Consider the following 57,155-nt stretch of genomic DNA (forward strand, 5'->3'; position numbering starts at 1 on the left):
ACCTTGGTCAGTTTGGCGTTCAACCGGGTCTCGCTCATACCGCATCACTCATCGGAGTTGATCCAATCCTTCACTACCTGGGCCACGCGGCCCGGGTCCTGAGCCACCAGGCTCTTGATCGCGTTCAGCTGCGCATCGTACCCCTCGCTGGGGCTGGGCAACAGGATGCTCGGCGGGCCGCCCAGGCTGACGCGGTCCTCGGCCAGCTCGCCTTCCAGGCCGCCCATCTCGCCCAGGGCCATGTCGCCGCCGGCGCCGGCCACCAGGGCCTTGTTCTTGTTGCCGGCGAGGTTGTTCAGCACCGGGCGCAGCACGCCGAACACCAGCACCAGGATGAAGACGATGCCCAGCACCTGCTTGACGATGTCCCAGAACCAGGGCTGCGAGTAGAACGGCGGCGAGGCGATCTCCAGGTTCTGCTCCGGGGCGAAGGGCGCGTTGATCACGCTGACGCTATCGCCGCGGCTGGCGTCGTAGCCCACCGCGTCCTGCACCAGGCGGGTGAAGCGCGCCAGTTCGTCGGCGCTCCAGGGCTTGTGGCTGACCTCGCCGGTCTTGGCGTCGGCGACCATGTGGTCGTCCAGCACCACCGCGACGGAAAGCCGGCGCAGACGGCCCTGTTGCTGCTTGGTGTAGCTGATGGAGCGGTCCAGCTCGTAGTTGCGGGTGTTCTGCTCGCGCTTGTCGGTGGGGTACGGTGCCAGCACCGGACGGCCGGTCTTCGGGTCGATGATGGTCTGGCCGTTGGCGTCCTTCAGCGGCTGGCCCGGGGCGACGAAATCGCCGCCGGCGCTCTTGCCGGTCTGCTGCGGCGCGCTGGCCGGGCCCGGCGGCTGGTTCGACAGCGCACCCGGCACGCCCTGCGGGCCGTTGCTGTTCTGGCGTTCCTCGTTGTTCACCTGCTCGCTGCGCAGGGCCGGCTGGTCCGGGTTGTAGGACTCGGCGGTGGATTCCACGGCGCTGAAGTCGACGTCGGCGGACACCTCGGCCTTGTAGCGGCCGTCGCCCAGCACCGGCTGCAGGATGCTGTGCACGCGCTGGGTGAACATGCTTTCCATGCGCCGGGAATAGTCGAACTGCTTGCCGGCCATGGTCAGCTCGGACAGCTCCTGCTGGTCGGAGAGCAGGTTGCCCTTCTGGTCGACCACGGTGACCTGGGACTTGTCCAGTTCCGGCACGCTGGTGGCCACCAGGTTGACGATCGCCAGCACCTGGCTGGGCTCCAGGCTGCGCCCCGGGTACAGCTCGACCAGCACCGAGGCGGTGGGCTTGCGCTCGTCGCGGACGAACACCGAGCTCTTCGGGATGGCCAGGTGCACGCGGGCGGCCTTGACGTTGTTCAGGCTGGAGATGGTGCGCGCCAGTTCGCCTTCCAGGCCGCGACGGTAATTGGTCGCCTCCATGAACTGGCTGGTGCCCAGGGCCTGTTCCTTGTCGAGGATCTCGAAGCCGACGTTGGTGTCGGTGGGCGTCAGGCCGGCGCCGGCCACCTTGATGCGGGCGCGGCCGAGGTCGTCGGCCTTGACCAGCAGGGCGCCGGAGTTGGGGTCGACCTTGTAGCCGATGTCGGCGGCGTTCAGCGTCTCGATCACCTTGTTGGCGTCGACGCCGTTGAGGCTGCCGTACAGCGGCTTGTAGTCCGGCTGCTGGGACCACAGCACCATGCCGAAGCCGATGGCGATGCTCGCCGCCAGCCCGACCAGCAGGCCGACCTGACGCAGCACCGGCATCTCGGCGAGGTTCTCGAGGAACTGCAGGCCCATCAGCGGCTTCTTCAGCATTTCGGCTGCGCCGGCTTTGGCGGGGACCTGGTTGTCTACAGTGGCTTCGGCCATGAACTATCTACCTACCCCGTGGCTCAGATGGGCATCTGCATGATGTCCTGGTAGGCCTGGACCAGTTTGTTGCGCACCTGGGTCATGGCCTGGAAGGACACGCTGGCCTTCTGCGAAGCGATCATCACGTCGGTCAGGTCGACGTTGCTCTGGCCCACCTCGAAGGCATTGGCCAGCGCGCTGGCGGCCTGCTGGGTGGAGTTCACCTTGTTCACCGCCTGGCCGAGCATGTCCGAGAAGCTCGGCGCGCCCTCCACGGCAGCCGGCGCCGAGGCGGCCGGCTTGGCCTTGGCCATGGCGTCCATCTGCATGGAGCGCATTTCCAGCAGCAGGCGGTTGAACTCGATACCCTGACTCATTTGCTTTCCCTCTGACTACGGGCCGCGGCTTTTTTGACGCCGCGGCGCTTTGGCATAGGGGATTGCAACAAGGGTGCCAGGTTTCAGGGGGGCTTGTAGGATGTGGCTGTTGGGGTAAAGAGCCCCCTCACCCCAGCCCTCTCCCGGAGGGAGAGGGAGCCCCTCCTCTGCCGTGCGCAGGAAGGTGTGCAGCCGGGAACATTGGTGTCGGCCACACCTATATGCCAGGAGAAATCCATTACTTGTCGCCGCGCCGAACGGCCCCCTCTCCCTCTGGGAGAGGGCTGGGGTGAGGGTGCTCTATCCAGACTCCAATGCCAACAGAATCGCCTCCAACACCCCCTCCGTCCGCACCAGCACGTCGTGGTTCCAGAACCGCAACACCCGCAGCCCCTGGCCCCTCAACCAGGCATCCCGCTCGACATCCGCGGCACTTCCCAGGTGCTGCCCGCCGTCCAGTTCCACCACCAGTTGCCGCTCATGGCAATAGAAATCCACCACATACGGCCCCAGCGGCACCTGACGCCTGAATTTCCAGCCGAGTAGCCGGCGATCCCGCAGACGACTCCACAACAACCGCTCCGCGTCGGTTTGCCGACGCCGCAGTTCCCGGGCGAATTCCGTTGGCCTCGACATGCCCTGCCCTTCCTCCATGGAAAAGCAGAACCCTGCGCCACCCACCGCCGTCACGACTGCCGGCAAGCGCTGAAACCACCACGGGAAACGCCCCTCACCACACAAAGAAAAGGCCCGCGAACAGCGGGCCCGAACAGGGGAAATCGGCGCCACTCAACTGGCGTACAAGTAAGCCTCCACATCCATCCCCGCATCACGCATCTGCGCCAGCTTGTAACGCAGGGTGCGCGGGCTGATGCCCAGGCGTTCGGCGGCTTCCTTGCGGCGGCCGCGTTCGCTGCGCAGGGTGTCGATGATCATCTGGAACTCGCGGCGGCGCAGGTCTTCGCCGAGGCCGCCGGCGTTGTCCGCGGGCGCCGACGGAATTCCGGCGCTGGCGGCGGCCGCCACCGGGACGGGCTGCACCAAGGGGATCACGGGCGCTGCGGACGCCATGCCGATGGGGGCGTTCAGGCACAGGTCCAGGGCGCGGACCTGGCCGCCCTGCTGCAGGATCAGCGCGCGCTGGATGGCGTTGTCCAGCTCGCGCACGTTGCCCGGCCAGGGGTGCGTCAGCAGGGCGTCGCGGGCGTCGGCGGCCAGGCTCACCGCGCCCAGGTTCATCTTCTTCACGTACTTGGCCAGCAGGCGCTCGGCCAGCGGCAGGATGTCCGCCGGGCGCTCGCGCAGGGCTCGCCAGGCCAGAGGGAAGACCGACAGGCGATAGTACAGGTCCTCGCGGAAGCGCCCCGCCGCCACCTCGCCGAGCAGGTCGCGGTTGGTGGTGGCCAGCACGCGGATGTCCAGCTCGATCGGCTTGCGCGCGCCCACGCGCTCCACCTCGCGCTCCTGCAGCACGCGCAGCAGCTTGGCCTGCAGCGCCAGGGGCATCTCGGAAATCTCGTCGAGGAGAATGGTGCCGCCGTCGGCCAGCTCGAACTTGCCCGGCTGCGCGGCGATGGCGCCGGTGAAGGCGCCCTTCTCGTGGCCGAACAGGGTGGCCTCGAGCATGTTGTCGGGGATAGCCGCGCAGTTGATGGCGATGAAGGGCTTGTTGGCGCGCGGCGACTGCTGGTGGATGTAGCGCGCCAGCACTTCCTTGCCGGTGCCGGACTCGCCGGAGATCAGCACGGTGGAATCGCTGCGCGCCACCCGCGCGGCCAGTTCCAGCAACTGGCGGCTGGCCGGCTCCATAGCCACCGGGCCCTCGCCTTCGGCGGCGACCGCCTGGCCCTGGGCATGGCGGGCCACCAGTTCCAGCAGCACCTTGGGTTCGAAGGGTTTCACCAGGTAGTCGGCGGCGCCCTGGCGCATGGCGTCGACGGCGCGCTCGACGGCGCCGAAGGCGGTCATCAGCAGCACCGGCAGCTGCGGGTAGCGGGCGCGGATCAGGCCGAGCAACTGGTGGCCGTCCATGCCGGGCATGTTGACGTCGCTGACCACCAGGCCGAAGGCCTCGCGCTGCAGGGCGACCAGGGCCGCCTCGGCGCTGTCCACGGCGGTGAACTCGCAGCCGCCGATCAGCAGGGTATCGGAGAGGGCTTCGCGCAGGGCGCGGTCGTCTTCGACGAGCAGGATTCTGGCGGGCATGGGGTTATTCCTTGTGTTCACGGACGGGGGCCGCGATCAGCGGCAGGACCAGGCTGGCGCAGGTGCCGCGGCCTGGTCGCGATTGCAGGCGCAGTTCGCCGTGGTGCGCCTTGGCCACCGCCTTGACCACCGCAAGGCCGAGGCCGGTGCCGGTGGTCTTGGTGGTGAAGAAGGGCTCGCCCAGGCGCGCCAGGGTGGCGGCGTCCATGCCCGGGCCGCTGTCGCTGATGGCCAGGCGCAGGCTGTCGCCACGAGCGTAGAGGTGGACTTTCAGGCGCACGTCCTGGCCGCCGGCCTGGATGGCGTTGTGCAGCAGGTTGAGGACGCTGCCGACCAGGGTGTCGCGGTTGCACAGCAGCTCGCCGCCGCGCACGTCGCATTGCCAGCGCAGCTGCAGGCCGGCGACATGGGCCTCGGCGGCGGCGCGCAGGCTGGCGAACAGCTCCGCCGGGCTCAGGCGGTCCGGCAGCGGCAGGTCGCCGCGGGCGAACACCAGCATGTCGCGCACCTGGTTCTCCAGTTCCTGCAGGCGCTCCTTGAGGCGCCCGGCGAAGCGCTGCTGCTGCTCCAGCGGCAGCGCCTGCTCGCTCAGGTGGCCGGCGTAGAGCATGGCCGCGGACAGCGGCGTGCGGATCTGGTGGGCCAGGGACGCGACCATCCGGCCCAGGGCCGACAGGCGCTCGTGGCGGGCCAACTGGTCCTGCAGGCGGCGGGTCTCGGTGAGGTCGTTGAGCAGTACCAGTTGCCCCGGCTCGCCGTTCAGCGAGCGGGTGGCGATGGACAGGCGGCGCCCGTCGCGCAGGGAAATCTCGTGGCCGTCATCCTTGCGCGGCGCGAAGCAGCGGGCGATGACCTGGCGCCACAGCATGCCTACCAGGGGCTGGCCGAGCAGGCCGCGCGCCGCCGGGTTGGCCTCGCGCACCACGCCCTGGCCGTCGATGACGATGACGCCGCCGGGCAGCAGGTCCAGCAGGCTCTGCAGGCGGTTGGCCAGGCGTTCCTTCTCCGCCAGCTCCTGCATGCGCTGGGCGCTGACCAGGGCCAGCTGTCCCTTCAGTTCGCTGACCCGCGCCTCCAGCATGCTGTACGACTGGTTCAGCTGGGTGGACATCTGGTTGAACAGGGCGAAGGCCTGGTCCAGGCCGGCGCGGCCGTTCTCCTCCGGCGCATCGCTGGAGGTCGGCTGGGACTGCTGGGGTACGGCTGGCATCATGCTGTCTCTCTTCCATCCGACGTCGTGAAAGCGTCGGCTGGCAGAGTCTTAGCAATCTGCGTGCCTAAAAATTAGTCCTTTATTTTCAGTCACTTATTGAAACGCAAAGGCAAGCGGCGTCAATCCTCCGCCACTTCCTCCTCGCGGCGGCTCATGCCGTACTTGCGCATCTTCTCCACCAGGGTGGTGCGGCGGATGCGCAGGCGCTCGGCGGCGCGGGCGACCACGCCGTTGGCGTCGTCCAGGGCCTGCTGGATCAGCCCCTGCTCGAGGTTGGCCAGGTAGTCCTTGAGGTCGATGCCCTCGGCCGGCAGCATCGCCGGCGAGTCCAGGCCCGGCAGCCCGGCGGTGATGGCGGCGCGCTCTTCCAGCTCCTCGCGCAGGCTGCTGGCGAGTTGCTCGTCCTCGTCGTCGACGTGGCGGAATTTCTTCGGCAGCTCGCCCACGCCGATCACCCCGTAGGGGTGCATGATAGCCAGGCGTTCCACCAGGTTGGCCAGCTCGCGCACGTTGCCCGGCCAGTCGTGGCGGCACAGCGACATGATGGCGGCGGAGTTGAAGCGGATGGAGCCGCGCTTCTCGTGCTCCATGCGCGAGATGAGTTCGTTCATCAGCAGCGGGATGTCTTCTACCCGCTCGCGCAGCGGCGCCATCTCGATGGGGAAGACGTTGAGGCGGTAGTACAGGTCCTCGCGGAAGCTGCCGCCCTCGATCATCTTCTCCAGGTTCTTGTGGGTCGCGGCGATGATGCGCACGTCGACGTTCTGCGTCTTGTTGCTGCCGACGCGCTCGAAGGTGCGCTCCTGCAGCACGCGCAGCAGCTTGACCTGCATCGGCAGCGGCATGTCGCCGATCTCGTCGAGGAACAGGGTGCCGCCGTTGGCCAGCTCGAAGCGCCCGGCGCGGCTGGTGATGGCGCCGGTGAAGGCGCCCTTCTCGTGGCCGAACAGTTCGCTTTCCAGCAGCTCGGCGGGAATGGCCCCGCAGTTAACCGGCACGAAAGGCGCTTCGCGGCGCTTGGAGTGGTAGTGCAGGTTGCGCGCCACCACTTCCTTGCCGGTGCCGGACTCGCCGAGGATAAGCACGCTGGCGTCAGTGTCGGCCACCTGCTGCATCATCTGCCGTACCTGCTGGATGGCCCGGCTGGTGCCGACCAGGCTGCGGAACAGGTTGGGCTCGCGCTGGCGGCCGCGCTCGCGGGCCTGGTCGTACATCTCGCGGTAGACCTGGGCGCGGTGCAGGGAATCGAGCAGCTTGTTGTAGCTGGGCGGCATCTCCAGGCTGGCCAGCACGCGGCGGCGCAGCTCTTCCGGCCAGTCGGTCGGCGCCGAGTCGCCGATCAGCAGCACCGGCAGGAATTCGTCCCAGGCCGAAAGCTGCTTGAGCAGCTCCAGGGCGCCGCCCTTGTGCTCGACGCTGCCGAGCAGCACGCAGAGCACGCCGCGGCTGCCGTTGGGCAGGTCGTCGACCGCCAGGCGCCATTCGCGGCTGCGGCAGGACAACTGGTCCTCGCCGAGGAAGTTGAGGATGGTGGAGAGTTCGCGGCAACGCTCCAGGTCGTCGTCAATCAGCAGAATCTTGGTTTCACGCCACATCTTGCTCTTGTCTTCCGAAGGCATGTGGGCCGGCGAACGGCAACGGGAAAGAGGCGGAAACAATCCGCCATCATTTAGCCACCAAGTAAAGTCAAAAATGTGGCAGGAGTCAAATTTATGGCGTGATTTATTCGTTGTTTCCGACGGAAGAACTTACCTGCTGGCACGAACGGCGGCAACGGCGAAAACGGGGGGCCGCGCCGAACGGGCGACCCGCGGGGCTCAGCCGAAAAGCTGATAGACCTTGGCGCCCTTGTGCGACCGATTGACGCGGATGATCTCCTCGGCCACGCCCTGGCGCTGGCGGGTGACTTCCTGGACCAGTTCGCGGTACAGCACGAGCAGGCCTTCGAGGCTGCGCTTGAGGTCGCTGTCGTCGTCCAGCGGCTCGTGCATGGCGGCATCCACGTGCTGGCGGCACTCCAGGTCCAGCCGCGCGATGGCTTCCCAGTCCTGCTCCGCCAGGGCGGTGCCCAGGGCAGTGCGGGTTTGTTCGATACGCTCGACGGCGAGGGTCATGCTTCGTGTCTCCTGGAGGGACGGTATTACTGCGGGATACCGTCCCAACCTTCCTTGATGCTGCGAAGCAGGTTGGCCACTTCGTCGAGCATATGTTCGTCGTTCTGCCGGTTGGCCTCAAGCAGGCGGCGCCCCATGTAGATGTACAGGGCGTTCAGGCGCTCGGCATAATCGCCGCCGGCTTCCAGGTTCAGGCCGTCGCGCAGGCCACCGATGATGGCCACGGCCTTGCCGATCAGCTGGCCCTTCTCCGCCATCTGGCCGCGCTGCATGGCGCCGCGGGCCTGGGCGATGCGGCTCAGGCCACCTTCCATCAGCATCTGGATCAGGCGGTGCGGACTCGCCTCGTGGAGCTGTGCCTGGACACCCACGTTCTGATATTGGCGAAGCGCTGCCATCGCATTCATTTCGAGATCCCCTGGTGTGGAAGGTTTCATATCCGATGTCCAGGGTATCGGCGCGGCGGCGCCAGACTTTAATCGCGAATTGCGTCTGCGCCGGGCGCTGCCGGTCGGCTAGACGCTGCCGGCGTCAGTCGTCGGAGCTCTTGTTCAGCGCATTCAGCGTGGTCATCACACTGCTGCTGGTGGCATTGAGCTGGGCGACCAGGCTGTCCATGGCGTTGTACTTGGCGTACAGGATGTCGGTCAGCTTGGCGGTGCGGTCGTCGAGGTCGGTCTGCTGCTTTTTCAGGCTGCTGATGGTGGCGTTGATCGAGTCGGTCTGCTGGTCGAGGATGCCATTGGTCTTGGCATAGGTGTCGACGGCGTTGTACATGCGCTTGAGGAAGCCGTCGCTGCCGGTGAAGAAGCTCTGGATGTTGCCCGCATAGGTCTCCAGCCCCTTGCTCAGCTTGCTGCTGTCGACGCTCAGGGTGCCATCTTTCTGGCTGGTGATGCCGAGCTGCGACAGCACCTGCAGGGTACCGCTACCGCTGGACAGGTTGACGAACTCGTTGCGCAGACCGTTGAGCAGGGTGCGGGTGGTGGCATCGCTGGACAGCGGCCCCGCACTGGTACTGGTGGTACCGTCCTCATTGGTGGTGGTGGTGATGTCGGTCAGACTGGAGATCGACTTGACCATCGTGTTGTAGGCGTCGACGAACTTCTGGATGTTGGCGGTCAGGTCGTCGGTGTTGGTTGCCACCGTCACGGTGGAACTGCCGGTCGTCAGTAGATTGAAGGTCACGCCGCTGACGGCCTTGTCCAGGGTATTGCTGGAACTGGTCATCGACAGGCCGTCGAGCTTGAACTCGGCATCGCCGGCCTGAACCAGATAGCCGCCGGTAGAGCTGCTGTAGGCTGCCGAGCCGTCGATCGCCAGCTTGCTCAGGCTGCTGTCGCCCGAGGCCTTGACGCTGATATCGGTGCCGGCACCGGTGGTGGTGGAACTGAGCACCAGGCGCGAGCCGCTGGAGTCGGTGACGATGTTGGCGGAGATGCCGCTGGTGGAACTGAGCTTGTTGATGTTGTCGCGGATGGTCGACAACGAATCGCCAGCGGACACCGTCACGTAATAGTTACTGCCGCCTTGGCTGAGGGTAAGACGACCGGCGCCGAACTTGTCGGAGCTGCCGACGTACTGGCTGGCCACCTTGGAGGCGGTTGCCAGCTTGTCGACCTCCAGGGTGTAGGTACCGGCGGTAGCCGAAGCGCTGGCGGTGGCAGTCGCCTTCGTGTCGTCCGACGAAGTAGCCTTGAGCCCGGAGAAGGAGTCGGCGGTGTTGAGCGTCGCCACTGCCAGCTGGAAGGTCGAGAGCGCGCTCTTGAGCGAGCCCACGGCGGATAGCTGGGTAGTGTTCGACTTGGTGAGGTTGGTGATCTGCGTCTGCTTGGCACTGGTCTGTGCCTTCACCAGGGCGCTGACGATCGAGTCGATGTCCAGGCCGGACCCCAGGCCGGTAGAGGCGATGCTGCCCGACGAGGAAGAACTGATCGTAGTCATTGCCGCGCTCCTTTAAACGGTTTCTTGACGCAATTGCTCGTACCAGAGCCTTCAGGCAAGAAGCAGGCCAGCTTCCTAGGCCTGCTCCCGGAACAGCAGGTTGCCGGCTTCCTTGATGCTCTCCGCCAGCTTCACCGCGACCTCGGAGGGAATCTGCCGGATCACGTCGCCACTGGTGCTGTCCACCACCTTGACCACGGTGATGCCCGACTCCTGGTCGACCGAGAACTCCAGGTTGCGGTGGATGACCTGGGCATTGCTGCGCAGGCTGTCCAGCGCACGATCCAGGGTAGCCTTGTCCGGCGCAACCTGGGTACTGCCGGTGGACGGCGAACCCTTGCCGTCGACGGCAACGGCCTTGCCGCCGGCCGCGATGGGCGTGGCCGCCTGGGCCTGGTCCGCCCTGACGGGGGCTCCCAGTCCGATCGTAGAGAAAGTCACGCTCATCATCGACTCCTCATTGTTCTGGACAAATGCAGGAAGGGCGCAGTGCGCCCTTCCTTCGTATCAACCGCCGATGACCTTACTGCAGCAGCTTGAGTACGGCAGAGGGCAGCTGGTTGGCCTGGGCCAGTACAGCGGTGGCTGCCGACTGCAGGGTCTGCTGCTTGGTCATCTCCGCCGTTTCCGCGGCGAAGTCGGCATCCTGGATCGTACTGCGTGCCGAGGTGGCGTTCTCTGCGATGTTCTGCAGGTTGGAGATGGTGCTGTCCAGACGGTTCTGTACCGCACCGAGGGCCGAACGCTGGGTGTCGATCTGCTTCAGGGCATCGTCGATCACCTGGATCGCGGCCTGGGCCTTGTCGGCGGTGCCGATGTTCAGCGACTGCACGGTCTGGCCGGAAGCCACGGTGGCGGTGCCGCCGGTCAGGGTGCCGCCCGCGGTGACGGTGATGTCGTCCTGCGAGGTGACCTTGATGCTGCCGCCGCTGGCGACCGCGGTGATGCCGCTGACGTTGGTGTTGATCGAGGCGACGATGTCGTTGAGGCTGGCGCCCTTGGCGTAGTCGACTTCGACACCGTTGACGGTGATGCTGCCCGAGGTAGCGGCGGTGGTGGTGTCGTTGACGCCGGTGACCGCGATGGTGCCGCTGGCCAGGGTGTAGCTGCCGTTCAGGGCCTTGGCGCTCATGTCGTTCAGGGTGAAGCTGACGGTTTCGTTGGCGTTGGCGCCGACCTGGAAGGTCATGGTGCCGTTGGTGCCGGCTTTACCGTTGAGCAGGGTCACCGCGGTGCTGCCGCCACCGAAGGTGGTGGTTTCGGAGATGCGGGTCAGTTCGGCGGTCAGCGACTTGAACTCCTGGTTCAGCGAGGTACGGTCGTCTTCGCTGTTGGAGCCGTTGGCGGACTGCACGGCCAGGACACGCATGCGCTGCAGGATGTTGGTGGATTCCTGCAGGGCGCCTTCGGCGGTCTGGGCGATGGAGATGGCGTCGTTGGCGTTGTCCACTGCCTTGTTCAGGCCGTTGATCTGGCTGCTCAGGCGGTTGGAGATCTGCAGACCGGCGGCGTCGTCCTTGGCGCTGTTGATGCGCAGGCCGGTGGAGAGCCGGGTCATGGCAGTGTTGAGGTTTTTCGAAGCGTTGTTCAGGTTCTTCTGAACGGTCAGCGAAGAGATGTTGGTATTTACGGTAAGGGCCATGACGAGATCCTCGTGGATAGGCGACTGCTTTCAGTTGGTCCCTGGCCCTTGGCTAGTGCCGCCCGGTATGGCCTGGAGAACCTTCGTTAGGGTTATCGTCCGTGGCGGATTTTGCTTTAGGGCGATTTTCGATTTTTTTTCAAGCCCCTCTTGCACCCTGCCCTAGGAAAGTGCTGAAAGCCCCGCTTGGCGGGGCTTTCAGCATTCGGGCAGCGGTACCCGGGAACTCAGTCCGGTTGCCAGGCGCGGTGCCAGGTCTGCAGGTTGTCGCCCTGCAGCATCCATTCGGCGCGCACCCTGTCACGCAGCTCGTCGCCCATTCGTGCCGTGGCGTCGAGGTCGGCCAGGTGCATGCGGATCGCCTCCACCCAGTCGCGGAAGCGGTTCTTCACCCGGGTCGCCGGCAGGTCGCCGGCATAGGCACGGTTGTCGCTGCACACCACCGGGAAGCCACAAGCGCCGTATTCCAGCAGGCGCAGGTTGCTCTTGCACTGGTTGAACAGGTTGTCCTCCAGCGGCGCCAGGGCCAGGTCGAGATCCAGGCTCGCGAGCTTGGCCGGGTATTGCTGTATCGGCAGGCCCGGATGGAACTCGTGCACATAGGGACGGATCCTTTCCGGGCACATGCCGAAGAAGACCCATTCGACTTCGTTGGCCAGTTCCTTGACCACGTCGGCGATCAGTTCGAGGTCGCCGGTGTGGCTGACCCCGCCTGCCCAGCCCACCCGCGGCTTCGCCGAACGCCGCCGCTGGCTCGGCTGCAGGCCGCCCCACCAGCCGGGAGCCAGGCGGTTGTAGGCGACGCGGATATCCGGATGCAGGTCGGAGAAGGCCTCGGCCAACGCCTCGGTGGAAACCACGAAGCGGTCGACGTAGCCCAGGCCGCGGCGCAGGGAGCGGAGGATGTCCTTGGGCATGTGCTCGCGGTGCTGGTTCTTCAACGGCAGGTTCGGCAGGTAGTCGTCGAGCTCGTAGACCTTGAAGGCACGGGAGAAGGCCTTCATGCGGCGCATGGCGTCCAGGCGCTCGTCGCCGATCTGGCGCTGCAGCAGAACCACGTCCGGAGAGAAGCGCTCCAGGTCGGCGACATGCAGCAGGCCGTGGGTCACTACGCCTTCGATCAGGCCCTGCTCGCGCTGCGCGAGGAAGGGCTGGATAACCCGATAGTGCCCGCATCCGAAGGTGTCGGCGAAATGCGCCAGCACTGTCGGCAATGGCTGCCAGGCCAGGGGCCGGAAGGTCAGCTGGGTGTCGGTGAGGACGAAGCCGCCGCGGGCACGGACCAGGGAGAAGTTCGGGTTGTACGCCGGATCGCGGGCCAGGCGCGGCAGCCAGCGGGCGTAAAAGGCGTCCTGCAGCTCCACCGGCTCGGCTTCCGGAACCTGGCTGTGCAGCAAGGTCGCATGGGGCGTCCACGACACCAGGTAACCGGCCTCGCCGGCGCGCAGGCAGAGATCGACATCGGCGCCCCGTTCGGCGAAGTCGCCCTCGTCCAGGCCACCCAGCTCGTCGAACAGCGCCTTGCGGATCATCAGGCAGCCATCGGAGACCGCGCTGTAGTTCTGCGCCACCTGCAGGCGGTTCATGTAGCCGGTGGCGTTCATGTCCTCGCCGATGAAGGCGTGCCCGGCGACGCCGCGCAGGCCCAGCACCAGCCCGGCATGGGTGATGCGTCCGTCACCGTCGATGGTCCTCGCGCCGACGACGCCGACCTCCGGACGCTGCGCCTGGTTGACCAGCTCGCCCAGCCACTCGCCCTGGAAGACAGCGGTCTCCGGACGCAACAACAAGAGGTAGTCGCCACGCGCGTGGGCGGCAGCCAGGTTCTTCAGGTGCGCATCGGCCAGCGGCTCGCCCGAGCGCAGCACGCGGACGCGCTCGGCGGCCATCTGCTCGACGCCCTCCAACCACTGGCGGGTGGCCGGGTTCTCGCTGGCGTTGTCCACCAGCAGTATTTCGTAGTTGGGGTAGGCCGTGTGTTCGAGCAGGCTCATCACGCAGCGCTGCACGGCCGCGAGCTGGTCGCGCAGGACGATGAGGATGGACACCGGCGGCTGCGCCGCATGGCCGTAGTCGATGTGGTAGCGCCCCGGCAGATGGCTCTGCACCCGCGCCTGCCCGTAGCCACGCGCGGCGAGATGGCGCTGCAGGGTGCGCTCCTCGTCGGGGTTGGCCTGCAGGCTCGGCGCGGCGGTCGACAGCAGCGGCTCGGACAGGTGCGCCAGGCCATCGAGGCCGCCCTGCTCTACCAGGCGCAGCAGCAGATCCAGCTCCAGCGCCTGGGGATACTCCCCGTCGAAACCGCCTATCTGGAGGATGGCCTCGCGGTTGAACAGGCAGTGATGCGCCAGGGAGGTGGGGAAGCTGATCAGCAGGTCGAGGTTGAAATCCGGACGCATGGCCGGCCCTTCGCGGCCATCTTCGCCACGCAGCACCAGGTCGGTGGACACGGCGCGGCAACCGCCCGCCCCCATCAGTTCGAGGCCGGCGACCATCAGCCCGGATGCGGTGAAGAGATCACCGGCACCGGCCAGCACCGCCCAGTCGGCGGTGCTGCTGCGCAGCGCCTCGTTGATTGCGCAGGCCATGCCATCGTTTCCCACCGGCTGATGACGCAGGCGAAGCCCGCTGTCCACAGCCTGCGTCTGGGCCCCCAGCAACGTCACACTGACATTCGGGTAGAGTTGGGCGGCCACCGCCAGGCTGTCGAGCGTCGCCTGCAGCGCCGCGGCATCCTCGCCCGCCGGCAGCAGCACTTCCACGTGCACGCCCAGGCCATTGGCCCGCAGGTGCTCGTCGATCAGGCGCTTCTGGATCGGGCTCGGCTTGCGCGCCGCCAACCACTCGTCGAAGCGCTCGGTCATCTCGCTCAGGGCATGGGCCTGGCGCAAGGCGGCAAGCAGGTCGACGCGTTCGGGGACCTGTTCTCGATGCAACGGCGAAACACCGACCAACTGGTCGCCGCCCTCGATGTACCAGCCCAGATCCCGCACGGCCTGGCGGAAGTCCTGGTGGCCCTTGTCGCCGATGCCCGGCTTGTCGCGGCCGAGCTGGCTGAACTGCTCGCGGGAGACGCGGAAGTCCACCAGGGGGGTGGAGAGGAACGCCAGGTCCCCCTTCTGCAGCAGCTTGACATAGAGCGCCAGGTCGCCCACCCAGCGGATGGGTACGCCATTGAGCGCCATGACCTGGTCGCCGAACGCAGCCACCGCCTCCCGGCGGCACAGCACGGTGCTGGGCTCGCCGATGAAGTTGACCGTGTGTTCGGCCAGGAACGACGTCAGGCCGATACCATCGACCAGCGCATCCTCCACGAACGGTAATGCGGTGGCCAGGATGTCCGGCAGTTGACGCCCCTGATCGTCGATGCGTCGCCGCCGCGAACTGACCAGTTCAATCCCTGGCCGCTCGCGCATGGCGTCGACCATGCGTTCGACGCACTCCGGATGCAAGACGTCGTCGTCATACAGGAACTTCAGGTATTCGCCGCTGGCCAGGCTGACGCACTTGGCCAGGTTCTTCGATTCGTGCAGGCGCGTCTCGTTGTACGAGTAGTGCACGGGGAAATCGAGAATGCCGCGGTACTCGTCCACGACCGCCCGGACTTCGTCCGTCCGGCAGTCATCGCAGATCACCAGTTCCAGGGGGCGATAGGTCTGATCCTGCAGGCTCTGCAGGGCCTCCTTGAGGTAGGCCGCCTTATAGGCCGGCATTACGACGCTGACCAGCGGGTTGATATCGTTGGGTTGGTTCACCATCACACCTCAACTTGGCTTCAGGCAATCCGCGGGCACCATGCCCACGGCTTGCGAATTGAACTCGTCAGAACAGCAGATCCATCGCATCCACATCGAATACGGGAATGCCATGGCGTCGGGACACGTCCAGACGTTCGGGAAAATGGTTGTCGATGAAGATCGCCGGCGCGCGCACATGGTCGGACTTGGGCTCGCCTTCACGCAGATGGACGATCCGTTCGAACATCGTCAACGGGATATGCGCGGCCTCCAGGGTGGCCGTCAGATCACCGGCATGGCGCGTGAGCAGCACCAGCCGCTTGTCCAGTTGCAGCAGCCGGTAGGCAAGGCGCATCGCCTGCGGATTGGCGCGGCCGGCGCACACCAGGGTGTCGTCCAGGTCCAGGTAGCAGGTATCGAAGTCGTAATCGAGCACCGCCTTGTTCTCCAGGCGGCGCTCGACCAGTTGCAGGCGCGGCTCCGGCAACAGCAGCAAATCTCGCCCGAGGTAGTCCTGCACCGCCAGCAATGGCAGGTTGACGCCAAGGGCGCGCGCCACGACCGAGCTGGTGGACAAGCGACTGCTGAACTCCAGCAGTTTCCAGTCGCCCTGGCGGTCCCGGCGAACCTGGAAGAACCAGGGCCCACGCAGGGCGAGCCGGGCGTTGAGCGTGGTGGCGATGTCGTTCAGTTGCGTATCGGTGGGCCGAGGTCCCGAGCGCATGGCGATGCCGCCCACCACACGCTCGCGGGAGCGCGCCCCGACGTGCAGCAGTTGGCCACGATGACTGGTGAAGCAATCCACGGTCAGCTCTTCGCCCGGCAGGTACTCGCAGACCAGCGGTTGCTGCACGACAGCCAGCGCCACGGCCAGCTCATCGGCATCGGCGACCAGGGTCACTCCCTGCCCGCCCTGCCCCTGGTCGGGCTTCACCACCACAGGCCAGGCCTCCACGGCCGCGGCATCGGCATATCGACGCGGAACCCACGGCGTATCGTCCAGCAATTCATAGGTCAACGATTTGCGCCGGGCGATGTGCGCCGTTCGAGCGTCACCGTTGACCAGTTGCACGCCAAGGCCTTCGACACGGGGCGCCAGGTAGTCCTGCACGCTGTCGTGGGTGGCGAACACCAGGTCGATGTTCCACTGCGCCAGCAAGTGCGCGAAGCACTCATCGAAGGCCGCATCGGCAATGTTGGGCAGGTGTGCGTGCCGGATATAGGCCTGCTCGCCATGGTCGACGCGGCTGGAAGCACCGTGCAGTTCGACGTGCAGCGAATGCTCCAGGGCACGGGCGATCTCCAACCCCACTTCGGTGCCGCAGGGAAACACCAATACCCGTACCTTGCTCATTCCGACGGCGCCAGATGATGGTCGGCGAAATATTGGGAAATGCACTCGCCGATAGCCGGATCGCGGTAGAAGAACACGTAGCGCTTGCGCGGGCCGCCGGTACTCATCTTCAGAGCAATGGCCGGGGTGCGGAAATCCACCTTCACGCCGAAACGCCTGCCGATCTCGATGAGCGAGCGACCGGAATAATAGGAGGTGTGCCCTTCTTCGAACGGATAGGTGACAGTTTCCAGCGGCAGGCCATCACGCAGGTTGGTACTGGCGATGACCAGCCCGCTATCGCGCACTTTGTGCAGCAGGTTGGCGAAGTCCTCGTCCAGGTCGGTGAAATGCTCCACCACCTCGCAGGCGACCATCAGGTCGAATTCCGCCTCGCGTGAATCGAAGGGGACGAAATCCTGCGCTTCCTGGAAATTGCCCAGGTCGGATACGGCGACCCTGGAAACCGGCAATTGCTGCTGGATCAGCACATGGTCCTGGGACAAGCCGGCGCCATAGACCACCACATCGGGTGCGAATGCCTTGCCGAAGTGATTTTGCAGGATTTCGATGCCCATCTCCGCCATCCGATACTCGCGGCGCGGAGTAACCCCATCGCCAGCGCGTACGCTGGTCTCGGGCTGGCTGCCGGGGTCGAAGGGGGCGCAACGATAATCGTGGGTGTTGCCCGGATTGCCAGCGTACCCACAGCAACTGCAGATCACGAAGTCACAGGTTTTACCCAGCCATTTCTGGATGGTGCAGGTAACGGTTTCGAAGGAAAGGTCGGTGCTTCCGCACGCGTTGCATTCTAGGGTGGTCATGATTCTGATCCTTGCGGTTTGGCAACCTGTTTCGCTTAAGGCAGGGGGCGGCGCAACTCGGCCGAGTGCCCGACGGGCAACTTGGGCGGGCGCTGCAGTATCGGTAGGCTGGTGATGACGTAGAGCAAGGCCAGCCAGCGCGGCGAACGAGCCAGGGACGTGTCCAGCGACTGAGACCTGATCGGCTCCCCCCGCAGGTTGCGCACGATGTCCGCCAGCGTGAGCGCAGGTGAGTATTCGGTGTTGCTTCCATGGCTGTACATGGAGTCGGTCAGGTGGGAAATCTCCTTGACCACCTCGGGGTTGAATCTGTTGCGGGCGAAGTGATCGATCGACCAGTCGAACAATGTGCGCATGGCGTCGACTTCGTCCTGCAGCGGCAGCCGGCAGAGTTCGCGGGCGAACTTCGGCAGTTCGCGCTCCATGGCCTCATGCAATGCCATGTCGCAGTCGCGCGGCGGAATCACCGGCATGAAGTCTCCGTCACGCTGCTCATAGCCGCTGGTGCTCGCATAGGGCAGGTTGGCGAAGAGAGTCTCCACGAACAGTAGCGATGCCCTGCTCACCGTCAGGTTGTACCGCGCCCTGCCGGGCTGGCTGCGGTAGATGCTTCGCGCGTAGTAGAAATCGGCAGGCACGGGGCTGCCCGCGGCCAACTCCAGGAGCCGCGCCAGGCAATCCTGGGTATAGCCCCGCCCCCAGTACTCGACGAAAGCGAAGCGTTGATCGAAATCGATCTGCGAACGCAGGTAACCAATCGCCGTGGGGCGCTCCCGGTTCCCCACCTCCAGCAAGTGCCGACGGTATCGCTCGGCGTTCTTCGCTTCGTGCACCGCCAGGGTGACGAAGGTCGTCGGCAGATCATCCCGCCTGGCGGGCACGCTCAGGTCGGGGAAGAACTCCGCGAACTGGCCGGCGTCAAGCCGCAGCCCTTCCAGCAGGCCGTCGAAGGAAATCGCCCCCGTGTAGGCGAGAATGCTGGCGAAGAACTCCGGATCGATCTCATCGACATAGGACGCCACCCACCAGGCCTGGCGCGAGCCATAGAGATAGCGGGTCTGCAACGGCAAACCGCACTCCTCGATGATCGCATCGGCGATTCGCTTGAGGTGGTGGCCATCGCGGGCGACGAAGTACAGGCACTCGATACCGCGCGCCATAGCATCGCGCACCACCCACATCGCATAGCAAACCAGATACAGGGAGGCCCGGGTGTAGGCATAGCAGGCTTTGCCATCCTGATTCCGATGGCGGAAGCGAGCCATGAGCGCAGCGACGCAATAGGCGTCATAGCTGCCCAGGCTCTCGACGATCTCCCGCTCGAATGCATCGAACTGCGGTAGTTCATGCAGCACCGGAGAGATTCCCAGCGCAGCGGCACTCTTGCCGTCGGCGTTGGGGTTGTCGCCATAGTGGAGCCATCTGGAGAAACGATATCCCGCCTCCCGGAACGCATCCAGATAAAGGGTACGGGTGCTTTTCTGGGTGCCTCGCGTGGACGAAAGGAACAGCGGCAGCTCGGCCAGGCGCGGATCGGCCTTGGCCAGCAAACGCCGGATGAAGTCCTCCGGCAGGTACATGTCGGACAGCAAGATCACCCGTTCGCCGCGCTGCAACAGCTCGAGAGCGTCAGCGATCTTGTCCGGGCATGGCTGGCAGGAGACGAACTCGCTTTCCAGCTCCTGCTCGCGCAGGAATGCCGCCTGTTCCGGCGTCAGCCCATAGACATCGGCCAGGCGCTCGATGATTTCGTCAAAGGTGATTTCCAACAAGTCGCTGCCACGCTGAAGCTTCGTGGCGCTGTACATGTAGCGAACATTGGACTCGGCCCCCATGCGCGCTTTCGGGTAGTCGGACAGCAGCGATTGAGGAAAGCCCAGGCCGGAATCACGCATCGCCCGCTGCACCCGGAAGAACACGCCTGCAGGTTCCAGCGTCGTGCGCTGAATGAGGGTGTCGAACACGTCGAACGAATACAGGGTGGGTGAGACCAGGGCCGGCGTACGGAAGGCGCGCGCCGACTCGATCAGGTAGTCGTTGTTGTCCGCCCGGGAGTATGACCAGAACAGCTCGGAAATGGCCGCCCGCTCGTGGTCGGGCTGCTCGCGGTAGCGACCTAGCGCCTGCAGAAGCTGGTCGAAGTCATCGCATTCGAGGCCACAGGTCATTTCCCGGCAGTCGTAGACGAAATCGCGGCAGTTGCCGTTGGTGCCGTAGTCGAAGAAATAGCGGATGAAGTACGGAACCCCGGCTGCCAGCAAGTCGTAGAAGATTGACGAGTAGTCGATGATCGCCGCATCGACCTGGCCCATGACCTCGTAGAAGTCCTCGTGGTTGTCCCAGAACAGCAGACGAGGCTGGTCGGCATAGCGCTGCTTGAGCGCCTTGTACTTCTGATAGCCCTCGATCATCGGATGGACCTTGAGGATGAACAGCAGACCGTTCTCCTCCAGCGTGCCGAGCAGCTTCTCCATGTCCGGCAGGGCGCGATTGAAGAAGTCGTTATGCGACTTCTCCCGATAGGTGGGGCAATAGGCGACGATCCGAGTATCCGGCGGCAGGTTCCTACGCCCCAGCAGGTCGTGGTCGAAGGTCTTGACCGCGACCGTCTCATGGCAGCGGGGATAGGCTCCCCGCAGGATCGAATGGGGCTCCAGGGCGCACTGCTCGATGAAGTGCTTCTCCATCAGCGGCGAAGTGGTCAGAAACAGCTGGTGATTGCGATAGGTTTCGTGATGGACGATGTGCTTCTTGACGATCCTTTCATGCAGGAAACCGCTGCTGACGCCCCGCTCGACCGTCTTGCAGCCCACGCCGTGCCACAGGTTGAGGATGGTGATCCCCTGCAATTCCTCCTGGATGACTTCCTTGAAGTTCTCCACCACGTACACGCCGGCTTGCCGCATGATCCGGCGGGCAGCCGGCGAGTCGTAGCGATGGGCGCTCCAGCCTTGCCGGCGCACCAGCGCAATGGTCTGGTCGTCGTCGCACAGCCAGTGCGCCTGGATATCGGGCCGCTTGTACTGGATGTAGGCAAACAGCCATTTCGGATTGCCGGCGAAGTTCATCCCGGCATTGAACACCCAGATGCTGTCGTTTCTGCTGTTCTGTGACATGGTGCGGTCCATTGGTCAGCTTGTTGCAGGCGCTCATGCGCCATCGGCGGAAGTCAGGGAAGCCAGGGCTATGCGGTGGCCGGAGTGGCGTCGCTCCAGCGGAGGCAGTTGCCGGAAGTCGCCATAGATGCTGGTGAGATAGGCCTCGGTCTGCTCCGGCGCGCGGAAACCGCGCCCATCGAACACGACCGAAGCCCCCTTGCCGAACACCTGGGTAGGCACTATTTCGCGCTCGCCATACAGGCCGTACAGGTTGCCTTGCCACCCGCTATCGCTCAGCGAAACCATTGCCACCAGGCGGTCGTAGGCGGCGAAAAGCAGGGCACGGGGCACCAGGCTCGCCATCACGGCCACCAGCGCGAAACGCCAACGCTGGCCCGGCGGGACGGGACGTGGGTAGTAGCCCTTCTGTTTGTTCATGGTCATCGAGCGCAGCAGCGCGATGGACTTGTGCAACAGACGGCGACGCAGGCCGGGAGGCGGAACGCCGTCCAACGGGAAGATATCCACCCCGATGCCCCGGTCGAACGGGCGTGCGTAGTCCACCACCCAACGCGAATGGCGATCGCTCACCACCAGGAACGGATAAGGCGTATGGGCATCGATGGACGGATGGATCGCCCGCAACGTCGACGGCAATCGATCCAGCAACCCGAGCAGACGGCGGTAATCCTTGCGCGGCACGACGATGTCGATGTCGTCATCCCAGGGAATGAAACCGCCATGGCGCACGGCGCCCAGCAGCGTGCCGCCGACCAGGTAGTAGTCGATTGCATGGGCCCGGAAGAAATCGACCAGCGCGCACAGTACGGCGAAGGCCCGCTGCTGGATCTGCTCCAGGGGCACGCCGGCCACCGTGGCCCGATCAAGCATGACGGCGGACATCGAACACCATGCCTGTCAGGGTCGAGCCCAGCGCCTGCAGGGTAGCGAGCGCCACAGCCGAAGGGTCCAGCAGGCTCTCGACCGGCTCGGCACCGAAGTTGCGCGTGCGCATCGGCGTGCGGGTCCGTTCGGGGTTGATGCAGACCACGCGGATTCCTTCGCTCGCCCACTCCTCGGCCAATGCCTGGGTGAGGTTGACCACCCCAGCCTTGGTGGCGCTGTAGGCGGCGTAGAATGCGCGGCCCCGGGTGTAGGAGCTGGAGGCGAAATTCACCAGGCAGCCGCGGCTTTCTCGCAGATACCCATGGGCGGCCTGGGCCAGGTGGATGGTGCCGGTGAGGTTGGTGGCGATGAGTTGCTCGACCTCGGACTCGCTCAGCAGCGTCAATGGCTTGTGCAACAGCATGCCGGCGGTATTGACCACCGCGTCTATCCGCCCTTCACGCTGTGCCACTTCAGCCAGGAAGCGTTCCACGTCGCTGCGCCGGGAGATATCGATGTTGCCGTCGCCACGGCTGGCGCCATGGACGCGAGCGCCATGGGCCCTGGCCAGCTCGGCCACCGAAGCGCCGATGCCGTAGCTTGCGCCGATCACCACCACCACGCGGTCACGCAGCAGCCCTTGCAGGCCGTCGTCCTGCGCAGCCTCGGTGCTGCGGATCTGGATCAGCTTTTCGGCGATATACAGGTCCACCCCGTCGGTGATCTTCAGATTGGACGGAGAGCCGGAAACAGTGGCGATGGTCACCTCGGGCATCTCCCGGCGCAGTACGCCGCAATCGCAGGTCACGCCCTCCAGTCCATGCCGCAGGGCGAGCCGATAGGCTTCACGCAGGATGCCCAGCCGGAACCCTTGCGGCGTCTGCCCACGGCGCAGCCGGCTGCGGTCGGGAATGTCGCGAATGTGCCCCTCTTCTGCCACCTCGACGATGGTATCGCTGGCAGGCACCACCACGTCCACGGCCTCGTATCGCTCCAGCGCATCGAGGCAGCGAACGATGGTCGGCTGGTCCAGCAGCGGGCGAGCCGCATCGTGAATGAGAATCCGCGCCTGTTCCGGCTGCCCGTCCAGGGCGGCGATGGCCGAAGCGGTGGAGTCGGCACGGTCGCGGCCACCGGCGACGATCTTCGCCACCTTGCGCCAGCCGTTGCGGGTGACCGCCTCCCACAGCACGCTTTCGTAGCCGCCGGGCACCACCAGCACTATCTGCTCCACTGCCGGCGAGTGCTCGAAGACTTCGACGGTATGCTCGATGACCATGCGCCCAGCCAGCTTGACGAACTGCTTGGGCACCTCGCTGCCGAAGCGCAGGCCACGCCCTCCAGCGAGCACTACGGCGATGACCGGGGATTCGATTGCGCTGGTGGTCATGCTGCATCCTCCAACTCGCCCATCGACAGCATCCGCTCGACGGCCTGAGGCGGGTTGTGCATCAGCACATCGATCATCGACAGGCCTGGCATGAAGTTCTCCACTTTCTGTTGCTGGTAGGCAGGAAAGCAGCCGTGCACGAAACGCAGTTGCACGTGCTGTTCCCGGAACGCGGCGGCGCTGTACAGCGAACGGCCACCGCTGGCGTTGTGGTAGGTGTCGGCGTCAAAGAGCCGGCAAAGCTCCAGAATGCGCTCCTGCCCCCGAAGCGCGCTGGGCTTCTGCGAAGCGAAGGAAGCCGAAAACGGCCTGCCGAGATAGGCGAACACCGCCTGGATGGACGCGGCGCAGACGTTGGCGACGTTTTGCTCGGGCATCCTGCAAATGGACTCGACCAGGGCGAAAACCTCGTCGAAGAAGGGAGCCTGCCGGTAGGCATGACGCAGCACCTGAAGGAACTTGTCGTGCTCACCGACGAAACGGTGCTGGTCGATCCGCATGTTCTGGCTGGCCCCTGCCACCGGCAGCGTGAAGCGGAACGGCTGGCCGTCGAGCAGGATGTTGTTGCGGTGGATGAACCCCCGGCGGATGAATGCCACATCGTCCAGGAAGACGAAGTGATCCACGCTCCCCGCCAACTGGTAATAGCCCAGGTAGGGGAAGAAATAGGGTTGCATGACCGCGAGAATCACGCCCGGACTCCCGCGCTGACGACCAGGTCGCAGATGCGCTCGACATCCTCGTCGGCCAGGTCCGGGTAGATCGGCAGGCACAGGACGCGGCTCGCCACCTGGCGGGCGACCGGCAGGTTGCTCGGCTCGGCCGACGGCAACCCGCGGTACATCGGGAAGTCGCTGATCAGCGGATAGAAATAGCGGCGCACCACGATGCCCTGATCGCGCAGCAGTTCGTACAGCCGGTCGCGCTCCAGGGCGAAATCCTCGTCGATCAGCACCGGGAAATAGGCGTGGTTAGACACGCAGCCGGGGCGGAACTCGATGAAGCTCAGCCCCGGCAAGCCGGCCAGGCGCTCGCGGTAGAGGCCGTCGATTTCCTTGCGCCGCGCCAGCGCGCGGTCGATGTGCTGCAGCTGCAACAGGCCGAAGGCAGCGTTGATCTCGCTCATCTTGCCGTTGATACCGGGGGCCACCACCGTGGTTTCGTTGACGAAGCCAAAGTTCTTCAGGTGACCGATGCGCCGGTAGGTCTTCTCGTCGGGACAGATGATCGCCCCGCCCTCGAAGGTGTTGAACACCTTGGTGGCGTGGAAGCTGAGCACGCTCAGGTCGCCATGGCGCAGGATGCTGCCGCCGGCGTCGCGCACCGAGAAGGCATGGGCCGCGTCGTAGATCACCCGCAGGTTGTAGTTGTCGGCGATGGCCTGGATGGCCTCGACGTCGCTGGGGTTGCCGTAGCAGTGCACCGGCATGATCGCGGTGGTCTGCGGGGTGATCGCCGCCTCGATCTTCGCCGGGTCCAGGCTGAACGTCTGCGGATCGATGTCGACGAACACCGGACGGATGCCGTTCCACAGCAGCGAATGGCCGGTGGCGACGAAGGAGTAAGGGGTGGTGATCACTTCCCCGGTGACGCGCAATGCCTGCAGGGCGGTGACCAGCGCCAGGGTGCCGTTGGCGAACAGGGCGATGTGCTCGACGCCCAGGTACTCGCACAGCGCCTTCTCCAGCGCACGGTGCATGTCACCGCCATTGGTGAGGATGCCGCTGGCCCAGACCCGTTCCAGGTAGGGCAGGAATTCTTCGAGGGGCGGCAGCAGGGGCCGGGTGACCGGGATGATCTTGGTCATGACTACTCCCTGCCGACCGACATCGGGCGGACGCAGCGACGGGAATACGACAGGGGGAAGTCGGGCTTCCCCTCGTATCCATCATTCATGCGGAGGCGGTTCGAAGGCTCCTGGCCAATACCGGACCTGGCCGGGGCTCCAGAGGGAATGATCGTGTTCGACATGCTGCATCTCTCCCCGCCTGCCGCTACGGCAAGGTCTGGCGAAGGTTCCGAAAGCACTGGCGGTTGGACTCCCGTAGGAGTCCAGCCAGTGGACGGGGCGTCAATTCGCTGACTGAAAGAATCGCCCCGAGAGGACCTCAGCAAATTGAATGCCATCTTCCGCGAAGGTGCGCGGGACGCGGCGTATGAGGGATTGGGGAAGGCTTGAAGCGCTGGCAGGAGAAAGCGGGAGGCAGCGGCAAGGGATTGCCGCCGAAGGAAACGCCGCGCGCCCTCCCACGGGAGGCGCACGGCGATCGAGTAGGCTCAGAGCTTGTTGAACAGACTCAACTGGCTGACCCGGGCAAACGCCGCCTGGGCCGCTTCGAGCATGGTCTGCTGCAGCACCAGCTTGGAGGTGGCCTCGGCCATGTCGGTGTCGCGGATCGACGACTGGGTGGTGCTGTTGGTCAGGCTCAGGCTCTGGTTTTCCTGGCTGAGCACATCGATGGTGTTCAGCCGCGAGCCCACCGACGACTGCACGTTCATCACCTGGTTCATGCCATTGTCGATGTTGGTCAGCGCCGAGGCCACCATGTTGCGGATGTTCAGCTGGGCCTGGGGATCGTCGGCGGTGGAGGCGCTCAGCGCGGTGCGCAGGTCGCCGATGGTGTTGAGGATGTTCTGCCGCTCCGGCGAGCTGGCGGTGACGCTGAACTGGTCGCCGGCCGCCGGCGAGGCGCTGATCGAGAGGTCGACGCCGGCCACGCTGATGGTCTGCGGGAAGGTGCCGCCGAGGGTCCCGCTGGAGATCGGCGTGGCGCCCTGGGCAGCCGGCAGCGCGTAGACCTCGTAGTCGGTGGCGCTGGTGAACTTCAGCTGCACGCCGTTGGCCGGGAACTGGGTGGCGTAGGCGGTCTGGTTGCTGACCGTGCCGCTGGTGATCTGCGCGCCCGAGGTGTTGGTGGCGCTGCGCTTGATCGAGATGTCGTCGGGGGCCATGCCGAAGCTGAAGCTGTAGCCGCCGACCAGGCTGTCCATGTCGCTGGCGTCGTCGCTGCTGGGCAGCGAGACGTCGAGCTGGAACTGCGCGCCGCGGAAGCTGATGGCGTTGCTGTCCGCGGAGGTGGCGTCGTAGGTGCCGTTGGTGTTGGCCTCGCTGGTGACGTCGTTGCCGTCCTTGTCGAGGATCTGGTACTGGGTGCCGCTGAGCACGTTCAGGGTGTAGGGCGCGCCATCGCGGAAGTTGGCGTTGTAGGTGCTGTCGCTGGTCACCGTGCCCTGGGAGAGGAACGCCCGCTGCACGCCGTCGCTGTTCGGGTTGCTGCTCAGCGAACTGGTGGTGCGGCTGGCGTTGGCCGCCATCTCGAAGATGCTCCAGCCGTTGTCGCTGGTCGGCAGCAGCAGGTTGTCGGCGATCTGCAGGTTCAGCGAGCTCTGGTCGCCCTGGTAGCTGTAGGTGCCGTCGGCGTTCTGGATGAACGGCTGCACCGTGCTCTTGCTGCCGGAGAACAGGTAGTTGCCGCTGGCGTCCTTGCTGTTCATCAGCGTCAGCAGCTGCTGCTGGATCTGCCCGAGCTGGTCGGCCAGGGCCTTGCGGTCGTCGTCGGTGAGGGAGCCGTCGCCGGCGCGTACCGCGACCTCGCGGGCCTGCTGCAGCACGTTGGTGATCGAGGACAGCACGCTCTCTTCCTGGTTCAGGGCGTTCTGCGCTGTGGTCATGTTGCTGCTGTATTGCGTCAGCAGCGCCTGCTGCTGTTGCAGTTGCAGCAGGCGCGCGGCGCCGACGGGGTCGTCGGCGGGGGTCTGGATGCGCACACCGCTGGAAATCTGCTCCTGGGTCTTGGCCAGGCTGGCGTAGCCGCGGTTGTAGTTGTCGATGTTGGAACTGAAGATCTGCGGGGTGGAAATACGCATCACGGCCGCCTCAGATGTTGTTGATCAGGGTGTCGAAGAGCGTCTGCGCGGTCTTGATGATCTGCGCGGAGGCCGTGTAGTACTGCTGGAACTTCACCAGGTTGGCCGCTTCCTCGTCGAGGTTGACCGCCGACAGCGAGTCGCGGGTGTTCTGCGCCTGGGTCAGCACCGCGTTGGTGGCGGTGGCGTCAAGCTTGGCCTGGTTGGCCTGGGCGCCGACGGTCTCGGTCAGGCTGCTGTAGGCGCCGGTCAGGCTCATGCCGCTGCCACTGCCGGTGCCGCTGCCCACGGTCTTGGCGCTCTGCAGGTCGATGAGCTTCTGCGCGTTGCCGTTGTCGGCGTCGCCATCGGAATTGAAGGCGACGGTGAAGCTGTCGCCGCTGCCGGGGTAGCCGCCGATGCTGGTCTGGAAGCTGAACGACGGCGTGCCGGGCACGGTGACGCTGATGTCGTTGCTCTGCCCCGGCACTATGCTGCCGGTGCCCAGCGAGTTGCCGGCAGAATCGTAGATCGTGTAGCCCTGGGTGCCGTCGCCGGCGGCGGCGTCGAACACCAGCTTGACCGGCATGCCGGCCTTGATCGCCGCCGCCAGGTCGGCGCTGTTGCTGGCGTCGAGCTCGGTGGTCAGGCTGGTGCCGCTGATGGTGCCGCTGCCGATGTTGCCGGTGGTGGTGGTGGAGACCAGCGGCGAGGCCAGCGCCAGGCGGTTGGCGTCGGTCATGGCCACGGAGATGTCCGCCGCGGCGGTGCGCGTGGGGATCACCGTGAAGCGGTCGCCGGCCTGGATGGTGCCGACGCTCTGCTGGCTGAGGCTGAAGCCGTCGAATTCCTTGGGCGGATCGTCGGTGAGGTCGCCGCTGCCCATCACCTCGCCATCGGACAGGCGCCTGACGGTGTAGCCGGTGGCCGAGGTGAAGGTCACCTCGTAGTCGCTGGTGGTCAGCGCGCTGCTGTCGTCGATGCTGACGTTGAGGTTGCCGGTGCCGCTGTTGAGGCCGTTGGCCAGGCTGCGGTTGCCGATCACGCTGGCGTCGTTGATGTCCTTGAACAGCGCGGCGCCGAAGTTGCCGTTGAGGTCCAGGCCCTGGGCCAACTGGCTGTTGAAGGTGTCGGCGAGGACGATGGCCATGCGCCCCAGTTCGTTCTGGGTGGTGTTCAGCACCTCGCTGCGGTAGCGCAGCAGGCCGCCCATCTGGCCGCCGGTGACCACCGAGGTGACGTCCACGGTCACGCCGCTGGAGCTGGAGTTCAGCGACAGGCTGTACTGCGACGGGTTGCTGGCGCTGGGCGCGGCGCTCAGGGTCGAGGCGTTGCTGCCCACCACCAGCGGCTGGCCGGAGCCCAGGTAGAGGTTGTAGCTGCTGCCCTGCTTGACCACGCTGACGCCGATCATGTCCGACAGTTGCACCACCGCCTGGTCGCGCTTGTCCTGCAGGTCGTTGGCGCTGGCGCCGGCGGACTCGGCGGCGGTGATCGCCTGGTTGTACTGGGCGATGGTCTTGGCCAGGTCGCTGACCTGCCCGGCCAGGCTGCTCATCTGGGTGTTGACGTAGCTGTTCTGGGTGCCCAGCTGAGTGGAGATGGAATTGAAGCGTTGCGCCAGGTTCTTCGCCTGGGTCAGCACCAGTTGCCGCGAGGCGGCGTCGGTCGGGGTGCCGGCCGCGGTCTGCAGCGAGGCGAAGAAGTTCTGCATCACCGAGGACAGGCCGGTGGTGCTGTCCGACAGCAGCGAGTCGACCTGGTTGACCTGGCTCAGGTAGGTCTGCGCATCGCTGTTCACCGCCGTCGCGCCACGCAGCTGGTTGGCCAGGAACTCGCTGTACATCCGGCGCACGTCCTGCACCGTGGTGCCGGTGCCGACGTAGTAGCGCCCGGAGAACTGCGCGGCCGAGCTGACCTGCATCGACTGCTGGCGGGTATAGCCGGCGGTGTCGACGTTGGTGATGTTGTTGCCGGTGGTGCTCAGCGCCGTTTGCGAAGCGTTGAGGCCGGACAGTCCTATGGATAACAGGCTCATGGGCTTTCCTTAGAGCGTTCCATTCTTCAAAGCGTACGGGTCGGGGCGTCGGCCATGGCCACGGTCTGGTAGACCTGCACCTGCCTGGCGATCTGCGAGACCTTGCGCGCGTATTGCGGGTCGGTGGCATAGCCGGCGCGCTGCAATTCCTTCATGAACTGCTCGGGGCGCGCGGCGGAGTCCAGGGCGCCCTGGTAGCGGTCGTTGTTCTGCAGGAAGCTGACGTAGTCCTGGAAGCTCTGCTCGAAAGAGTTGTAGGCACGGAACGAGGCCACTTCCTTCACCTGCTTGCCGTTCTCGTACTCGCTGGTGAGCGCGCGTGCCGAATCGCCCCTCCAGCTCGAGCCGCTCTTGATACCGAACAGGTTGTGGCTGCTGCTGCCGTCGCGCTGGGCGATCATCTTCTTGCCCCAGCCGGTTTCCAGCGCGGCCTGGGCCACCAGGTAGCGCGGGTCGACGCCGATGCGCTTGGCCGCGCGTTCGGCCATGGGCAGCATGGTGGCGACGAAGTCGTCGGCCGAGGCGAACATGGACTTGCCCGGCCTGATCGAGATCGCCGAGGTATCGGCGACGGCGGTGCTGCTGGCGGTATCGTCCTGGCGGGTGTAGCCCTTGCCGTTGCGCCAGTCGCTGCTGGCCAGCTGCGTCGGCTGGCTGGCGCTGGCGGCATTGGCGTCCGGCACTATGCCGGCGGCGATGCGCTTGGCCAGCGTGCCCGGCAGGGCCAGGCGCCGCGCGTTCAGCGCCTGGCGGTCGTCGCGGCCGGGCTCGGGCTGCGTCAGCGGCTTGCCGCTGGCGGACCACAGGCTCTTCGCCCGCTGCCTGTCCTGCCCCGCCACCGCCTGGGTGGCCTGGGTATCGGATTGCGCCTGCACCTGGGCGAAGGGGTTGTTGCCGGTGTGGCGCACGCCCTGCATCTTCTCCATCTGCTTGACCAGCACGTCGGCCAGGCCGATGCCGTGCCCCTCGCGCGCCAGGGACACCGACAGCTGGTGGTCGTACATGTCCTGGTACTGCTTGGCGGTCTCGCTGTTGAGCGGGTTGTCCTTGGCGAACACCTCGTTGGCCGAGCGCATCGACTTGAGCATCTCGTTGAGGAACAGCGACTCGAACTCCTGGGCCACCTTGCGGATGTTGCCCTGGCTGTTGCGGTCGCCGCTCTTCAGCTGGCTCAAGCGGTTGAGGTCGGTGTAGGCCTGGCTGGCGCCGGCGCTGGTGCCGGAGTTGAGCAGTCGTGCGTCCATGGCGGCGTCCTCAGATGACGATCAGCTCGGCCTGCAACGCGCCGGCCTGCTTGAGGGCTTCGAGAATGGCCATCAGGTCGCTGGGCGCCGCGCCCACCTGATTCACCGCGCGGACGATCTCGTCCAGGGTGGTGCCGGGGCCGAACTTGAACATCGGCTTGGCTTCCTGCTCGGCGTTCACCCGCGAGCGCGGCACCACCGCGGTCTCGCCGTTGGAGAAGGGGCCGGGCTGGCTGACGATCGGGTCCTCGGTGATGGTCACGGTGAGGCTGCCGTGGGTCACGGCGGCCGGCGACACGCGCACGTTCTGGCCGATGACGATGGTGCCGGTGCGCGAGTTGATGATGACCTTGGCCACCGCCTCTCCGGACTGGATCTCCAGGTTCTCCAGCACCGACATGTAGTCCACCCGCTGGTTCGGGTCCAGCGGCGCGCTGACGCGCACCGAGCCGCCGTCGATGGCCTGGGCCACGCCCGGGCCGAGCATGTCGTTGATGCGGTCGACGATGTGCTTGGCGGTGGTGAAGTCGGGGCGGTTGAGGTTCAGCGTCAGGCTGTTGCCCTGGTCGAAGCCGCTCGGCACCGCGCGTTCGACGGTGGCGCCGGAGGGAATGCGCCCGGCCGACGGCACGTTGACGGTGATCTTCGAGCCGTCGCGACCCTCGGCGTCGAAGCCGCCCACCACCAGGTTGCCCTGGGCGATGGCGTAGGTCTGGCCGTCGATGCCCTTGAGCTGGGTCATCAGCAGGCTGCCGCCGCGCAGGCTCTTGGCGTTGCCGATGGAGGAGATGGTCACGTCGATGGTCTGGCCCGGCTTGGCGAACGCCGGCAGGTCGGCGTGCACCGACACCGCGGCGACGTTCTTCAGCTGCACGTTGCCGCTGCCGGCCGGCACCTTGATGCCGAACTGCGCCAGCATGTTGTTGAAGGTCTGCAGGGTGAAGGGCGTCTGCGTGGTCTGGTCGCCGGAGCCGTTGAGGCCGACCACCAGGCCGTAGCCGATCAGCTGGTTGCTGCGCACGCCCTGGATGCTGGCGATGTCCTTCAGGCGCTCGGCGTGGGCGGCGAGCGTCAGGCAGGACAGGCCGAGTACTAAGAGCAGGCGGGAGAACATCGACATCTCAGGTCACCTGCTCAGAACGGCCACAGCGGGCTGAGGAAGAAGCGGTCCAGCCAACCCGGCTGGCTGGCGTCGGCGAAGGCGCCGGTGCCCGAGTAGGTGATGCGCGCATCCGCCACGCGGGTCGAGGACACGGTGTTGTCGGTGGCGATGTCGTCGGCGCGGATCAGCCCGGCGATGCGCACCAGCTCGTTGCCGGTGTTCAGCGTCATCCACTTCTCGCCGCGCACGGCGAGGATGCCGTTGGGCATGACTTCGGCCACGGTCACGGTGATCGAGCCGGTCAGGCTGTTGCTCTGCCCCGCTGCGCTGTCGCCCTTGGTCTCGCGGTTGCCGCTGTACTCGGCGCTGAGGCTCAGGTCGCCGCTGCCGAAGGGGTTGTTGGTGGTGGCCTTGCTGCCGAACAGCGAGGTCAGCCCCATCTTGTTGCTGCTGTCCTTGGAGATGTCCGAGTTGGCCTTCTTGCTCGCCTGGGTCTTCTCGTTGAGGGTGATGGTGATGATGTCACCGATGCGGAAGGCCTTGCGGTCGCCGTAGAGGTTGTTTTCGAACCCGGCCTGGTAGATGGAACCGTTGTTCTGCGCCGCGGGCATGGGCGTGCGTGGCATGACCGGCGCGTAGTACGGGTCGTCCGGCTTCGGCGGAGGACTGACGCAGCCGGCCAGCGCGGCGAGCGCCAGCAGCGGGAGAAGATGGGAACGGTTCATTGCAACTACCTCTCGGGGAGAGCCACTAACTGGCGGGCCGCGGGGCCCGCGTCATGCATCAAAGGTTCTGGGTGACGAAGGACAGCATCTGGTCGGCGGTGGAGATCACCTTGGAGTTCATCTCGTAGGCGCGCTGGGTGGTGATCATGTTGACCATCTCCTCCACCACGCTGACGTTGGAGTTCTCCAGGGTGTTCTGCTGCACGGTACCGAGGCCGTTCAGGCCCGGGGTGCCGACCTGCGGCGCGCCGCTGGCGGCGGTTTCCAGGAACAGGTTGTTGCCGGTCGCCTGCAGGCCCGCCGGGTTGATGAAGTCGGCGGTCTGGATGTTGCCGATGATCTGCGGCTGCGAGTTGCCGGCCACGGTCACCGAGACGGTGCCGTCGTTGCCGACGGTGAAGGTCTGGGTTTCCGCCGGGACCACGATGGCCGGCTCCAGGGCGTTGCCGTTGGAGGTGACGATCTGGCCGTCGGAGTTCAGGTGGAAGCTGCCGTCGCGGGTGTAGGCGACGGTGCCGTCCGGGGTCAGCACCTGGAAGAAGCCGCGGCCGTTGACCGCCATGTCCAGCGGGTTGTCGGTGGTCTGCAGGCTGCCGGCGGTGAAGTTCTTCTGGGTGCCGACGATGCGCACGCCGGTACCCAGCTGCAGGCCCGAGGGCAGTTGGCTGTCCTGGGTCGACTGGGCGCCGGGCTGGCGCTTGATCTGGTACAGCAGGTCCTGGAACTCGGCGCGGTCGCGCTTGAAGCCGGTGGTCGAGACGTTCGCCAGGTTGTTGGAAATGGTGGTCAGGTTCATGTCCTGGGCGGACAGGCCGGTCTTGCTGACCCACAGTGCCGGAAGCATATGTCTTCTCCTCGGGCGTCGGATTCATGACGCCTCGATCTGGTGATTAGCTAAATTGCAAAACCCGCGCCATGGCCTGGGAATCGTCCTCGGCGGTACGCATCATCTTCACGTGCAGCTCGAACTGGCGGGACAGCGCCAGGATCGAGGTCATCTCTTCCACCGCGTTGACGTTGCTCGCCTCGAGGAAGCCGGACTGCACGGTGGCGTTGGCGTCGGGCTGCGGCGCCGGCTGGCCCTGCTTCATGCGGATCATGCCGTCGGTGCCCTTCTCCAGCTGCTTCGGGTCCGGGGTGACCAGCTTGATGCGGTCGACGGTGGCCAGCGCGTTGGGATTGTTGCCCTGGCCGCGGACGGTGATGGTGCCGTCCTCGCCGATCTCGATCTTCTCTTCCGGCGGAATGGCGATCGGCCCGCCGTTGCCGAGCACCGGCAAACCGTCGCCGGTGCGCAGCTGGCCGAGGGCGTCGATTTCCAGGCTGCCGGTGCGCACGTAGGCTTCGCCGCCATCCGGGGCCTGCACGGCGATCCAGGCGTCGCCCTTGGCGGCGACGTCCAGGTCACGCCCGGTTTCCTGCAGGGCGCCGGCGGTGAAGTCGGTGGCCGGGCGTTCGCTCATGGCGAACACGCGCGCCGGAAAGCTGTCGCCGAAGACCGGCATCGCGCGCGCCTGTTCGAAGTCGCGACGGAAACCGGTCGTGGAAATGTTCGCCAGGTTGTTGGCGTGAGCCTGCATGGCCTGCGTGTTCTGGCTCGCGCCGCTCATGGCGACATACAGCATTCTGTCCAAGGTATTCCTCCAGTGCCGGGTCGGATTCCCGGCGGTGCTGGAGGTGTCTCAGCAAGGGCTGTGCCAGAATTGAAAAATCAACGCAAGCCGCTGATTCAAAAGGACGAATGAAAAAGAAAAGGCTCCCGAAGGAGCCTGAGGGGCCGTCAGGCGGCGAGGGGCTGCCGCCTGCGGCAAGAGCGCTTTGCCGCCATCAACGCAGGTTGATGATGGTGTCGGAGATGGTGCTCTCGGTCTGCACGGTCTTGGCGTTGGCCTGGTAGTTGCGCTGCGCGACTATCAGGTTGACCAGTTGCGCGGTGAGGTCGACGTTGGACTCTTCCAGCGAGCCGGAGCCCACCGAGCCCAGGGTGCCGGAGGTCGGCGTGCCGATCACCGCCTCGCCCGAGGCCAGCGACTGTTTCCAGGCGGTGCTGCCGACCGGGGTCAGGCCCTGGGTGTTGGCGAAGTTGGCCAGCACCAGTTGGCCGATCACCTTGGACTGGCCGTTGGTGTAGGTGGCGTACATCTGCCCGTCCACGTCCACCGACAGGCCGGACATCTGGCCGGTGGCGTAGCCGTCCTGGGTCACCGCGGTGACCGCGAAGGCGGCGTTGGTCTGGGTGGTCTTGGTCAGGTCGAGGCTGATGCCGCCGGTGGCCCCGGCTGCGCCGTTGGCGCCCCAGGTCACCGGGTCGGTGGTGGAATCGGTGATCGCCGCCGGCACCCAGCCGGTGAGCGTCATGGTCTTGTCCGCATTGACGGTCATGCCGGTGGAGGTGACGCCGGTCAGCTGGCCGGAGCTGTTGAAGCTCAGCTGGCTGGTCAGCGGCGTGGTGCTGGTCGGGTCGGTCGGCGAGCGGCCATCCACCAGGGTGTGCATGGTCCAGTTGTTGCTGCTGTCCTTGACGAAGTAGTTCGTCATGGTGTGCGAGTTGCCCTGGGAGTCGTAGATGTCCACCGAGGTCGACCAGTTGTAGCTGTCGGAATCGGCCGGGTCGAAGGTGGCGTTGGTCGGCGTGCTGGCCGCCGAGTTCAGGCTCAGCGTCGAGGTGATCTTCGAGGTCGGGCTCGGCGGCTGGTTGGCGGTGTCCACCTTCAGGTCGGTGATCACACCGTTGACGACCGAGCCGTTGCCGTTGACGCCATAGCCCTGCAGGCGGTTGCCGGAGCCGTCGACGATGTAGCCGTTGGCATCGGTGTTGAAGGAGCCGTTGCGGGTGTACAGGCGGCTGCCGTTGTCGCTGACCATGAAGAAGCCGTTGCCGCTGATGGCCAGGTCCAGGCTGCGGCCGGTGGAGGTCAGGTTGCCCTGGGTGAACTGCTGCGACACCGACTGGGTGATCACGCCGCTGCCCACGGCGTTGCGCCCGGTGCCGAGCATCGAGGCGGCGTACAGGTCGGCGAACTCGGTGCGCGAGGACTTGAAACCGGTGGTCCCGACGTTGGCGATGTTGTTGCCGGTCACGTTCAGGTCCGTGCTAGCGGCGTTCAAACCACTCAGGGCGGTATTGAAAGACATGGTCAGCTCCCGTGCCGAAGGACGGCGTTATTTTCCGATGGTCTGAATGCTGGAGGCGGAGACACTGCCGATGCCAGCGAGATTGAGGGTCATTTCCCCGCCGCTCTGGCCCAGCGTGACGCTGTTGACCGTGGCCGGCAGGTAGGTAGTCAGGGCGGTGCTGGTGCCGTCCAGCGAGGCCGTGGCCTTGATGGTGTAGGTGCCGGAGGCCACCTGCTCGCCGCTGTCGTCCTTGCCGTCCCAGGTGAAGTCGATGTTGCCGCTCTTCTGGCTGCCCATGTCGATGGTGCGCACCAGCTCGCCGTCGTCGTCATAGATTTTCAGGGTCACGCCATCGCCGTTGGACGGCATCACCAGCGAGCCCTGCACGCCGGCGCTGGGGTCGTCGACCTGGACCTTGCTGGAGTTGACGATCACCGAGCGGCCGACCAGGGACGAGGCCTGCAGCGCCTGGGACGACTGGAACGAGGAATAGAAGTTGCCCAGTGTGGTATCCAGGTTCTCCATGCTCTCCAGGCTGCTGAACTGGGCGAGCTGGGAGACGAACTGGGTGTTGTCCTGCGGGTCCAGCGGGTTCTGGTTGTTCAGCTGGGTGACCAGCAGTTGCAGGAACGAATCCTTGCCCAGCGCACTGGTGCCGGTTTCCGAGGTGGAAGACGAGGAACTCGACCCGGCGTTCAGCGACGAGAGGACCGAGTTCGAAGTGCTACTGGTGTTGTCGATGCTCATGGGGCGTCCTCTGCGCTTACTGACCCAGGGTCAGGACCTTCTGCATCATCTGCTTGGCGGTGTTCATCATTTCCGCGTTGCTCTGGAAGGAGCGGCTGGCGGACATCATGTCGGCCATCTCCTCCACCACGTTGACGTTGGGGTAGTACACGTAGCCGTTGGCGTCGGCGGCCGGATGGTTCGGCTCGTAGCGCGGCACCAGCGGGCTCTGGTCCTCGACCACGCCCAGCACCTGCACGCCGGTGCCGGCCTGGTCGGTGTCCTGGAACAGCGAGCCCTGACCGCTCTGCGCCTGCTGGAACATGGCGGAGAACACCGGGTGGCGGGCGCGGTAGGTCTGGTCGATGCTCGAGGACACGCTCTCGGCGTTGGCGATGTTCGAGGCGGTGGTGTTCAGACGGGTGGTCTGGGCACTCATGCCGCTACCGGCGATGTTGAAGACACTGGCAAGGGACATGGCTATCACTCTCCGCGCAGGGCGCCCATCAGGCCTTTGAACTTGCTGTTGAGGAAGGTGAAGCTGGCCTGGAACTGCACTGCGTTCTGCGCGTAGTTGGCCTGCTCGACCTGCTCGTCGACGGTGTTCTGGTCGATGGAGGGGTTGGTCGGGATGCGGTATTTCAGCGAGTCGTCGCCCATGGCCACGCCGTCGGCCTCGATGTGCCGGGCGTTGGTGACGGCGGTGCTGAAGGTGCCGCTCTTGGCCTTGTCGGCCTGGGCCGCGAGCACGGAAGCGAAGTCCAGGTCGCGCGCCTTGTAGTTGGGGGTGTCGGCGTTGGCCAGGTTGTTGGCCAACACTTCAGCGCGCTGCGAGCGGAAGCTGAGCGCTTGTGCGTGGATGCCGAGGGCGGAGTCGAAGCTGATGCTCATGGTCACGAACCTGTTTGCCGGTGTGGGCTTGCCAGCACTTCAGCAAGGTGCGTGCCAAAACGTTAAAGCCTTATGAATCAATGGACTGCCGCTGAATCAAGAGCGGCAAGGGGCGGCAAATCGCGGCAAGCGGCAAGGCCTTACCGCCCGGCGGCAATGCGTTCTGCCCATTCGAAGGGGTTACCCTCACCCCGGCCCTCTCCCGCAAGCGGGAGAGGGGGCTACCCGAGCCACCGGGGCGTCCGGTGTGGGCGGTGGGTCCAATCGCGGACAAGTCCGCTCCTACGCCCGTGCTTCCCTGGAACCGTAGGATGGGTTGAGCCTTGGCGAAACCCATGCGGTTGCGGTGATGGGTATCGCTTCGCTCAACACCATCCTACGAAAGCCATGCTCGCTCATGCGGTAGGAGGACCTTGTCCGCGATTGGACTCACCGCACACGCCGAAACGCCCCTTCAATCCATCCTACGAAAAGCCCCCAGGCACAGCCGGCAAGACGGCGAACGGCTCGTACGGATAGGCGAAGGGCGCCCCAGGGGCGCCCTTCTGTGATCGGCATAATGCCCGGCTACCTGGCCTTGTAGATGATCCCCGGGTTGCACTGGACCATCTGGTAATGCTCCGGCAGCCCGTTGAGCGCCTCGGAGGCGCCGAGGAACAGGTAGCCGCCGGGCTTGAGCGCCGCGTGCATGCGCAGCAGGATGTCGCGCTTGACCTCGGCGGAGAAGTAGATGAGCACGTTGCGGCAGAAGATCAGGTCGAACTTGCCGAGGGTGGCGTAGCTCTCCAGCAGGTTCAGCGCGCGGAACTCGACGCGGCCCTTGATCGCCGGCTTCACCGCCCAGCGCCCCGGCCCCTTGGTGTCGAAGTAGCGCTGCAGGCGCTCCTGGGACAGCCCGCGGCCGATGGCCAGGCTGTCGTACTCGCCGGCCTTCGCCGCGTTGAGCATGGAACCGGAGAGGTCGGTGGCGACGATCTGCACGCCGGCCTTGAGCTGGCCGAGGTTGGTCTTCTCGAACTCGTCGATGGTCATCGACAGCGAATAGGGCTCCTGCCCCGAGGAGCAGGCCGCCGACCAGATGCGCAGGCGCTGGCCCGGGTTGGCCTTGATCAGCTCGGCGAGGATGCGGTTCTTCAGCACCTCGAAGGGGTAGGTGTCGCGAAACCAGAGGGTCTCGTTGGTGGTCATGGCATCCACCACCTGCTCGCGCAGTTGGCTGCGGACCTGGATCTTCTGCACCAGCTCGCCCAGGCTCCTGATGCCCTGCTGCTCCATCAGCTTGTTCAGGCGGCTGGCGACCAGGTACTGCTTGTTGGCACCCAGGACGATGCCGCAGGCCTTTTCCAGGAAGTCCCGGAACAGCTCGAATTCCATGTTGGTCGATGTCACCGATCACGCCTCTTTCCAGTTGGCCGGGCGTCGATCCCGACGCCAGGCGGCCGGGGTCGCCCCCGGCCGTTGCAGACTACCCCGAAGTGCCCTCCTCAGCGTGCGTCCGCCGCCTTGATGCGCTCGACGACACGCGCCGCCAGATCATCGGGCCGGAACTTGGCGAGGAAGTCGTTGGCGCCGACCTTCCGCACCATCGCCTGGTTGAACACCCCGGACAGCGAAGTATGCAGGAGAATGTGCAGGTCCTGCAGCCGCGGATCGTGGCGAATCTCCGCGGTCAGGGTGTAGCCGTCCATTTCCGGCATCTCGATGTCGGAGATCACCATCAGCAATTCCTGGCCCGGATTGCCACCGGCGGCCAGCATCTGTTGAAGGTAGTCCAGCGCCTGGCGTCCGTCATTGAGCGCGAGCACTTCCACGCCCACGGTCTCCAGGCAGCGGATCAACTGCTTGCGCGCCACCGAGGAGTCGTCCACCACCAGCACCCGCTTGGTCACCGCCTGGGCCTGGGTGTCGGCGTCGATCACGCCCTCGGAGATGTCCTCGCTGGTGGGCGCGACCTCGGCGAGGATCTTCTCCACGTCGATGATCTCCACCAGTTGCTTGTCCACCCGCGTCACCGCCGTCAGGTAGTGGTCGCGGCCGGTGCCCTTGGGTGGCGGATGGATCTCCTCCCAGTTCATGTTGACGATGCGTTCCACCGAATGCACCAGGAAGCCCTGCACCTTGGTGTTGTACTCGGTGATGATCACGAAGCTGTTGTCGATCTCGCGCAGGCCGCGACGGCCGGTGGCCATCGACAGGTCGAGGATCGGAATGGTGCCGCCACGGATGTTCGCCACCCCGCGCACCACCGGACTGGACTTGGGCATCACGGTCAGGCGCGGGCACTGCAGTACCTCCTTCACCTTGAACACGTTGATGCCGTACAACTGGCTGCCATCCAGCCGGAACAGCAGCAGTTCGAGACGATTCTGCCCAACCAGCTGCGTTCGCTGGTTGACCGAATCCATGACTCCGGCCATTGCGCCCCCTTCGTATCCGCCGTGCCGCCCAGGGCGGCAATCGGCACGAGCCTTGCTTGAAGTCGTGGCATGAAACTGCCAACGACGTTTTTCCGACGGTCCCGAGCCCATGCCCTGTCACTCTGCGGAGTGCTCGGCATGCTGGGCGCGTTCGCCCCGGGTCCGACCTGGGCCGACGACTTCACCGCGCCCGAGATTCTTATCGGCTCCACCCAGGGCTTTCTTGAGTTCAAGGTGGAAGATTATCTGCAACGCAGCGGCATCGAGGCACGCTACGAGATAGAAGTGGCGCGCATCGACCCGCGCCTGCGTCTGGCGGCCTGCGACAAGGACCTGACGCAATCCCTGGAAAGCCCTGCGCAGCCCGTGGGGCGCGTCTCGGTGCTGGTGCGCTGCGAAGGCTCCTCGCCCTGGTCGGTATACGTGCCGGCCCAGGTCAAGCTGTTCCGCCAGGTAGTGGTGACCACCCAGCCGCTCAAGCGCGACCACGTGCTGGAGCCGGGTGACATCAGCCTGATGGAGCGCGACATCGGCCTGCTCAGCCAGGGCTACCTGACCGACCCGCAGCAGGCCGTGGGGCAGAAGCTCAAGCGACCGACGGTCAGCGACCAGATCCTCGCCCCGGTGTTCCTCGAACAGGCCGCGGCGGTGCGCAAGGGCGACCAGGTGGTGATCCGCGCGCAAACCGGCGCGGTCAACGTGGTGATGCCCGGCGAGGCCATGGCCGACGGGGTGCCCGGCGAGCAGATTCGCGTGCGCAATCTGCGTTCGCAGCGCATCATCAAGGCCCGGGTGGTGGAGCCAGGCGCGGTGCAGGTCACGCTCTAGCGGCGGAAGTCTGGCGCTTGCGCGCCAGCCTTCACTAAACTGTGCGAAGGCGCACGAAAAACCGCCCTAAAGTTTTAAGGATGTCAGCCGAAACCTACAGGCAAGCGTCCTAAACCCGCAGAGGTTCACTACCATGGTCATCGACTTCAACCGGCTGAACAATGCCAGCGCGCCGGTCTCCACCGGCAGCACCGGCAAGCCCCAGGCCGGCCGCAGCGAAGCCGCCGGCAGCGAAAGCGCCGGCAGCGCGTCGGCCGCTGGCAGCGGTGAGTCCGTGCAACTGAGCAGCACCGCCCAGCAATTGCAGAAAGCCAGCGACCAGCTGAAAGACCAACCCGTCGTCGACTCGGAAAAGGTCGCGCGGCTGAAGCAGGCCATCGCCGATGGCAGCTACCAGGTCGACAGCCAGAAAGTCGCCGGCAAACTGCTCGACTTCGAATCCCAGCGCTGAGCGCGGGGTTCCCCAAGGACGCCCTGAACGCCGAGCCGCCATGCCAAACGCCAGCCTGCTCCATCTGATCACCGAGGATATCGGCGCCGCCGAGGCTCTTCTGCAGCTGATCGAGGACGAATTCCACGCCCTCGACGCGCGTGACCTGGAGCGCCTGCAGGGCCTGCTCGACAGCAAGCTGCCGCTGCTCCAGCAGCTGGAGCGCAATGGCCGCCAGCGCAGCGAGACGCTGCGCCAGGCCGGCGTCGGCAGCGACCGCGCCGGCCTCGCCGCGCTGGCCGCGCAGGGCAAGGTGGAGCCGGGCACCGTGGAACTCAGCGAGCGCCTGGCGGCGCTGCTGGAACAATGCCAGCAGGCCAACCTGCGCAACGGCCGCATCATCCGCAACAACCAGCACGCCACCGGCCGCCTGCTGGACATCCTCCGCGGCCAGGACACCCCCAGCCTCTACGATCGCCGTGGCGGCGCGACCCAGGGCAGCCGCCAGCGTCCCCTCAGCCAGGCCTGAACCCTGGCGTCCGGCAGGGCGATGCGGCAGAATGCCATCGCCTTGCAAAAGAAAATTCCCACAATAAATACATCTGGAGATCGTAGGACAGTGGCAAGCCCGTTCGCCGAGGAAAATGGCCCGCAACCGCCGAAAACGCTCAAGGCGGCCGTGGAGATCCAGGCCAACCTGCGAATCCTGATGGATAGCCATGACCCGCTGGTGATCAGCTTCGCCGAGCGCAACCAGCGCTTCCAGAGCTTCGTCGTCGCGGTGGACCGCGAACGCAACCGGGTGGCCCTGGACGAACTGATCCCCAATGACGGCGAGCGTTTCCTGCAGAATGGCGAGAACTTCCGCATCGAAGCCTTCCATGAAGGCGTGCGGATCGCCTGGGAATGCCAGCAGGCCGCGCAGTTCAGCGAACTCGACGGCGCCCGCTGCTACTGGCTGCCGATGCCCGCCGAGATGCTCTACCACCAGCGCCGCAACGCCTACCGCGCGCCCCTCAAGCAGACCCAGCCGGTGGCCGTGGAACTGGCCGGCGACAAGCTCAAGGCCGCGCTGAGCGGCAACCTGCTGGACATCTCCGCCACCGGCTGCAAGGTGCGCTTCGCCGGCGACGTGCACGAGCGCCTGCAACCCGGCCAGCTCTACGAGCGCTTCACCGCCCGCCTGCCGTTCGGCGCCATCACCGTGGAAGTGGAGCTGCGCCACGTGCACTTCGACGAGAAGGTCAACGCCAGCTTCGCCGGCCTGCGCTTCAACTGCCTGAGCGGCCTGGAGCAGCGCCACATCGAGCGCTTCGTCTACCAGCTGCAGCGCGAAGCGCGGCGCTTCGAGAAGGACGAGCTGTTCTAGCGCCCGCCCTTCCCCGCCCTACCCCGGCCGGCTTTCCTCTTCCGCCTCGGGCACGCCGGCTGCCTCCGGCACCGCGGGCGCTGGCGCCGGGGTGGTCTTCATCTGTTCTTCCACCGTTTCGTCGGCCACCCGCGGGTCGAGCGCCGCCGACAGCGGCGAGCTGGCCAGGCTGTCGGCCATGGGCACGTGCTTCACCGGCGCCTCGTCGACACGGTGCAGACCGGTGACCTTCTCCGGACGCACGCGCCAGATGACGATCAGCGCGCAGGTCGCGGCGAAGGCGTAGAGCATGTTCGGGCCGAAGGCGCGCATCAGCGCTCCGGTCGCCAGCGGGCCGACGCAGGCGCCAACGCCGAAGGTGACCAGCAGCATGGCGGTCAGCGATACCCGCCGCTCGCCCTCGACGTGGTCGTTGGAGAAGGCCACCGCCAGCGGGTAGAGGGTGAACTGCACCAGGCAGACCATGAAGCCCATCGGCACCATGGCCTCCATCGGCAGCGACGGCAGCACCGCCAGCGGCAAGGCGAACACCAGCAGCAGGATGCCGGCGCTGCGGATCAGCAGCGCGCGGTCGTAGCGGTCCGACAGCCAGCCCAGCGGCCACTGCACCAGCAAGCCGGCGAAGATGCACACGCCCATGAACACGCCGATCTGCTCGACGCTCAGGCCCTGCTCGGTGGCGTACAGCGGCGCCAGGCCGTAGAAGGAACCGATCACCAGCCCGGAGACCAGCACCGTGGTCAACGACTGCGGCACCCGCTGGATGAAGAAGCGCGGCTCCAGCGGAGCCGGGTGCAGCGGCGCGGGGTGGACCTTGTGGGTGATGGACACCGGGATCAGCGACAGGGCGAAGGCCAGCGCGATCATCATCGGCAGGTCCGGGCCCAGCCCCGGGTGCGCCACCAGGATCAGCTGGCCGGCCACCAGGCCCAGGTAGGAGGCCACCATGTAGCCGGCGAACACCGCGCCGCGCTGGCGCGCCTCGGCCTGCTCGTTGAGCCAGCTCTCGATGACCATGTACTGGCACATCATGCCCAGGCCGATGAGCGTGCGCAGCAGCAGCCAGATCGCCGGCCAGCTGGTCAGGCCGATGCCCAGCACCGCCGCCACCACCAGGCCGCCGCAGGCGACGTAGGCGCGGATGTGGCCGACGCGGGCGATCAGCCGGTGGCCGATCTTGCCGCCCAGCACCAGGCCCAGGTAGTAGGCCGCCATCATCGCACCGATCCACAGGCCGTCGACCTTCTCGGCGGCCAGGCGCAGGCCCAGGTAGGTGCTCAGCAGGCCGGAGCCGGTGAGCAGGGTGAGGGTGGCGAAGTAAAGCGCACGGAAGGCAGTGAAAATCCGCATCGGACCTCCGGTCCAAGACGGGCGGCAGGACGCCGCCGTACTACACGAAGCACGCCCGCGCGAAGGCGGGCGTTCGCTACCAGCCTAGAGCCTGCCGCAAGGCGCGTCGAGCCCTTTGACGGGTACGCAAAGAAAGGCGTCGTCCACGGCAAAGCCGGCGGTCGGAACCCGCCGTGGCGGGCTCCGACCGGTCTCAGGCCTGGGCGGCCAGCACCCGGCGTTCCCAGGGGGTGATCTCGTCGAAGAAGCTGGTCAGCTCCAGCTCCTTGCTGGCCACGTAGCCGTCGACGAATTCGGCGCCGAACATCCGCCGCGCCAGCTCGCTGCGCTTCAGGCGGCGCAAGGCGTCGTACATGGTGCAGGGCAGCAGCAGCTCGTCCGGCACCTCGAACTCGCCCTGGATGGCCGCGCTGGGCTCCAGCTCGTTGTCGATGCCGTGCAGGCCGGCGGCCAGGCTGGCGGCGATGGCCAGGTAGGGGTTGGCGTCGGCGCCCGCCAGGCGGTTCTCCACCCGCCGCGCCACCGGCGGGCTGGCCGGGATGCGCAGGCCGGCGGCGCGGTTGTCGTGGGACCAGCAGGCGTTGTTCGGCGAGGCGTAGGGGTGGCACAGGCGCTGGAACGAGTTGACGTTGGGCGCGAACAGCAGGGTGAAGTCGGCCAGGCAGGCCTGCAGGCCGCCGATGAAATGACGGAAGGCCGGCGTGGCCTCGCCCTCGGCGTCGCTGAAGATGTTGCGGCCCTCGCCGTCCACCACGCTCTGGTGGATGTGCATGGAGCTGCCCGGGGTGTGCGCCAGCGGCTTGGCCATGCACACGACGAGCAGGCCGTGCTTGAGCGCCACTTCCTTGAGCAGGTGCTTGAACAGGAAGGTCTGGTCGGCCAGCAGCACCGGGTCGCCGTGCAGGAAGTTGATCTCGAACTGGCTGGTGCCCATCTCGTGCATGAAGGTGTCGCGCTCCAGCCCCACCGCGGCCATGCAGCGGTAGACGTCCTCGAAGAACGGGCGCAGGCCGTTGTTGGACGACACGCTGAACGCCGAGTGGCCCATCTCGCGGCGGCCGTCCAGGCCCAGCGGCGGCTGGAACGGCTGCTGCGGGTCCGGGTTGGGGGCGAAGACGAAGAACTCCAGCTCGGTGGCCACTACCGGTTGCCAGCCATGTTTGGCATAGCGCGCCACCACCTGCTTGAGCAGGCCGCGGCTGGACAGGCCGGAGGGCTGGCCGTCCAGCTCCACCGCGTCGCAGATGGCCAGGGCGCGCGGGCTGTCGCTCCAGGGCAGGCGATGGACCTGGGTGGGCTCGGCGATCAGGGCCAGGTCGCCGTCGTCGCTGCCGTAGAAGCGCGCCGGCGGGTAGCCGCCCATGATGCACTGCAGCAGCACGCCGCGGGCCAGCTGCAGGCGCCGCCCGGAAAGGAAGCCCTCGCCGGTCATCACCTTGCCGCGCGGCACCCCGTTGAGGTCGGGGGTGACGCATTCGATCTCTTCGACTCCAGCCAGGCGCTCGGCGAGCGGGCTGCGTCCTTCGCTAGTCATGACTTCTTATCCTTGTAATACGGCCGCACACAGGCTGTGCGACCTGTACAAAATACGCACCGGTCGTTCGATATTTCAAGCAGGTGGATGAAGGGAATTTCCGTACGCCACCGTAGTGTGCCGACTGCGCCGAGGCGCTCTTCGTAGGATGGGTTGAGCTTGCGAAACCCATCGGGCCATGGTGATGGGTATCGCTTCGCTCAACCCATCCTACGGGGCTGCCCCGCCCGCTCCTGCGGGGTACGCCACACACCGCGCCTATGAACGAAAACGCCGCCCCGAGGGGCGGCGCTGCGAACCTGGCGATCCGTCAGAACAGCTTGGTGAACAGCCAGTACAGCGAGCCAGATAGCACGATCGCCGCCGGCAGCGTCAGCACCCAGGCCATCAGCAGGTTGCGGATGGTGCGCATCTGCAGGCCCGAGCCGTTGGCCGCCATGGTCCCGGCCACGCCGGAGGACAGCACGTGGGTGGTGGACACCGGCAGGCCGTACATGTCCGCCGCGCCTATGGTGAGCATCGCCACCACCTCGGCCGAGGCGCCCTGGGCGTAGGTCAGGTGGCTCTTGCCGATCTTCTCGCCGACGGTCACCACGATGCGCTTCCAGCCGACCATGGTGCCCAGGCCGAGGGCGATGGCCACGGCGATCTTCACCCACAGCGGGATGAAGCGGGTGGCGTCGTCGATCTTGCCCTTGAAGGCCATCAGCCGCGCCTGGGTATCGGCGTCGAAGTCGCCGGCCTTGTCCTTGTCCATCACGCGGATGGTCTCGGAAGCCAGGTACATGTCGTTGCGCACGTTGGCCATGGCCTCGGCGGGCACCTTGGCCAGGCTGCCGTAGCTCTTCACCTCGGCGCCGATGCTGCCGGTCAGCGCGGCCAGCGAGGGCACCACGGCCGGCTTCACTTCATGGGTGCGGATGTATTCCGAGAGCACCGGGCGCGGGTCGGCCGGCGCCGTGCCCTGGGCGCTGCGCTGCAGGCCCTGCTGGGTGGCCTCGGCGAGGACCACGAAGGCGGTGGTCTGGTCGGCCGGGATGGCGCGGTTCAGCGCGTAGGCCATGGGCACGGTGCCGATCAGGATCAGCATGATCAGGCCCATGCCCTTCTGCCCGTCGTTGGAACCGTGGGCGAAGGACACCCCGGTGCAGGTCAGCACCAGCAGCCCGCGGATCCACCACGGCGGCGGCGCCTTGGCCTTGGGAGCCTTGTACAGCGCGCGGTTCTTCACCAATAGGCGCAGGGCCAGCAGCAACAGCGCCGAGCAGGCGAAGCCGATCAGCGGCGAGAGCAGCAGCGAGTAGCCGACCTTGGTCGCCTGCGCCCAGTCCACGCCGCTGGTGCCGTCGCGGCCGTGCATCAGCGCGTTGGCTACGCCGACGCCGATGATCGAGCCGATCAGAGTGTGCGAGGACGACGCCGGCAGGCCCAGCCACCAGGTGCCGAGGTTCCACAGGATGGCGGCGATCAGCAGGGCGAAGACCATGGCGAAGCCGGCCGAGGAGCCGACCTGCAGGATCAGCTCCACCGGCAGCAGGGCGATGATGCCGAAGGCCACCGCGCCACTGGAGAGCAGCACGCCGAGGAAGTTGAAGCAGCCGGACCAGACCACCGCGAAATGCGGCGGCAGCGAATGGGTATAGATGACGGTGGCCACGGCGTTGGCGGTGTCGTGGAAGCCGTTGACGAACTCGAACCCCAGGGCGATCAGCAGGGCCACGCCGAGCAGCAGGAAAGGCGTCCAGGTGGTGACCGCGCTGGCCACCTCGTCGACGTCATGGACCAGGCTCCAGGCGGAGAACAGCAGGCCGACGGCCAGCAATGCATAGAACGCCAGGGCCGTGAGGCGGCCGGGCTTGCTGTCCAGGTGCGGACGGCCTTCGAGAACGGCGGCGCCGTCCCTGGCCAGGGTTTCGCTAGTCATGCGGGAATCCGGTTGCGGGAGATGACCGCGCCAGCATGACGGGCAAGTGTGACAATTTATGTCTGGGAGGCCGAGAACATCCCTGGCGTAGGGCGGATAACCGTTCGCGGTTATACGCCGCCTCACCCTCCTCTCCGCCCCTGCCTCGGCCGAACCGGGAGAATGCGTGACCTGCGCCAAGCTCGACAGCGAGCGGGCCGGCGACCAAGGTCAAACGGCGGATAACGCCAGAGGCGTTATACGCCCTACGCGAAGGCCGAACCTGGCGTAGGGCGTATAACCGTTCGCGGTTATACGCCGCCTCACCTTTCTCATCGACCCTGCCTCGGCCGAACCGGGGGAATGCGTGACCCGCGCCAAGCTCGACACCGAGCGGCCGGCGGGCGAGGTCAAACGGCGGATAACGTGGAACGTTATCCGCCCTACGCCTGCTCTGGATTCAATAATGCTCCGGCACCACCATTTCTCCCGGCGTGGGGATGCGCACGTAGTCGGCATGGCGCTGGCGCATCGGCAGTTCGACGTGCAGGTGCGCCACTTCCTCGTAGGGCACCTGGCCGAGCAGATGGTGGATGCAGTTGAGCCGCGCGCGCTTCTTGTCGTCGGCCTGCACCACCCACCAGGGCGCCTCGGCGATGTGGGTGCGTTCGAGCATGATCTCCTTGGCCTTGGTGTAGGCCTCCCAGCGGCGCCGCGATTCCAGGTCCATGGGGCTGAGCTTCCATTGCTTGAGCGGGTCGTGGATGCGGCTGAGGAAGCGCATGTGCTGCTCCTCGTCGGTGATCGAGAACCAGTACTTGACCAACTGGATGCCCGAGCGCGCCAGCATGCGCTCGAACTCCGGCACGCTGCGGAAGAACTCCTCGTACTGTTCGTCGTTGCAGAAGCCCATCACCCGTTCCACCCCGGCGCGGTTGTACCAGCTGCGGTCGAACAGCACGATCTCCCCCGCCGCCGGCAGGTGCGAGACGTAGCGCTGGAAGTACCACTGGGTGCGCTCGCGGTCGTTCGGCGCCGGCAGCGCCGCGACACGGCACACGCGCGGGTTGAGGCGCTGGGTGATGCGCTTGATCACCCCGCCCTTGCCCGCCGCGTCGCGGCCTTCGAAGAGGATCACCAGCTTGTGCCCGGTCTTGACCACCCAGCTCTGCAGCTTCACCAGCTCGCCCTGCAGGCGGAACAGCTCGCTGAAGTAGCGGCGGCGGGCGATCTTCTCCTCGTCGCCGTCGGGGATGTGGTCGTCGAACAGCTCGTCGAGGTTGCGCACGTCCTCCAGCAGTTCCAGCTCCAGTTCCTCGTCGCTGTGGTCGAGAAGCTCGCGGTGGATGCGGCGGATCAGGTTGTCGTTGCTCAGTGGCATGGCCGGGACCTCGCTGGCGGGATGCGTGTCGCGCCAGCCTAGGCCGCGCCGGTGTCAGGCGCGTGACAGCTCAGGCGTCGTTGCGCTTGCGGAAGGCCCAGCGCCAGGCCAGCAGGGTGAAGCTGGCCACCAGCATCACCAGCAGCCAGAAACCGTGGGGGTTCTCCGCCAGGGGAATGCCGCCGACGTTCATGCCGAAGAAGCCGGCGACTATGTTGATCGGCAGCGCCAGCACCGTGACCACCGTCAGGGTGAACAGGGTGCGGTTGCTCTGTTCGTTGAGCTGCGCGGCGATCTCTTCCTGCAGCAGCTTGATGCGCTCGCCCAGGGAGGTGAGGTCGCTGATCACCAGGGAGAATTCCTCGGTGGCCTCGCGCAGGTCGCGCACGTCGGCCTCCTGCAACCATTCCGGCGGGCGGTTGAGCAGCCGCAGTAGCGAACCCGGCTCCAGCGCCAGCAGGCGCTGCAGGCGCACCAGCACGCGGCGCATGGCACCCAGGTCGGCGCGGTTGTCGGAGAGGTTCTGCGACAGCAGGCGGTCCTCGATGCGGTCCACGCCCACGGTGGTCTCGCGGACGATCTGGGTGAGGATGTCGCCCTGGTCGCGCAGCAAATGCACCAGCAGCTCCAGCGGCGAGCGGAAGCACTCGCCGTGCTTGACCGAGGAGCGCAGGCGGTCCACCGAGCGCAGCGGCTGCATGCGCGCGGTCACCAGCAGGCGCCGGCGCGCGCAGACCCACAGGGTGGCCACGTCCGAGGAGACGCTGCCGAAGTTGAACACCACGTCGTTGACCACCGCCAGCAGCGCCGCGTCGACGTGCTCGATGCGCGTGGAGCGCGAGCCCTCGCGCAGGGTCTCGAAGAAGGTTTCGGGCAGCTCCAGGTGGCCCTTCATCCAGCGCTCGCAGGCGGCGTGGGCGAGGTTCAGGTGCAGCCAGACGAAGTCCTCGCCCTCCCCCGGCGCCTCCAGCCAGCGCAGCGCGGCGCTGGAATCCAGTTCCTGGCCGCGCTGCCCGGGGTGGAAGCGGAAGCCGTAGAGCAACCCGAACAGGTCGGAATCCCAGGGGTCCTGGGTGAAACGTTGGTTCATGCGCGCTCGCTGAATGTGGCATCGCCCTGGGCCGGGCCGGCGGCCTTCCTGCTTAGCAGGCCGGCATGACGATCCGGTGACAGGGCCATGACGGGGCTCCTCAGCCGAACAGCCCGGCGATGGTCCGCTCGCCCAACGCCGGCCCCACGCTCATGCCGACGCCGGTGTGCATCAGCACCGCGCTGATGCCCGCCTCCACCTGCAACACCGAGAACGGTGCCGGGCCACGCGCGCCGTACACGCCCTGCCAGCGCTCGACCACCTCGACGCGCATGCCCAGGGTGTCCTCGGCCAGGTCGAGCATCAGGCGGTCCACCGCTTCGGCGTTGAAGGGCGCGGCATCGCTGCCGTAGTCGTGGGAATCGCCGATGATCAGCTCGCCGTAGGGCGTGGGGCTGATCAGCAGGTGGATGCCGTGGCTCTCCAGCGCCGGCGTCTCGCGGCGGATCTGTTCGTGGATCGCCTGGGCCTGCGGCAGGTCGGCGAAGGCGCCGTAGTGCACGCAGCTCAGCCCGGTCAGCAGCGCGTGGCCCAGGCCCAGATCGCGCTCGGGGCGGGCGCGGAGCATCTGCAGGCGGCACACCTGCGGCTTCAGCGCGGCCAGTTGCTCGGCCAGCAGGGTCTGGTAGTCGTGGCCGGAGCAGACCACTATCTGCCCGGCCTGGAAGGTGCCGGCAGTGGTGCGCAGCAGGCCCGGCTCGATGTCGCGCACCAGGGTGGAGAAGTGGAATTCCACCTTCAGCTCGCGGCGCAGCCAGTCGATCAACGCCGGCAGCGCTTCGCGAGAGTAGAGCTGCTGGTCATCGAGGCTGTGCAGGGCCGCGCGGTGCTTGCTGAAAGCGCCGTCGTAGAGCGCGTCCAGGGCCTTGCCGCGGAGCAGTTCGGCGCGGTAGCCGTGCTCCCTGGCGCGGCCGGCGCAGAAGGCTTCCAGCAGGTTTTCCTCGGCCTCGCTGCGGGCGAACAGCAGCGAGCCGTTGCGGCGGATGGCGAAGCCGGCGCGCTCGGCCCATTCGGCCCACAGCGGGCGGCTGGCGCGGGCCAGGTCGAGCATGACGCCCGGCGGCTGGCCGCCGACCAGGGCCTGGCCGAAATTGCGGATGGAGGCGCCGAGCGGCGTGGCGCTGCGTTCGAAGACGCGCACGCGGAGGCCACGGCGGGCGGCGGCGTAGGCGTGGGACAGGCCGAGGATGCCGGCGCCGATGATGGCGATGTCGGTGTTTTGTTGGGACATGGGGGTGGTCCTTGGGTGCGTGAAGAGCCCCTCTCCCCAACCCTCTCCCTGAAGGGAGAGGGGGCTGTTCGGCGCGTGGATCGATATCTGAGCCCGCCTGAAACCTCAGGAGGAACACCATGACGATGACGCTGCAGAGGGAGTCCCCTCTCCCTTCAGGGCGGGGCGCGCAGTCGAGGGCTAGGGAGAGGGTGCTCTCCTCTGCTTCACGTTTATTGCTGCGCCACCTTCTCCGACTTGCCGTCATAGCGCTTACGCCATTCGGCCAGGATGGCGTCGCGGTTCTTCGAGGCCCAGGCGAAGTCGTTCTTGATCAGGCGCTGCTCGTAGTCCGCCGGCAGTTCGGTCTGCGGCTTGGCGATGCCCGGCTGGGCGAGCACGGCGAAGTTCTCCTTGTACAGCTCCATGGCCGCCGGGCTTGCGGAGAAGTCGGCGAGTTTCTTCGCCGCGTCCAGGTGCTGGGTGCCTTTGACGATGCCGGTGGCCTCGATTTCCCAGCCCAGGCCTTCCTTGGGCAGCACTATGTCCAGCGGCGCGCCCTGGCGCTTGAGTTGCACGGCCGGGTACTCGAAGGAGATACCGATCGGGAACTCGCCGGCGGCGGCCAGCTTGCACGGCTTGGAGCCGGAGTGGACGTACTGGCCGATGTTCTCGTGCAGGGCGTCCATGTAGGCCCAGCCCTGTTTCTCGCCGAAGGTCTGCAGCCAGGCGGAGACGTCGAGGAAGCCGGTGCCGGAGGACGCCGGGTTGGGCATGACGATCTTGCCCTTGTACTCGGGCCTGGTCAGGTCCTGCCAGCTGATGGGCTTCGACAGGCCCTGTTTCTCGGCTTCCACGCTGTTGAAACAGATGGTCGCGGCCCACACGTCCATGCCCACCCAGGCCGGCGGGTTGGCCGGGTCGCGGTAGTTCTTGCCGATGGCGGCCAGGTCCTGGGGCGCGTACTTCTCCAGCATGTCCTGCGCATCGAGGATGGCCAGGCTGGAGGCGGCCAGGCCCCAGACCACGTCGGCTTGCGGGCGGTCCTTCTCGGCCAGCAGCTTGGCGGTGACGATGCCGGTGGAGTCACGCACCCACTTGATCTCGATGTCCGGGTTCTGCTTCTCGAAGGCTTCCTTGTAGGCCTTCAGCTGCTCCGGCTCCAGGGCGGTATAGACGGTCAGTTCGGTGGCGGCGCTGGCGTGCAGGCTGAAACCGGCGAGCACGGCGGCGGCGAGGGCGAGGCGTTTGAACATGGTGCGCTCCTTCTGTTTGTTGGGCCCCCGCGTTCGCGGGGGTGACGCTCAGGTGCAACGTGGGTCGAGGGGAATCAGTGGTCGCTCCGGCGCCAGGCCTGGGACCGGCGCAGCAGGCCGCGCGAGGCCAGGGCCAGGACGACGGAAGCGGCCGCCGAGGTGAGCAGGATCAGGGTGGACATGGCGGCGGCGCCGCCGACGTTGCCGGCGTCGTCCATGTTCAGCACGGCGACGGCGGCAAGGATGCTGTCCGGGCTGTAGAGGAAGATCGCCGCCGATACCGTGGTCATCGCCGAGACGAACAGGTAGCGGACGATGTCCAGCAGCGCCGGCAGGCAGATCGGCAGGGTCACCTTCAGGTAGTGGCGCCACAGCGGCATCTTCAGCGACAGCGCGGCGGCCTCGAACTCGCCGTCGAGCTGGCGCAGCGCGGTGGTGGCGGTCATCTGCGCGGTGGTCAGGTAGTGGGCGATGGTGCACACCACCAGCAGGGTCATGCTGCCGTAGAACACGTGCAGCGGGTTGCCCGGCAGGTTGAAGAAGAACACGTAGCCCAGGCCCAGGACCAGGCCCGGCACCGCCATGGGCACGAAGCAGAACATGCGCAGCAGCTGGTTCAGCCAGGCCTGCTCGCGGGTCTTCTCCAACAGGTAGGCGCCGGTGAAGATCAGCGCACTGCCGAACAGCGCGGTGCAGCAAGCCAGGGTCAGGCTGTTGCGGTAGGCCAGCCAGCCGCCGCCGGCGGTTTCCTCGAAGGCATAGTGGCGCAGCGACAACGACAGGTTGTACGGCCAGAACTTCACCAGCGAGGAATACACGGCCATGCCCAGCACGCCGAGGATCACCGCGCTGACCAGCAGCACCAGCGCCAGGTAGGCGCCATCGCGGCGGTGCGAGGGCTTGGGCTGGTAGACCTGGGCGCGGCCGCTCATGGAGTCGCCCTGGCGCCAGCGCAGCCAGGCGTCCACCGCGAAGCTCAACAGCGCCGGCAGCAGCAGGAGCATGCCGATCTGCGCACCGCGGCCGAACTGCTGCTGGCCGACCACCGCCTTGTAGGCTTCCAGCGCCAGCACCTGGTAGTCGCCGCCGACCACCACGGGCACGCCGAAGTCGGTGATGGTCAGGGTGAACACCAGGCAGAAGGCGGCGAACACGCCCTGCCGCGAGGCCGGCCAGGTGATGCTGCGGAACGCCTTCCAGGGGCTGGCGCCCATGCTGGAGGCGGCGTCGAACAGCCGCGCGTCGGCCAGCGACAGCGCCGAAAGCAGGATCATCAGCGCATGGGGGAAGGTGTAGATGGCCTCGCCCAGGACGATGCCCCAGAAGCCGTAGATGTTGTCCGGCACCCAGCTGCGCAGCAGGCCCTGGTTGCCGAACAGGTAGATCAGCGCGATGCCCGGCAGCATCGATGGCGCCAGCAGCGGCAGCAGGGAGATGCCGCGCCACAGGCCCTTGGCCGGGATCAGCGTGCGCTGCAGGGCGTAGGCGAAGCCGTAGGCCAGCGGCACGACTATGGCCGCCACGCTCAGCGAGACCTTCAGGCTATTGCCCAGCAGCCAGTGGAAGTTGGCGCTGGCCAGCAGCTCGGCCATGGCCGCCAGGCCGCCGCCCTGCCCTTCGGCGCCGCTGAAGCCGCGCCAGAAGATGGCCAGCAGCGGCAGCAGCACGGCCAGGGCCAGCAGGGCGAGCAGCAACAGCTTGCCGCCGAGGATGAACAGGCGGTCGCCAAGGTCGCCGCGCAGCTTGCCGGCGGCCAGGGCCGGGTCGAGTTTCACTGCGGCATCCATCTCAGGCGAACACCTGCAGGCTCTGCGGCGGCAGCGAGACCCAGATGTCCGCGCTGCCCAGGCGCGGCATCTGCTCCGGGGCCAGTTCGGCCAACAGCGCGTGGCCGGGCAGCTCGTGCAGTTCGAAGCTCATGCGGCAGCGGTTGCCGAGGAAGGTGATCTCGCGGACCTGGGCGCGGAACAGGTTCTCCTGGTGCACCACCGGGTTGATGCCGATCGCCTCCGGGCGGCAGAACAGCCGGCCGCGCGTGGCGTTGGCGCGCTCGCCATGCAGGCGCAGGCTCAGGCCGCCGACCCGCGCCAGGCCGTCGGCGCCGCGCTCGAAGGGCAGCCAATTGCCCTGGCCGACGAACTCGGCGACGAAGGGCGTAGCCGGGGCGCTGTAGATGTCCTGGGCGGTGCCGTACTGCTCGACCTTGCCGTGGTTCATCACGGCGATGCGGTCGGCCATCAGCATGGCCTCGTCCTGGTTGTGGGTGACCATCAGGGTGGTGATGCCCAGGCGCTTCTGCAGCTGGCGCAGCTCGCCGCACAGGTGCTCGCGCACCCGGGCGTCCAGCGCCGACATGGGCTCGTCGAGCAGCAGCAGAGAAGGCGCCGGGGCCAGCGCGCGGGCCATGGCCACGCGCTGCTGCTGGCCGCCGGAGAGCTGGCCGGGGTACTTCTTCTCGCTGCCGGCCAGGCCGACCAGTTCGAGCATCTCGCCCACGCGCTGGCGCGCTTCCTCGCGGCTGGCGCCGGTCAGGCCGTAGGCGACGTTCTGCTCGACGCTGAGATTGGGGAACAGCGCGTAGGACTGGAACAGGATGCCGTAGTCGCGGGCCTGGGGCGGCAGGCGCGAGACGTCGCGCTCACCGATATGGATGACGCCGCCGTCCTGGCGCTCCAGCCCGGCGATGCAGCGCAGCAGCGTGGTCTTGCCGCAGCCGGAGGGGCCGAGCAGGCAGACCAGCTCGCCGCCCTCGATATCCAGCGAAACGCCGTCGAGGGCGGCGAAGTGGCCGAAGCGCTTGTGCATGTCGCGCACCCGCAGCGGGGTGCCGGTGGGGAGGGAATCGTGCATGGCGGAACCTCTTGCAGCTGGCCCGCGGCGACAGACCGCGGGGCTCGATGGAAGGCCATGCTAGGGAAGGAATGCGAAGGCTCTGTTGCGATGGGTGCAACTGCGCCGATAGAGGTATAGGCAGATTTGCGATGGCGAAAGGCTTTTTGCAGGAGCGGGCCCTGCCTGCGATTTCGCGCGCAGGGCGCGCTCCTACAGGGGAATGGCGCGGGTGGGGCAGCGTAGGAGCGGATCTCATCCGCGAATCGCGCCGGAACGTCCGGCTATCGCGGACAAGGTCCGCTCCTACGAAAAACCCTAGGCAATTGCAGCTACGCGGCGGGCGCGGTTTCCCGTGCCAGGGCGAGGAAGGCGCTGGTCAGGCGCGCCTGGCGGCGTTCCTTCAGGCAGAACAGGTATTCGTCGATCAGCGGCGCGCCCTGCAGCTCCAGTACCCGCAGTTCGGGGTTATCCGGCACTTCCTGGCGCGAGATGATGCTCACCCCGAGGTTGCGGATCACCGCCTCGCGGATCGACTCGCGGCTGCCGATCTCCAGCATCGAGGCCGGCGTCACCGCGGACTCGCGCAGCAGCTTCTCGGTCAGCTCGCGGGTGGTCGAGCCGGCCTCGCGCATCAGCAGGCAATGGTTGCGCAGCTCGCCCAGGGCCACCGAGCGCTGCGCCGCCAGCGGGTGGCTGCGGTGCACCGCCAGCACCAGCGGGTCGCGGCCGAGCACCAGGTGGATCAGCCGCGCGTCCTCCACCGGCTGCGACGAGGCCGCCAGGTCCACCCGGCATTCGTAGAGGGCCTCCAGCACCTGCTGCGAGTTGCCGATCTCCACCGACACCTCGATCTGCGGGTAGCGTTCGCGGAAGGCCTTGATCAGCCCCAGCACGTAGTAGGGCGAGGTGGCGCCGATGCGCAGGCTGCCCTGCATCTGCCCGCAGTTGCGCAGGAAGAACTCGATATCCGACTCCTGCTGCAGCAGCGCCTGGACCATGGGCAGCAGGCGCGCGCCTTCATCGGTGAGGGTCAGGCGGCGGCCGCCGCGGTAGAACAGCTCCACGGCGTACTGGCCTTCCAGGCTGCGGATCTGCGTGGTCACCGTCGGCTGGCTGAGGCCGAGCTTCTTCGCCGCCTGGGTGATGCTGCCCAGGCGGGCCACCATATAGAAGGCCTTGAGTTCGGCGCTCAGCATCGCTCGGACCGCTCCGGGAAATGGCTCATCGCTTCTCCGTCATCGCCAGACGTCTGGATTCGACTATCGGGTATCGGCGCCAGGCGCAGTGGCAAGAAACCGGGGGCAATGAGGAAACGGCGGGAAGGATGGCGTCCCCAACTGGATTCGAACCAGTATCTAGCCCTTAGGAGGGGCTTATTCTATCCCTTGAACTATGGGGACACGCCTGGGCCCGCGGCGGCTGCCGGGACCGGGTGGGCATGTTAACCAGCGTCGACGCATTTGTCATGCCGCGGCGCGGATTTCACACCTGCCGAGAAGGCCCGCCTGAACGAACAGCGGCCTCAGCCTGGCGTTGCCGCTGCGCTGAGCCCGGCATCCTCCAGCAGGGCCAGCAGGCCGCGCACGCTGGTCTCCAGGCTGGCGGAGTTGTCCAGCACCCGCAGCGGCGGCGCCAGGCCCTCGGCGAAGGCGGCATTGCGCGCCAGGCGCGCCTCGATCTCCGCCAGGGTTTCCCGGCCGCGGGCGACCAGGCGCTGGCGCAGCACCTCGGGGGCGACCTGCAGCAGCACCGCGAGCAGGCCCGGATAGCGGCGCCGCGCTTCCTCCAGGTAGCCGCGCGAGCCGTTGACCAGCACGACGCGCCCCTGGGCCAGCCAGTGGTCGATCTGCCGCGGGATGCCGTAGCACAGGCCATTGGCCCGCCAGCTCATGGCGAAGGCGCCCTCGCGCTCCAGGCGTTCGAAGGCCTCGGGGGTCACCGCTTCGGCGTCCTCGCCGCGGGCCTCGGCGGAGCGGGTGATCACCCGCCGCACGACCTGCCCGCCCCGCTCGGCCAGCGGCGCCGCCGCGGCCTGGAGCAGGCTGTCCTTGCCCGAGCCCGAAGGCCCCATCAGATAGATCAACTTGCCGCTCATGCTCATCTCTGCACCGCGCCTCCCGGGGCGCGGACGCCGCGTATGATACCCGCCCGCCGGCGCCGCGGAAGCGGGAAAATGGCCGACTCGGCGCTGCGTGGCGAGCCGGGTCGTGACATCATCCGCGCCCCTCGTGAACCATTGCCCGCGCGGGTGGTCGGATGATGGCGCAATGGCGGCCGGGACCGGGGACTTGAGCTAATCTGAGCGAATGGAGCCCATGGGCCGCGCCACCCATCGAAAGAAAGATATGCAGATAGCCTCGCATTTCGGACGATTGGTGCTGGCATTTAGCCTTCATACGACGCAAAATACGTCGCAGAATTGACGTCAAGTAATTGGTCGGCCACCTGATTACTGCCCTTGCGCTGAACGGCCAACGGATTTCGCTGTCATAGGGACTCGAACACAGACCCCCTGGCACCGTTTCCCTGACTTACAGGTTTAATGTATGCGCCCATTGAAACAGGCAACCCCAAGCTACTCCAGTCGCACCGCCGACAAGTTCGTCGTCCGTCTGCCCGAAGGCATGCGCGAGCGTATCGCCGAGGTCGCCCGCAATCACCATCGCAGCATGAACTCGGAAATCATCGCCCGCCTGGAGCAGAGCCTGCTGCAAGAGGGTGCCCTGCAGGACAATCTCGGCATCCGCCTGGACAGCCCCGAGCTGAGCCTGCACGAGCGTGAGCTGCTGCAGCGCTTCCGCCAGCTGACCCACCGCCAGCAGAATGCGCTGATCGCCCTGATCGCCCACGATGCGGAAATGGCCAGCAACGCCTGAGCCCAGCTGCACCGAAGCGCTGTTCGCTTAAACGGAAATGCCGTTTCTCCCATAGGGGAAACGGCATTTTTCATTCCCGCGCCCCATGCCCCGTCCGGCGTGGCCGGTGAATCCGATCGCGGACAAGGTCCGCTCCTACGCCCGTGCCTCCCTGAACCTTAGGCTTGCGCCGAGGTGCTCTTCGTAGGATGGGTTGAGCTTGCGAAACCCATCGAACCCTGATGATGGGTATCGCTTCGCTCAACGCCATCCTACGAAAAAGCCGTGCTTCCTGGACATGCGACACGGATGTCGCGAGAGCCCCGATTCCTGCCTGCAAAAAACCGCCCCCGAAAACGCAAAAACCGCCCGAAGGCGGTTTTTCGCGGCCACTGTGGGCCTACATCAGGAACAGCGTGGCCAGGCCCAGGA

Annotated in this window: 50 protein-coding genes and 1 tRNA gene (2 of these 51 running past the window's edge); 5 read left to right on the plus strand and 46 right to left on the minus strand. The window is 66.4% G+C overall.

Annotated features, from left to right (window positions below; translation table 11 throughout):
* The 33 genes from fliG to PM1_RS22330 all read right to left on the minus strand — a co-directional run.
* A protein-coding gene (fliG, locus tag PM1_RS22170; RefSeq protein WP_009620873.1) for a flagellar motor switch protein FliG crosses the window boundary here: on the minus strand, positions 1-38 show its 5' end (the start). It extends 979 nt beyond the left edge of the window; 38 of the gene's 1,017 nt are visible here — the first part of the coding sequence; it begins with the start codon at positions 36-38; the stop codon falls past the left edge of the window.
* A gap of 6 nt (positions 39-44) precedes the next feature.
* Positions 45-1,835, minus strand: coding sequence for a flagellar basal-body MS-ring/collar protein FliF (gene fliF, locus PM1_RS22175; protein WP_009620872.1), 1,791 nt, complete (start codon positions 1,833-1,835; stop codon positions 45-47).
* Positions 1,836-1,858: 23 nt separating this feature from the next.
* Positions 1,859-2,194 (minus strand): flagellar hook-basal body complex protein FliE, encoded by a 336-nt coding sequence (gene fliE, locus PM1_RS22180; protein WP_009620871.1) that lies wholly within the window; start codon positions 2,192-2,194, stop codon positions 1,859-1,861.
* Between the two features lie 300 nt (positions 2,195-2,494).
* Positions 2,495-2,896: an endonuclease domain-containing protein gene (locus PM1_RS22185; protein WP_372241055.1), complete on the minus strand. Its 402-nt coding sequence runs from the start codon at positions 2,894-2,896 to the stop codon at positions 2,495-2,497.
* A gap of 87 nt (positions 2,897-2,983) precedes the next feature.
* Positions 2,984-4,399 carry a sigma-54-dependent response regulator transcription factor FleR gene (gene fleR, locus PM1_RS22190; RefSeq protein ID WP_009620869.1) on the minus strand — a complete coding sequence of 472 codons (1,416 nt, stop codon included), beginning with the start codon at positions 4,397-4,399 and terminating at the stop codon, positions 2,984-2,986.
* A gap of 4 nt (positions 4,400-4,403) precedes the next feature.
* Positions 4,404-5,609, minus strand: coding sequence for a sensor histidine kinase (locus PM1_RS22195; RefSeq protein ID WP_024128247.1), 1,206 nt, complete (start codon positions 5,607-5,609; stop codon positions 4,404-4,406).
* Between the two features lie 122 nt (positions 5,610-5,731).
* Positions 5,732-7,207 carry a sigma-54 dependent transcriptional regulator gene (locus tag PM1_RS22200; RefSeq protein ID WP_024128246.1) on the minus strand — a complete coding sequence of 492 codons (1,476 nt, stop codon included), beginning with the start codon at positions 7,205-7,207 and terminating at the stop codon, positions 5,732-5,734.
* Between the two features lie 222 nt (positions 7,208-7,429).
* The gene (locus tag PM1_RS22205; RefSeq protein ID WP_009620866.1) at positions 7,430-7,726 is read right to left on the minus strand and encodes a hypothetical protein; all 297 of its coding nucleotides are present in this window, start codon (positions 7,724-7,726) and stop codon (positions 7,430-7,432) included.
* Between the two features lie 26 nt (positions 7,727-7,752).
* Positions 7,753-8,133, minus strand: a complete 381-nt coding sequence (gene fliS / locus PM1_RS22210) for a flagellar export chaperone FliS (protein ID WP_009620865.1) — start codon at positions 8,131-8,133, stop codon at positions 7,753-7,755.
* Positions 8,134-8,257: 124 nt separating this feature from the next.
* A complete protein-coding gene (gene fliD / locus PM1_RS22215; protein WP_009620864.1) occupies positions 8,258-9,670 on the minus strand; it encodes a flagellar filament capping protein FliD in 1,413 nt (470 codons plus the stop codon).
* Between the two features lie 75 nt (positions 9,671-9,745).
* Positions 9,746-10,117 (minus strand): flagellar protein FlaG, encoded by a 372-nt coding sequence (locus tag PM1_RS22220; RefSeq protein WP_009620863.1) that lies wholly within the window; start codon positions 10,115-10,117, stop codon positions 9,746-9,748.
* Between the two features lie 76 nt (positions 10,118-10,193).
* On the minus strand, positions 10,194-11,312 hold the full coding sequence (locus PM1_RS22225; RefSeq protein WP_009620862.1) for a flagellin N-terminal helical domain-containing protein: 1,119 nt from the start codon (positions 11,310-11,312) through the stop codon (positions 10,194-10,196).
* A 227-nt stretch (positions 11,313-11,539) separates the two neighbouring features.
* A complete protein-coding gene (locus PM1_RS22230) occupies positions 11,540-15,070 on the minus strand; it encodes a glycosyltransferase (RefSeq protein ID WP_009620861.1) in 3,531 nt (1,176 codons plus the stop codon).
* Positions 15,071-15,134: 64 nt separating this feature from the next.
* The gene (locus tag PM1_RS22235; RefSeq protein WP_009620860.1) at positions 15,135-16,403 is read right to left on the minus strand and encodes an ATP-grasp domain-containing protein; all 1,269 of its coding nucleotides are present in this window, start codon (positions 16,401-16,403) and stop codon (positions 15,135-15,137) included.
* On the minus strand, positions 16,400-17,206 hold the full coding sequence (locus PM1_RS22240) for a methyltransferase domain-containing protein (protein ID WP_009620859.1): 807 nt from the start codon (positions 17,204-17,206) through the stop codon (positions 16,400-16,402). Before PM1_RS22240 ends, PM1_RS22235 begins: the two co-directional genes overlap by 4 nt.
* Positions 17,207-17,241: 35 nt before the next feature.
* Positions 17,242-20,322 carry a CDP-glycerol glycerophosphotransferase family protein gene (locus tag PM1_RS22245; RefSeq protein ID WP_009620858.1) on the minus strand — a complete coding sequence of 1,027 codons (3,081 nt, stop codon included), beginning with the start codon at positions 20,320-20,322 and terminating at the stop codon, positions 17,242-17,244.
* A gap of 33 nt (positions 20,323-20,355) precedes the next feature.
* Positions 20,356-21,207 (minus strand): LicD family protein, encoded by an 852-nt coding sequence (locus PM1_RS22250; protein ID WP_009620857.1) that lies wholly within the window; start codon positions 21,205-21,207, stop codon positions 20,356-20,358.
* On the minus strand, positions 21,188-22,579 hold the full coding sequence (locus PM1_RS22255) for a bifunctional cytidylyltransferase/SDR family oxidoreductase (protein WP_009620856.1): 1,392 nt from the start codon (positions 22,577-22,579) through the stop codon (positions 21,188-21,190). Before PM1_RS22255 ends, PM1_RS22250 begins: the two co-directional genes overlap by 20 nt.
* A complete protein-coding gene (locus PM1_RS22260) occupies positions 22,576-23,271 on the minus strand; it encodes a WbqC family protein (protein WP_009620855.1) in 696 nt (231 codons plus the stop codon). The genes PM1_RS22255 and PM1_RS22260 overlap by 4 nt, the downstream gene beginning before the upstream one ends.
* A complete protein-coding gene (locus PM1_RS22265; RefSeq protein WP_009620853.1) occupies positions 23,268-24,386 on the minus strand; it encodes a DegT/DnrJ/EryC1/StrS family aminotransferase in 1,119 nt (372 codons plus the stop codon). Before PM1_RS22265 ends, PM1_RS22260 begins: the two co-directional genes overlap by 4 nt.
* A 470-nt stretch (positions 24,387-24,856) precedes the next feature.
* A complete protein-coding gene (locus PM1_RS22270; protein ID WP_009620851.1) occupies positions 24,857-26,446 on the minus strand; it encodes a flagellar hook-associated protein 3 in 1,590 nt (529 codons plus the stop codon).
* 10 nt (positions 26,447-26,456) lie between these two features.
* Positions 26,457-28,463: a flagellar hook-associated protein FlgK gene (gene flgK / locus PM1_RS22275; RefSeq protein WP_009620849.1), complete on the minus strand. Its 2,007-nt coding sequence runs from the start codon at positions 28,461-28,463 to the stop codon at positions 26,457-26,459.
* 26 nt (positions 28,464-28,489) lie between these two features.
* Positions 28,490-29,707: a flagellar assembly peptidoglycan hydrolase FlgJ gene (gene flgJ, locus PM1_RS22280; RefSeq protein WP_009620847.1), complete on the minus strand. Its 1,218-nt coding sequence runs from the start codon at positions 29,705-29,707 to the stop codon at positions 28,490-28,492.
* Positions 29,708-29,717: 10 nt separating this feature from the next.
* A complete protein-coding gene (locus tag PM1_RS22285; RefSeq protein WP_009620845.1) occupies positions 29,718-30,827 on the minus strand; it encodes a flagellar basal body P-ring protein FlgI in 1,110 nt (369 codons plus the stop codon).
* A gap of 14 nt (positions 30,828-30,841) precedes the next feature.
* Positions 30,842-31,534: a flagellar basal body L-ring protein FlgH gene (flgH, locus tag PM1_RS22290; RefSeq protein ID WP_009620840.1), complete on the minus strand. Its 693-nt coding sequence runs from the start codon at positions 31,532-31,534 to the stop codon at positions 30,842-30,844.
* A 58-nt stretch (positions 31,535-31,592) separates the two neighbouring features.
* Complete coding sequence (flgG, locus tag PM1_RS22295; RefSeq protein WP_009620838.1) at positions 31,593-32,378, minus strand: flagellar basal-body rod protein FlgG; 786 nt, start codon at positions 32,376-32,378, stop codon at positions 31,593-31,595.
* Between the two features lie 46 nt (positions 32,379-32,424).
* Positions 32,425-33,168 carry a flagellar basal-body rod protein FlgF gene (gene flgF, locus PM1_RS22300; protein ID WP_009620836.1) on the minus strand — a complete coding sequence of 248 codons (744 nt, stop codon included), beginning with the start codon at positions 33,166-33,168 and terminating at the stop codon, positions 32,425-32,427.
* Positions 33,169-33,361: 193 nt separating this feature from the next.
* Entirely contained in the window at positions 33,362-34,669 is a 1,308-nt protein-coding gene (gene flgE / locus PM1_RS22305) for a flagellar hook protein FlgE (RefSeq protein ID WP_009620835.1), read from the minus strand.
* Between the two features lie 27 nt (positions 34,670-34,696).
* The gene (flgD, locus tag PM1_RS22310; RefSeq protein ID WP_009620833.1) at positions 34,697-35,398 is read right to left on the minus strand and encodes a flagellar hook assembly protein FlgD; all 702 of its coding nucleotides are present in this window, start codon (positions 35,396-35,398) and stop codon (positions 34,697-34,699) included.
* A 16-nt stretch (positions 35,399-35,414) separates the two neighbouring features.
* Positions 35,415-35,855 (minus strand): flagellar basal body rod protein FlgC, encoded by a 441-nt coding sequence (gene flgC, locus PM1_RS22315; protein ID WP_009620831.1) that lies wholly within the window; start codon positions 35,853-35,855, stop codon positions 35,415-35,417.
* Positions 35,856-35,860: 5 nt separating this feature from the next.
* On the minus strand, positions 35,861-36,268 hold the full coding sequence (flgB, locus tag PM1_RS22320; RefSeq protein ID WP_009620829.1) for a flagellar basal body rod protein FlgB: 408 nt from the start codon (positions 36,266-36,268) through the stop codon (positions 35,861-35,863).
* Between the two features lie 567 nt (positions 36,269-36,835).
* Positions 36,836-37,642, minus strand: coding sequence for a protein-glutamate O-methyltransferase CheR (gene cheR / locus PM1_RS22325; RefSeq protein WP_178132240.1), 807 nt, complete (start codon positions 37,640-37,642; stop codon positions 36,836-36,838).
* A gap of 110 nt (positions 37,643-37,752) precedes the next feature.
* Positions 37,753-38,685: a chemotaxis protein CheV gene (locus tag PM1_RS22330; protein ID WP_009620824.1), complete on the minus strand. Its 933-nt coding sequence runs from the start codon at positions 38,683-38,685 to the stop codon at positions 37,753-37,755.
* A gap of 138 nt (positions 38,686-38,823) precedes the next feature.
* Between PM1_RS22330 and flgA the strand changes: the two genes are divergently transcribed.
* The 4 genes from flgA (at position 38,824) to PM1_RS22350 (ending at position 41,312) form a co-directional block, all read left to right on the plus strand.
* The gene (gene flgA, locus PM1_RS22335) at positions 38,824-39,513 is read left to right on the plus strand and encodes a flagellar basal body P-ring formation chaperone FlgA (protein ID WP_009620823.1); all 690 of its coding nucleotides are present in this window, start codon (positions 38,824-38,826) and stop codon (positions 39,511-39,513) included.
* Positions 39,514-39,646: 133 nt separating this feature from the next.
* A complete protein-coding gene (flgM, locus tag PM1_RS22340; protein WP_009620820.1) occupies positions 39,647-39,964 on the plus strand; it encodes a flagellar biosynthesis anti-sigma factor FlgM in 318 nt (105 codons plus the stop codon).
* Positions 39,965-40,004: 40 nt separating this feature from the next.
* Complete coding sequence (locus PM1_RS22345) at positions 40,005-40,472, plus strand: flagella synthesis protein FlgN (RefSeq protein WP_009620818.1); 468 nt, start codon at positions 40,005-40,007, stop codon at positions 40,470-40,472.
* A 90-nt stretch (positions 40,473-40,562) separates the two neighbouring features.
* Positions 40,563-41,312 (plus strand): flagellar brake protein, encoded by a 750-nt coding sequence (locus PM1_RS22350; protein ID WP_009620816.1) that lies wholly within the window; start codon positions 40,563-40,565, stop codon positions 41,310-41,312.
* Positions 41,313-41,330: 18 nt separating this feature from the next.
* On the opposite strand, the gene PM1_RS22355 is transcribed toward PM1_RS22350, so the two are convergent.
* From PM1_RS22355 to phnN, 12 genes are all read right to left on the minus strand, one after another.
* The gene (locus tag PM1_RS22355; RefSeq protein ID WP_009620814.1) at positions 41,331-42,662 is read right to left on the minus strand and encodes an MFS transporter; all 1,332 of its coding nucleotides are present in this window, start codon (positions 42,660-42,662) and stop codon (positions 41,331-41,333) included.
* A gap of 193 nt (positions 42,663-42,855) precedes the next feature.
* Positions 42,856-44,094 (minus strand): glutamine synthetase family protein, encoded by a 1,239-nt coding sequence (locus tag PM1_RS22360; protein ID WP_173427900.1) that lies wholly within the window; start codon positions 44,092-44,094, stop codon positions 42,856-42,858.
* A 412-nt stretch (positions 44,095-44,506) separates the two neighbouring features.
* Positions 44,507-46,120 (minus strand): inorganic phosphate transporter, encoded by a 1,614-nt coding sequence (locus tag PM1_RS22365; RefSeq protein ID WP_009620811.1) that lies wholly within the window; start codon positions 46,118-46,120, stop codon positions 44,507-44,509.
* Between the two features lie 439 nt (positions 46,121-46,559).
* Positions 46,560-47,480, minus strand: a complete 921-nt coding sequence (gene ppk2, locus PM1_RS22370) for a polyphosphate kinase 2 (protein WP_009620802.1) — start codon at positions 47,478-47,480, stop codon at positions 46,560-46,562.
* 70 nt (positions 47,481-47,550) lie between these two features.
* On the minus strand, positions 47,551-48,570 hold the full coding sequence (locus PM1_RS22375; RefSeq protein WP_009620800.1) for a transporter: 1,020 nt from the start codon (positions 48,568-48,570) through the stop codon (positions 47,551-47,553).
* Positions 48,571-48,670: 100 nt separating this feature from the next.
* Positions 48,671-49,801 (minus strand): TIGR03364 family FAD-dependent oxidoreductase, encoded by a 1,131-nt coding sequence (locus PM1_RS22380; protein ID WP_009620792.1) that lies wholly within the window; start codon positions 49,799-49,801, stop codon positions 48,671-48,673.
* A gap of 212 nt (positions 49,802-50,013) precedes the next feature.
* The gene (locus tag PM1_RS22385; protein ID WP_009620790.1) at positions 50,014-51,036 is read right to left on the minus strand and encodes a putative 2-aminoethylphosphonate ABC transporter substrate-binding protein; all 1,023 of its coding nucleotides are present in this window, start codon (positions 51,034-51,036) and stop codon (positions 50,014-50,016) included.
* A gap of 74 nt (positions 51,037-51,110) precedes the next feature.
* The gene (locus PM1_RS22390; protein ID WP_009620788.1) at positions 51,111-52,823 is read right to left on the minus strand and encodes a putative 2-aminoethylphosphonate ABC transporter permease subunit; all 1,713 of its coding nucleotides are present in this window, start codon (positions 52,821-52,823) and stop codon (positions 51,111-51,113) included.
* A 1-nt stretch (position 52,824) separates the two neighbouring features.
* The gene (locus PM1_RS22395) at positions 52,825-53,886 is read right to left on the minus strand and encodes a putative 2-aminoethylphosphonate ABC transporter ATP-binding protein (RefSeq protein ID WP_009620786.1); all 1,062 of its coding nucleotides are present in this window, start codon (positions 53,884-53,886) and stop codon (positions 52,825-52,827) included.
* A gap of 311 nt (positions 53,887-54,197) precedes the next feature.
* A complete protein-coding gene (locus PM1_RS22400) occupies positions 54,198-55,064 on the minus strand; it encodes a LysR substrate-binding domain-containing protein (protein ID WP_009620785.1) in 867 nt (288 codons plus the stop codon).
* 129 nt (positions 55,065-55,193) lie between these two features.
* Positions 55,194-55,268: transfer RNA gene (locus PM1_RS22405), tRNA-Arg, on the minus strand.
* Between the two features lie 122 nt (positions 55,269-55,390).
* Positions 55,391-55,963, minus strand: coding sequence for a phosphonate metabolism protein/1,5-bisphosphokinase (PRPP-forming) PhnN (gene phnN / locus PM1_RS22410; RefSeq protein WP_024128239.1), 573 nt, complete (start codon positions 55,961-55,963; stop codon positions 55,391-55,393).
* A gap of 451 nt (positions 55,964-56,414) precedes the next feature.
* Between phnN and amrZ the strand changes: the two genes are divergently transcribed.
* Positions 56,415-56,744, plus strand: coding sequence for a transcriptional regulator AmrZ (gene amrZ, locus PM1_RS22415; protein ID WP_009620783.1), 330 nt, complete (start codon positions 56,415-56,417; stop codon positions 56,742-56,744).
* Between the two features lie 379 nt (positions 56,745-57,123).
* On the opposite strand, the gene mgtE is transcribed toward amrZ, so the two are convergent.
* Positions 57,124-57,155, minus strand: the final stretch of a protein-coding gene (gene mgtE / locus PM1_RS22420; RefSeq protein WP_009620782.1) for a magnesium transporter. 1,411 nt of this gene lie beyond the right edge of the window; 32 of the gene's 1,443 nt are visible here — the last part of the coding sequence; the start codon falls outside the window, past its right edge — the gene reads right to left on this strand; the stop codon is at positions 57,124-57,126.

It is taken from the genome of Pseudomonas sp. M1, from assembly GCF_022760135.1.
Lineage (GTDB): Bacteria > Pseudomonadota > Gammaproteobacteria > Pseudomonadales > Pseudomonadaceae > Pseudomonas > Pseudomonas citronellolis.

Bases quoted from the DNA above. Each gene is read 5' to 3' on its own strand.
- fliF (WP_009620872.1), bottom strand. From the start codon at position 1,835: ATGGCCGAAGCCACTGTAGACAACCAGGTCCCCGCCAAAGCCGGCGCA.
- fliE (WP_009620871.1), bottom strand. From the start codon at position 2,194: ATGAGTCAGGGTATCGAGTTCAACCGCCTGCTGCTGGAAATGCGCTCC.
- fleR (WP_009620869.1), bottom strand. From the start codon at position 4,399: ATGCCCGCCAGAATCCTGCTCGTCGAAGACGACCGCGCCCTGCGCGAA.
- PM1_RS22195 (WP_024128247.1), bottom strand. From the start codon at position 5,609: ATGCCAGCCGTACCCCAGCAGTCCCAGCCGACCTCCAGCGATGCGCCG.
- PM1_RS22200 (WP_024128246.1), bottom strand. From the start codon at position 7,207: ATGTGGCGTGAAACCAAGATTCTGCTGATTGACGACGACCTGGAGCGT.
- PM1_RS22205 (WP_009620866.1), bottom strand. From the start codon at position 7,726: ATGACCCTCGCCGTCGAGCGTATCGAACAAACCCGCACTGCCCTGGGC.
- fliS (WP_009620865.1), bottom strand. From the start codon at position 8,133: ATGAATGCGATGGCAGCGCTTCGCCAATATCAGAACGTGGGTGTCCAG.
- fliD (WP_009620864.1), bottom strand. From the start codon at position 9,670: ATGACTACGATCAGTTCTTCCTCGTCGGGCAGCATCGCCTCTACCGGC.
- PM1_RS22220 (WP_009620863.1), bottom strand. From the start codon at position 10,117: ATGAGCGTGACTTTCTCTACGATCGGACTGGGAGCCCCCGTCAGGGCG.
- PM1_RS22225 (WP_009620862.1), bottom strand. From the start codon at position 11,312: ATGGCCCTTACCGTAAATACCAACATCTCTTCGCTGACCGTTCAGAAG.
- PM1_RS22230 (WP_009620861.1), bottom strand. From the start codon at position 15,070: ATGGTGAACCAACCCAACGATATCAACCCGCTGGTCAGCGTCGTAATG.
- PM1_RS22235 (WP_009620860.1), bottom strand. From the start codon at position 16,403: ATGAGCAAGGTACGGGTATTGGTGTTTCCCTGCGGCACCGAAGTGGGG.
- PM1_RS22240 (WP_009620859.1), bottom strand. From the start codon at position 17,206: ATGACCACCCTAGAATGCAACGCGTGCGGAAGCACCGACCTTTCCTTC.
- PM1_RS22245 (WP_009620858.1), bottom strand. From the start codon at position 20,322: ATGTCACAGAACAGCAGAAACGACAGCATCTGGGTGTTCAATGCCGGG.
- PM1_RS22250 (WP_009620857.1), bottom strand. From the start codon at position 21,207: ATGTCCGCCGTCATGCTTGATCGGGCCACGGTGGCCGGCGTGCCCCTG.
- PM1_RS22255 (WP_009620856.1), bottom strand. From the start codon at position 22,579: ATGACCACCAGCGCAATCGAATCCCCGGTCATCGCCGTAGTGCTCGCT.
- PM1_RS22265 (WP_009620853.1), bottom strand. From the start codon at position 24,386: ATGACCAAGATCATCCCGGTCACCCGGCCCCTGCTGCCGCCCCTCGAA.
- PM1_RS22270 (WP_009620851.1), bottom strand. From the start codon at position 26,446: ATGCGTATTTCCACCCCGCAGATCTTCAGTTCCAACATCGACAACTAC.
- flgK (WP_009620849.1), bottom strand. From the start codon at position 28,463: ATGAGCCTGTTATCCATAGGACTGTCCGGCCTCAACGCTTCGCAAACG.
- flgJ (WP_009620847.1), bottom strand. From the start codon at position 29,707: ATGGACGCACGACTGCTCAACTCCGGCACCAGCGCCGGCGCCAGCCAG.
- PM1_RS22285 (WP_009620845.1), bottom strand. From the start codon at position 30,827: ATGTCGATGTTCTCCCGCCTGCTCTTAGTACTCGGCCTGTCCTGCCTG.
- flgH (WP_009620840.1), bottom strand. From the start codon at position 31,534: ATGAACCGTTCCCATCTTCTCCCGCTGCTGGCGCTCGCCGCGCTGGCC.
- flgG (WP_009620838.1), bottom strand. From the start codon at position 32,378: ATGCTTCCGGCACTGTGGGTCAGCAAGACCGGCCTGTCCGCCCAGGAC.
- flgE (WP_009620835.1), bottom strand. From the start codon at position 34,669: ATGTCTTTCAATACCGCCCTGAGTGGTTTGAACGCCGCTAGCACGGAC.
- flgD (WP_009620833.1), bottom strand. From the start codon at position 35,398: ATGAGCATCGACAACACCAGTAGCACTTCGAACTCGGTCCTCTCGTCG.
- flgC (WP_009620831.1), bottom strand. From the start codon at position 35,855: ATGTCCCTTGCCAGTGTCTTCAACATCGCCGGTAGCGGCATGAGTGCC.
- flgB (WP_009620829.1), bottom strand. From the start codon at position 36,268: ATGAGCATCAGCTTCGACTCCGCCCTCGGCATCCACGCACAAGCGCTC.
- cheR (WP_178132240.1), bottom strand. From the start codon at position 37,642: ATGGAATTCGAGCTGTTCCGGGACTTCCTGGAAAAGGCCTGCGGCATC.
- PM1_RS22330 (WP_009620824.1), bottom strand. From the start codon at position 38,685: ATGGCCGGAGTCATGGATTCGGTCAACCAGCGAACGCAGCTGGTTGGG.
- flgA (WP_009620823.1), top strand. From the start codon at position 38,824: ATGCTGGGCGCGTTCGCCCCGGGTCCGACCTGGGCCGACGACTTCACC.
- flgM (WP_009620820.1), top strand. From the start codon at position 39,647: ATGGTCATCGACTTCAACCGGCTGAACAATGCCAGCGCGCCGGTCTCC.
- PM1_RS22345 (WP_009620818.1), top strand. From the start codon at position 40,005: ATGCCAAACGCCAGCCTGCTCCATCTGATCACCGAGGATATCGGCGCC.
- PM1_RS22355 (WP_009620814.1), bottom strand. From the start codon at position 42,662: ATGCGGATTTTCACTGCCTTCCGTGCGCTTTACTTCGCCACCCTCACC.
- PM1_RS22360 (WP_173427900.1), bottom strand. From the start codon at position 44,094: ATGACCGGCGAGGGCTTCCTTTCCGGGCGGCGCCTGCAGCTGGCCCGC.
- PM1_RS22365 (WP_009620811.1), bottom strand. From the start codon at position 46,120: ATGACTAGCGAAACCCTGGCCAGGGACGGCGCCGCCGTTCTCGAAGGC.
- ppk2 (WP_009620802.1), bottom strand. From the start codon at position 47,480: ATGCCACTGAGCAACGACAACCTGATCCGCCGCATCCACCGCGAGCTT.
- PM1_RS22375 (WP_009620800.1), bottom strand. From the start codon at position 48,570: ATGAACCAACGTTTCACCCAGGACCCCTGGGATTCCGACCTGTTCGGG.
- PM1_RS22380 (WP_009620792.1), bottom strand. From the start codon at position 49,801: ATGTCCCAACAAAACACCGACATCGCCATCATCGGCGCCGGCATCCTC.
- PM1_RS22385 (WP_009620790.1), bottom strand. From the start codon at position 51,036: ATGTTCAAACGCCTCGCCCTCGCCGCCGCCGTGCTCGCCGGTTTCAGC.
- PM1_RS22390 (WP_009620788.1), bottom strand. From the start codon at position 52,823: ATGGATGCCGCAGTGAAACTCGACCCGGCCCTGGCCGCCGGCAAGCTG.
- PM1_RS22395 (WP_009620786.1), bottom strand. From the start codon at position 53,886: ATGCACGATTCCCTCCCCACCGGCACCCCGCTGCGGGTGCGCGACATG.
- PM1_RS22400 (WP_009620785.1), bottom strand. From the start codon at position 55,064: ATGCTGAGCGCCGAACTCAAGGCCTTCTATATGGTGGCCCGCCTGGGC.
- phnN (WP_024128239.1), bottom strand. From the start codon at position 55,963: ATGAGCGGCAAGTTGATCTATCTGATGGGGCCTTCGGGCTCGGGCAAG.
- amrZ (WP_009620783.1), top strand. From the start codon at position 56,415: ATGCGCCCATTGAAACAGGCAACCCCAAGCTACTCCAGTCGCACCGCC.